This window comes from Faecalibacterium sp. OM04-11BH, assembly GCF_003482185.1.
Classification (GTDB): Bacteria; Bacillota; Clostridia; order Oscillospirales; family Ruminococcaceae; genus Faecalibacterium; species Faecalibacterium tardum.
On record NZ_QULS01000002.1, the window covers coordinates 4,721 to 62,391 of the forward strand.

Genomic DNA, 57,671 nt, shown 5'->3' on the forward strand with positions numbered 1-57,671 from the left:
AAATACTGGACAGAAGCACAGAAATGTGTTATACTGATTCAGTCAAATCGGTCGGTGTCGATGACGGTAAGGTTCCACCTGTTCCCATTCCGAACACAGAAGTTAAGCTTACTTGTGCCGAAGATAGTTAGCTGGAAACGGCTTGTGAAAATAGGTAGTCGCCGACTTAACAGAAAGCTCTGAGATGAAAGTCTCAGGGCTTTTTTGCTGCATGAACATAAAAATACATGGCCGCAAATTTGCAGGAAAAAGCGCTTTTGCCTCGTGTTAAGAGGTGAAAGCGCTTTAAATATGCAAAAAGGATGCGATCAATCATGAAACGATTCCACCGCCGCTGTCGGCGGCTATGTATTTTGGCGGCATTGCTTGTGCTGCTGGTACTGTTTCTGCGGCAGAACGTTCTGCTGGATACAGCCAGCCGACACGCGATCTTGCTGGACGCCCAAAGCGGGCGGGTATTGGCACAGAAACGTGCTGACGAGCGCACTGCACCGGCATCTCTGACAAAAATGATGACCATACTGCTGGCCATTGAGGCAGAGCCGGATCTGGATAAGCAGGTAACACTGCCGGAGGGTATTTTCCCAGCCTTGCAGATCGAAAGAGCATCTATGGCAGGCTTTGCGCCCGGGGAGACAGTTACGGTGCGGGACTTACTCTATGGTGCGATGCTGCCTTCCGGTGCAGAATGCTGTGAGACGCTGGCGCGGCTGGTGAGCGGCAGTGAAGAAAACTTTGCCGCACTGATGAACCAAAAGGCTGCAGAGCTTGGTATGAAGAATACCCATTTTACCAATCCCACCGGCCTGACGGATACCGAGCACTATTCTAGTGCGGCAGATATGGCAAAGCTCTTGCAGGCAGCATTACACAATGCGACCTTTCGCACCATTTTTACTGCAGAGCACTACACCACCACAGCGACTGCGCAGCACCCGGAGGGCGTTTCGCTGACCAGCACACTGCTGGGCAAGCTGGACGGAACAGAGCTTCCCGAGGGGGCACAGATCGAGGGCGGCAAAACAGGGTATACCGCCGCCGCAGGGCTGTGTCTGGCCAGCCTTGCCACCGTGAACGGAAAGGAGTATATCCTTGTTACGCTTGCCGCGCCCGGAGACCATGGAACGGAGCAGTACAATATCCGCGATGCAGTGCAGGTGTACCGGAAACTGGCGGATAAAAAATAACCGTGCTACACAGGGATCGCCTTGCAAACTAGGTGCTTCGGCGGTACAATAGGGACATTCTATCATGGAAAAGGATGTTTGACTATGCGAGACGAAGCCATTGACCTGTGCGGACAGGTGGATTTTACTCGTACCGATGCCATGCCGCTGCTGGAGCGGGATACGCAGTTCCGCTTTGCCTGTGCGGGCTGCGGCAACTGCTGCCGCGGGCGGGAGGATATCGTGCTGTCCGGCTATGATTTGTGGCGTATTGCTGCTCGGCTGCGTCTGCCGCCGCAGATTGTAGCTCGGGGTTATTGCCGCAGCAGCATTGGCAGGGTGAGCCATTTACCGGTGCTGCGGCTTGCCCCGGTCAAGGAAAACCGTAACAACTGCCCTTTCCTGACTGAAAATCACTGTGCCATCCATGATGCAGAACCGCTGGTTTGCGCGCTGTATCCGCTGGCGCAGGAGATCAGCCGGGCAGGGGAGGTTCACTACTTTTTGCAGCCCACCGGCTGCGGCGGGCAGGTGATCGAAGCAAGGGTGCAGGATTATCTTGCCCGCTACGATGTGCCTGCCCGGGAAGCCATTGACGTGCGCTGGGCGCAGACCTGCATGGCGCTGGAGGATACGGTGGAGCATCTGGAGGCGGTGCTCAGCCCGGTGCTGGTGCGCCGGATGCAGGCAAAACTCTGGCAGGCGCTGTATTTTGGTTACGATTATGCGCAGGACTATCTGCCGCAGCTGGAAGCAAACCTGCAAACGCTGGACACGGAGCTGCGCAAACTGACGGAGTATCAGAAAAAACGAAATGATTGTTCAAAATAATTGATGGATGACTTTACTTGAATCGATAATAAAGGCCGTTTTCGGGTAAAAGTGGATTGTTTTGCCAGCGATTCTGTGTTATACTTCACGAGTGTAAAGCGAACCTTGTTTGATCCGCTTACAATATCGGCCCGGAGTGCGGCGTCCTGTTGGCTGCAAGGGCTGGAGATAGAGGAGATCATCAATATGCGTAAAATCACTCGTCGTTCCTTCCTGACTGCTGCCGCTGCCTGCGGTGCAGCAGCTGCTCTTTCTGCCTGCGGCGGTTCTTCCTCCGCATCTTCTGCGGCAGCATCCTCCACGGTTGCTTCTGCATCGGTCGCTGCGGCTTCCAACGGTGAAAAATTCACCGTTGGCATCTGCCAGCTGGTGCAGCACGCTGCACTGGATGCCGCTACGCAGGGCTTTGAGGATGCTCTGACCGCTTCCTTTGGCGAGAACGTCACCTTCGACTTCCAGAATGCACAGGGCGATTCCGCTACCTGCGCCACCATTGCCAACGGCTTTGTTTCCTCCGGTGTGGCACTGATCATGGCCAACGCTACCCCTGCGCTGCAGGCTGCACAGGCTGCTACCAACACCATCCCCATTCTGGGCACCTCCGTTACCGAGTACGGTGTGGCACTGGGTTTGGACAACTTCTCCGGCACCGTGGGCGGCAACGTCTCCGGCACCTCCGATCTGGCACCGCTGGATCAGCAGGCAGATATGATCGTGGAGTGGATGCCTGAGGTCAAGAAGGTCGGCTTGCTGTACTGCTCTGCCGAGGCCAACAGCCAGTATCAGGTAGACGAAGTGCAGAAGTATCTGGAGGCCAAGGGCGTAACTGCTACCCAGTACGCTTTCTCGGATTCCAACGATCTGTCCTCCGTCTGCCAGAAAGCTGCGGACGAGAACGACGCACTGTATGTGCCCACCGATAACACCGTTGCCGCCAACACCGGCATCGTGGACGGCGTCTGCCGCCCGGCTAAGAAGCCTGTGTTCGCCGGTGAGGAGGGCATCTGCTCCGGCTGCGGCGTGGCCACCCTGTCTATCAGCTACTACGATCTGGGCTACACCACCGGTGAGATGGCAGTCAAGATCCTGAACGGCGAGAGCGACATCTCCACCATGCCCATCGAGTACACCGATGTGACCAAAAAGTACAATAAGGCTATCTGCGATGACCTTGGTCTGACCGTGCCGGAAGGCTATGTAGAGATCGAAGCCTGATAACAGCAAAACCGGAACAATATAAAATAGCGGAGAAGAGTGGATTCTTGCTCTTCTCCGCTTTCCCGTATCAAAGCGGGAGATAAAAAAGTGTAACGTTTAGGAGGAAATTGTTTTGGAGATCATTGCAAGACTTGCAAACCTGCCGGGTGCTTTACCGGGTGCCTGTGCGCAGGGGCTTATCTGGGGTATCATGGCCATTGGCGTGTACCTGACCTACCGTATTCTGGATGTTGCCGACCTGACCGTGGACGGCAGCTTTGGCACCGGTGGCGCGGTGTGCGTCATGTGCCTGCTTTCCGGCATGAACGTCTGGGCAGCATTGCTGGTGGCTGTGCTGGCCGGCCTTGCTACCGGCCTTGTCACCGGCCTGCTGCACACCTTTATGGGCATTCCCGCCATTCTGGCCGGTATCCTGACCCAGCTGGCGCTGTATTCCATCAACCTGAAGATCATGGGCAAGGCCAACCAGTCCATCAACGTGGACAAATACGGCCTGCTCATCTCCCTGCGCTGGGTCAAGGAATTTGCCCTGCATAACCCCATTATCATGGTTATCCTTGCTACGGCGGTGGTCATCGGGGTGCTGTACTGGTTCTTCGGTACGGAGCTGGGCTGCGGCATCCGCGCTACCGGCTCTAACCCTGCCATGTCCCGCGCACAGGGCATCAACACCAACTTCAACATCGTGCTGGGTCTGGCCGTCTCCAATGCGCTGGTGGCTTTGTCCGGTGCGCTGCTCAGCCAGTATCAGGGCTTTGCAGACGTCGGCATGGGACGCGGTGCTATCGTCATCGGTCTGGCTGCCGTCATCATTGGCGAGGCCGTGTTTAGCCGCATCTTCCACAACTTTGCCCTCAAGCTGGCCTCTGTTTCCATCGGTGCCATCATCTACTATATCGTCATTCAGCTGGTACTGACGCTGGGCTTTGATGCAAACCTGCTCAAGCTGCTCAGTGCCTCTGTGGTGGCAGTGTTCCTTGCCGTGCCGTACTGGAAGGGCAAATACTTCTCGAAGCCGGTCAAAAAGGCAAAGGAGGACGCAAAAAATGCTTGAGATTCAAAATGTTTCCAAAACCTTCAATGCAGGTACAGTAAACCAGAAGACCGCCCTGAACGGTCTGAACCTGAAGCTGAACGAGGGCGATTTCGTCACCGTCATCGGCGGCAACGGTGCAGGTAAATCCACCATGCTGAATGCAGTGGCCGGTGTGTGGCCGGTGGACGAGGGCAAAATTTTGATCGACGGTGTGGACGTCACCCGTCTGAGCGAGCATCAGCGCGCCGCCTACATTGGCCGCGTGTTCCAGGACCCCATGACCGGCACTGCCGCCACCATGCAGATCGAGGAAAATCTGGCGCTGGCAGCCCGGCGCGGCAAGCGCCGCACCCTGCGCATTGGCATCACCAAGGCAGAGCGGGAGCAGTACCGCGAACTGCTCAAGACCCTTGATCTGGGCCTTGAGGATCGCCTGACCGCCCGCGTGGGGCTTCTTTCCGGCGGTCAGCGGCAGGCGCTGACTTTGCTGATGGCTACCATGAACAAACCCAAGCTCCTGCTGCTGGACGAGCACACCGCCGCACTGGACCCCAAAACGGCGCTGAAGGTGCTTACCCTTTCGGCACGCATCGTGGAAGAGAACCATCTGACCACCATGATGATCACCCACAACATGAAGGATGCCATCAAGTACGGCAACCGCCTGATCATGATGCACGAGGGTCACATCATCTACGATGTGGCAGGAGAGGAGAAGCAAAAGCTGCACGTCTCCGACTTGCTGGCAAAGTTCCAGATCGCCAGCGGCGGCGAGTTTGCCAACGACCGCATGATCTTGTCCTGAAGAGGGATTGCGATGAGAAAACTTTGGAAACGGGCAGCGGCGCTGGTCGTCAGCGCTGCATTAGCCGGTGCGATGCTTCCCAGTGCATTCTCGGAAGAAGCAACGGATGCGGTGGAGGCAAAACTTACAACGATGACTTTGCGGGAAAAGGTTGGACAGCTGTTCTGGGTGCGCCCTGAAACGCTGGACTTTTCACTGAATCCTGAAAAAAAGACGCTGACGCAGACCATGCGGCAGAATCTGGAACAGTATCCGGTGGGCGGCATCGCAGTTTTTAAGAAGAATATTCAGGACGAGAACCAGCTTTCCTCCTTGATCGCGGATTTCCAAAGCGCCTCCAAAATACCGATGATCGTGGCCGTTGATGAAGAGGGCGGCGCGGTAGCCCGGCTGGCAAATCATGAGGTCTTCTCTCTGCCTAAATATACGAGCGCCCGGGATATTGGCAAAACAGGTGACCCGGAGCAGGCCCGCCAGATGGGACGGACGATCGGCGGCTACCTGCGATTTTACGGGTTCAATCTGGATTTTGCGCCGATTGCGGATGTGGATTCCAACCCGGCTAATCCGGTCATTGGCAGGCGGGCTTATTCCACCGATGCGCAGCAGACGGCGCAGATGGTGGCCGCTGCAGTGGAGGGCTTCCACGAGGCCGGGATGCTCTGCACGGTAAAGCATTTTCCGGGCCATGGGGATACCGGACAGGACAGCCACTACGGAACAGCGACATCCTACAAGACCTGGGAAGAAATGAAAGCGATGGAGATGCTTCCCTTTGAGGCTGGGATCGCCGCCGGGGCCGATGTGGTCATGACGGCGCACATCACGACCCCGAATGCGACCACGGACGGCCTGCCGGCATCGCTGTCCTACACGATGATAACCGAGCGGCTGCGCGGAGAATTGGGCTTTCAGGGCGTGATCGTAACCGATGCACTGGAAATGAATTCCATCAAAAACCACTTTACGCCGGCGGAATCGGCTGTGGCAGCACTTCGAGCCGGTGTGGATGTGCTGCTGATGCCCAGTGATCTGCGCGCGGCCTTTGATGGTGTAGTTCAGGCAGTGGAGGACGGCACGCTTTCAGAAGAGCGCCTGAACGAAAGTGTCCGGCGGATCCTGACCCTCAAACAAAAGGCTGGTCTGGATCTCAGCGGGTCGTCTGCAGCAAAGCAGCCTATAGCAGAGAAAACCTCCGATACGAAGTGCAGCTTTTCGGGCTGGCTGAAAAAGCTGTGGTATGGGGCTGATACCGCAGCGTGAATCCCACAATATGTGCAAAACAGGCTCCCCGCCAATGGCAGGGAGCCTGTTGCTGTATGCGGCTTACCGCTTGATATCGTAGTTCATGTTCATCAGGTTGCGGATGGTGCTCACATCATCGGTGATGTTGGCATCGCCGTGGATGGTGTGCTTGATGGCGCTGCTGGCCACTGCAAAGTTGATCATATCCATAGCCTTGTAGTTGTGCAGCATGGCGTAGATCAGACCGCTGGCAAAGGCATCGCCGCCGCCCACGCGGTCCAGAATGTTAAAGGTGTACAGCTTGCTCTCGAAGGTGTGACCCTCGTACCACATAAAGGCCTTCAGGCTGTTCTCGCTGCCGCTGTGAGCGTAGCGCACATGGCGGGCGATGCACTTCAGGTTGGGGTAGCGCTCGATGAACCGCTGGAAGATCTCGTCCTGCTGCTCGTAGCTGGGCTGCAGGGGCACGCCGTCCTTCCAGTCGCCCTTGCTGTGGTCGTTTTCGTCCTTCCACAGGTGGTAGGGCTCAATGCCTAGCAGCACGTCCACATAGGGCAGGCACTCGGTACAGAAGTCCCGTGCCTCCTCCCAGGTCCACAGGGTAGAGCGGAAGTTGCCGTCAAAGCTCACGGTCAGGCCCTTCTTCTTGGCAACCTTCAGCATATCAAGGATCAGGCTGCGGCAGTTGGGCGCCAGCGCCGGGGTAATGCCGCTGAGGTGCAGCCAGTCGTAGCCGTCCAGCAGGGCGTCCAGATCCACCTGAGAAAAATCGTACTCGGTAATGGCGCTGTGTTTGCGGTCGTAGATGACCTTGGAAGCGCGGATGCCGTAGCCGGTCTCCAGATAATAAGTACCCAGACGGTTAGAGGGGGTCTCGTCCGGCTCGGTCAGGATCATGGGGGTGCAGTGCACATCGTTGGAGCGCAGCCAGCGCACAGCGCTCTTGCCCAGACTGTTGTTGGGCACTACGCTGAAGAAGGTACTGTCCACGCCAAGGTTTGCCAGCGCCAGCGCAATGTTGGCCTCGCTGCCGCCGTAGCTGGCCTCAAAAGCGGATGCCATGCGGATCTTTTCGTAGTTCGGCGGGGTCAGGCGCAGCATGATCTCACCACAGGTGATGAACTTCTGGCCATTGGGTTCGCTGCCAAGGATCGGATTGAAATGTTCCATAACGCTCCTCCTGATAACATTGCGGACACTCGCAACTATTAACACATCGTTGTATCCATTATAGTGCGTTCCCGGACAGAATGCAAGGGTTTGCACGCGCAAGCAAGAGAAAATAAAACCGAAAATTTGGTAAAGTTGCCGAAAAAGCTGCTCTTCCGCAGAATTATACCCCGGTCAGGTCAAAGCTGGGGGTGTATTCCTCCTTGGCGCTGCTCTTTTGCTGCATATAGCCATGCACAAGCCCCTTGTCTATGGCGTAGTTCACCACCCGACGGTATTCGTAGGTGGTGATGCGCCGCCCGATGCCGTGCTCTGCAGCCTTGTAAAAGGGGGTGTACTGGCTCATGACGCTGGGCAGAAAGCACCCGGGGTCGGCATCGTTCCATGCAGCCATCTGGTCCAGCACGGCAAAGCTGTCCTCCACATGACCCGGCAGCGCCAGATGCCGCAGAATGACCCCCTTTTGCAGGATGCCGTCTGCATCGAACACCGGATGCCCCGCCTGCGCCATCATGGCTTCGATGGCGGGCTTTGCCTGCGCAAAATAGTCCGGCGCGGCAGAAAGCTCTGCGGAAAGGGCAGAGGATACATATTTTAAATCGGCCAGCCAGATATCAATATACCCGCGCCACGCCTCCACGCTTTCCACCGTCTCGTAGCCGCCGGTGTTGCACACGATGGGCAGCCGCAGCCCCTTGGCGCGGGCAATGTCCAGCGCGGCAATGATCCACGGCTGCCACTGCCCCGGGGTGACCAGATTGATGTTGTGCGCACCCTGTGCCTGCAAATTTAAAAAGATCTCAGCCAAGTGCTCCACGGTGATCTCTTTGCCCAGCCCCTCGGCGCTGATGGGGTAGTTCTGACAGAAGCAGCACTTGAGGGTGCAGCCGGAAAAGAACACCGTGCCGCTGCCCCTTGTGCCGCTGATGCAGGGCTCCTCCCAGTGGTGCAGGGCAGCACGGGCAGCTTTTAGCGTAGCGCCTGCCCCGCAGAAGCCGGTGTGCCCGGCGGCACGGTCAGCACCGCAGCGGCGGGGGCAGAGGGTACAGCGAGTGGGAACGGAAATGGTTTTCGGCATAATATCCAAAGTCCTTTGCTTAAAATTTTCGTATTCAGTATACCACTTTTGGTGCCATTCGTGCTATACTGAAATATAGAGAAACGATAATACAAAAAACGCAACATCTTTGCAGGGCAAGGAATGCGTTACGATGGAGGAAGCCATGCGCACCGAAACCGATGAGATCCGCGACAACCTGAAGTACCTGACCCTGCTGGCCAGAGATTACCCCTCGCAGGCGGCAGCTGCCAGCGAGATCATCAGCACACAGGCGCTGCTCAAGCTGCCCAAAGGCACGGAGCATTTCATGAGCGACCTGCACGGCGAAAACGAGGCCTTTGTGCACATCCTGAACTCCGCCTCCGGTGTCATCCGGGAAAAGGTGGATGCCGTGCTGGGCAACACCATGCCGGAGGCAGCCCGTGCAGAGCTTGCCACCCTGATCTACTATCCCACTGAAAAGCTGCCTCAGCTTAAAGCACGCTGCACCACTGAGGATGCACTGGAGCAGTGGTATACCCAGACCCTTCTCCAGCTGATCGATATCTGTCGTCTGGTGTCCTCCAAGCACACCCGCGACCATGTGCGCGGCTGTCTGCCGTCCAGCTGCGGCTATATTCTGGACGAGCTGCTCCACGCCCACTTTGAGGATCACGATAAAGACCTGTACTACGGCCAGATCGTGGGCAGCATCATCGAGAACGGCCGCGCCGACCGTTTTATCGTGCGGCTGTGCGAGCTGATCAAGCATCTGGCGGTGGATAAGCTGCATATCGTGGGCGACCTGTTTGACCGTGGCCCCCGCCCGGACATTATTCTGGATTTGTTGATGCGCCACCATAACGTGGATATCCAGTGGGGCAACCATGACGTGGTGTGGATGGGTGCTGCCGCCGGCAGTCCCATCTGCATCTGTACAGTACTTAAAACTACGCTTGCCTACCACAACCACGGGATGCTGGAGGATTGCTACGGCATCAATCTGCGGCACTTGCAGCGCATGGCGGAGCAGTTCTATGGCGAGGATGACCTTTCCATCTGGATGCCCCACACGGACGCCGCCCGTGGCCCCTATACGGGAGGAATGCTCCACCGCTGCGCCGTGATGCACAAGGCCATCTCCATCCTCATGTTCAAGCTGGAGTGTCAGGTCATCGACCGCAACCCGGATTTCCAGATGCAGGGGCGGGATTATCTGCGCCGCATCGATTGGGACACCCACACCGTGCAGGTAGGGGAGAAGCGCTACCCCCTGCGGGACACCTCTTTCCCCACGGTAGACCCGGCAGACCCGGCAAAGCTGAACCCGGACGAGGAACTGGTACTGCACAAGCTGGTGCAGTCCTTCCGGCAGAGCGAAAGATTACAGCAGCACATTGAATTTTTGTATGCCAAGGGCAGTGTATACCATATTGAGAACGGCAACCTGCTCTACCACGGTGCAGTGCCAATGAACACGAAAGGCGGCTTTGCGGTGGAGCACTTCGAGGGACGCCGCTATTCCGGTCGTGCCCTGATGGATTACTGCGACGCCCGTGCCCGCCGTGGCTACTATGGGGCGGAGGGCAGCGCCGCCCGCCAGAGCGGACAGGATTTTCTGTGGTATCTGTGGTGCGGCAAACTTTCGCCGCTGTTTGGCCGCAGCGCCATGACCACCTTCGAGCGGCTATATATCGCAGACCCCGCCACCCATACGGAGGTCAAGGACCCTTATTATAGCTGGTACAACGACGAAGCCGCCTGCCGCCGCATTCTGGCAGAGTTCGGTCTGCCGGGTACGAGCCATATCGTCAACGGCCATGTGCCGGTGCAGGAGAAAAACGGCGAAAGTCCCATCAAGGGCGGGGGACGGCTGGTGGTCATCGATGGTGGGTTCTGCCGCGCCTACCACGAAAAGACCGGCATTGCGGGCTACACGCTGGTGTATTCCAGCCGCACCATGTCCCTGCGCACCCATCAGCCCTTTGAAAGCGCAGAAAAGGCGGTGCGGGAGAACTTGGACATCCTGTCCCAGAAGAACATTCTGGAGACCGAAAATCATCGCATCCTCGTGGAAGATACGGACGAGGGCGAGGTACTGCGGGAGCGCGTGCACGACCTCAAGCAGCTGGTAACGGCCTATCAGCTGGGCTGGATCCCGGAGGCGCGGTGCGAGGATCACGTTTGGTGATATCGCCAAAGGATAAAATTTGGGTCGGTTTTGGTCAAAATTGATGAAAAACCCAATAAATTTTTGGAATATCCGCGTGTAATCTGGGCAAAACAGAAAATAATGAAACAGATACAAATCGGGCTTTGCTTTTTTGTGGAAGTAGTGTATAATAGGATAGTTATAAAACCGCCCCGGTGTTGGTAAATCTGTACACCCCGGCAGTACAAGTAACGAAATGGAATGCTTTCAGTAGCCTTAACAGGCCTGTGGCACAGGCCTTTGACAAGGAGATCATAAAAGTGGAGAAATTTGTTATTACCGGCGGTAAGCCCCTGCACGGAGAAGTGACTATTTCCGGCGCAAAAAATGCGGCTGTGGGTATTCTGCCTGCTACTATTCTGGCAGCGGATGTCTGCGTGATCGAAAATCTGCCTGATATCAGCGATGTGTCGGTCAGCCTCAAGATCCTGAGCACCTTGGGTGCACAGGTGAAGATGCTCAACCGCAACACCTACGAGATCGATACGCGGCATCTGGTCACTACCAATGTGCCAGACGATCTGTCCCGCCAGATGCGCGCCAGCTACTACTTCCTTGGCGCACTGCTTTCCCGCTTCGGCAAGGCACAGGTGGCTATGCCCGGCGGCTGCAATCTGGGCCCCCGCCCCATCGACCAGCACCTGAAGGTGTTCAGCGCACTGGGCGCAGAGGACAGCGTGGACTACGGCATGATCACCGTGCGCTCCAAGCAGGAGCTGACCGGTGCCCATATCTTCTTTGATAAGGTCAGCGTGGGTGCTACCATGAACGGTATGCTCTCTGCGGTCATGGCCAAGGGGCAGACCATTCTGGAAAACTGCGCCAAGGAGCCCCATGTGGTGGACTTGGCAAACTTTTTGAATATGTGCGGCGCAGATGTGCGCGGTGCCGGTACGGATGTCATCAAGGTGCGCGGCGTGGAAAAGATGCACGGCTGCACTTACAGTATCATTCCGGATCAGATCGAAGCCGGCAGCTACATGGTGGCTGCTGCTGCTACCGGCGGCAATGTGCTCATCAAGAACGTTACCCCCAAGCACTTGGAACCCATCACGGCCAAGCTGCGCCGTGCAGGGGTCACTGTGGAAGAATTTGACGATGCAGTGCGGGTATCCCGTACCGGCGATATTCTGCCGCTGAAGATCAACACCATGCCGCACCCCGGCTTCCCCACCGATATGCAGCCCCTGATGGGTGTGCTGCTGAGCGTGGCTAAGGGCACCAGCACCATCACCGAGAGCGTGTGGGACAACCGCTTCCGCTATGTGGACGAGCTGCGCAAGATGGGTGCCAGCGTACAGGTGGACGGTCAGGTAGCCGTGTTTGAGGGCGTAGAAAAGCTCAGCCCCGCCCCGCTGCGCGCTTCTGACCTGCGTGCCGGTGCCGCTATGGTGGTGGCTGCTCTGATGGCCGATGGCACCAGCGAGATCGAGGAGATCGGTCATATCGAGCGCGGCTACGAGAATATCGTGGAAAAGCTGCGCGGTCTGGGCGCTGATATCAGCAAGGTGGAGCGGACGCCCGCCGCACTGGAACAGGCCCTGTAACACAAACAACAAAACAAACAGCCTGCCGTAAGTTCTGTGCGGCGGGCTGTTTTCAGGTGGTAACATAAGAGGTTTTCATGGCAGAGTTCATTTCATTGTATTCCGGTTCTTCCGGCAACAGTAGCGTGGTGCGCTGCGGTGCGCAGTACCTTATCGTGGATATGGGCAAGGGGGTACGCACTACCACAGCAGCGCTCAAATCGCTGGGGCTAGCCGTCAGCGATTGCGCGGGCATCCTTGTCACCCACGAGCACAGCGACCACGTCAAGGGGCTTTCCACCTTCCTCAAAAAGAACCCGCTGCCGGTGTACGGCGCAGCGGCTACGCTGGATTTTCTGGATGCCAACGATATCGTGCCCGCCAACTGCGAACTGAACGCGCTGGAGGGCAGGGAAGAGGACATCGGCTGCTTTGGGGTGCAATCCTTCCCCACCAGCCACGATGTGCCCTGCGTGGGCTACCGCATCCATACCCCGGACGATAAGACCATGACCATCGCCACCGACCTTGGCACCCTGACCCCGCCGGTGCACGAGGCACTTTCTGGCTGCGACCTTGTGGCGCTGGAAAGCAACTACGACCTGCACATGCTGCGCAGCGGGCCCTACCCCTATTATCTGCGCGCCCGCATCGAGAGCGTGCGGGGGCACCTTTCCAACGATGAATGCTCCGCAAAGCTTTTGGAGCTGATCCAGAGCGGCTGCAAAAAGTTTGCCCTGTGCCATCTCTCGCAGGAGAATAACACGCCCAGCCTTGCCTTGCAGACCGTGTTCACCACCTTGGGTGCAGCCGGTGTCGTGCCGGAAAAAGACTGCATCGTGCAGGCACAGCGCCGCAACGAGGTAAGCCCGGCATTAGAGTTCTGATTTGTCACAAAATAAAGCCATCTGCAACAGCTGATTCCAAGGGTTTCGCCCCCGGTCATGCTGCGGCAGATGGCTTTTCGTTTGCACGACAATTCGCACTTATTTTAAAATTGCTTCTCTCAAAAGATGTACAGCTCCGACAGAAACAAAACAACTTACTCTGCGGCCTTCTGCACCCGGATATCACTGCCTAAAAACTGGATCTGCACAAAGGCCGCAAGGCGGCTGGAGATCTTCTCTGTATACAGCTTTTCCAGCAGCGCACCGTCCGTGATATTGGTGGTGACGATGGTGGGTAGCTTTGCGCCCAAGCGGTTATTCAGCAGACTGTACAGATTCGTCAGGAAGAAGCTGGAGTTGAACTCGGTGCCCAGATCATCAAGGATCAGCAGATCGGCGTTGCAGGCAGTCTGGAACAAAGTCTCCTCCTCGCCGCCGGGGTCTGTGCCGAAATGCAGTGCTTCCAGCTTGCCGAAAAAGTCCGGGCAGGAGACATAGATCACATCATAGTTCTGCTGCAGCACCTCCCCGGCAATGGCAAGGGCGGCATGAGTCTTGCCAAGCCCTGCGTTGCCCACCAGCAGCAGGCTTTCGCGGGTGGCAGGGGAAAAGTCCGCGGCGTAATCCCGCAGGTCGGCCAGAACCTCGGCCATGTAGCTGCGCACGCTCTCGCCCAGCGTCTTGTCCACCGTGTTAGGATAGTAGTCCAACTGCATGGTATCAAAGCTGGAGATGGACAGACTGGACAGCTCCTCGATCTCCTTGCGGCGCAGCTGCTGCATCACCCGGCGCACACAGTCGCAGGTATGGCCGTCCACTGCGCCGGTGTCCTCGCACCGCTTGCAGGTGAACTTTGGCTCCAGCGCATCCGCAGGACGTCCGCTCTCAGCCAGCAGCGCGGTCAGTTTCTGCTTTGCCGCCGCAAGCGCAGCGGCAGCTTCGGTGCGGTCTTTCCCGGAGGCTCCGGCAATGGCACAGCGGATGCCCCGCACCCGCACCTCTTCCTCGGCGTGACGCAGCCCGGGAATCGCGGCTTCGGCTTCAGCCTGTGCATCCTGCGCCAGTGCGCGGGCGGTCTGCCGCCGCATGGCTACGGTGCGCAATGCCTGCTGATATAATTCGTTTTTGGTACGCATAAAGGCTCCTTACTCCGGTTTCTTGATCAGGGGACGGCGGCGAGTGGCGTTTTTCAGGATATCGTTTCCGCTGGGCGTGTCGCGGTCCACCCGGATATTCCGGCTGGCACCGGCTGCGGCTACCGGCCCGCGCACATCATGGATGCTGCGCAGACCCTTGGCGTTCCATGTTTTCAGGATGCTGTTCCAGTACCACAGATCCCGCTTGGGGCCGGCCTGTACGGCGGCTTCCTGCACCATGGCGTCATCATAGCCGTACACCTCGTACCAGCGTGCAATGGCCTTGCGCCCGCCCAGCGTCAGCTCCTCGGGGGTGATCTGCAACAGGCTGCTGACGTATTCCTCGCGGCTCTGGCGCAGCGCCAGCAGCTTTAAGTGGGCATCGGCCTGCTCGCCGGTCTCCACGCCCTCAGCGCGCCAGACCTTCAGCTCGTGGGTCACGGCGGCCATGGTGCGCTTGCCCCGGCTGGCCACATAGGCTACGCACAGCATCACAGTCTCGGGTGCAAAGCCTTCCTGCACATACAGGTTCACCAGCTTTTCCATCTCGGTGTGGGTCAGCGGACGGGCAAAGCTGGTCTGTGCGCAGTCGATCAGGCTGGAGATCATAGGGTCGGTGCGGCTGGCGGCGGCGATCTCCGCCCAGCGCATGGGGGCAGGGGCGCTGGGCTCTGCGCCCGGGGCGGCGTTCTCCTCGTAGCGCTCCAAAAGCCCCGCACCCGCCCAGAACGCCAGTGCGCTCTCGGCGCTGATGCGGCTGCGCAGCTTGAGGTCGGCGCAGAGCTTGTCCGGGTCGGTCACACCGGTGGCCAGCACATACAGCGCCACCCGCACATTGTATTCTTCGGCAATGCCCAGCTTGGAGAACACCAGCTGCGGCACGGCGATGGTATCGCCCTTCAGTTCTTTCAAACGGTAGATCATGGTTTCCTCGTTCGGTTTATTCGTTGGCAGTATCCGGCTCGGCGGGCGGCTCCCAAGGCTCGCAGTCCATCATATCCGGGCAGTTGTTCCAGCGCTCTGGCTCGGCCTCGTAAGCGTCTTTCAGATACTGCGCGGCGGCGGCACGTCCCTCGTCGGTCAGCGGAAACACCTCCCGGCGGCGCAGGGCGGGGTCGGTCTTGTCGATCGTCCAAGGCGCGGGCCAGTAGTCCACTGTGAGGATCTTTTCCTCTTTGGTGGCATCCGCGCCGCCGTCCGGGTCCGGTACGGTGCGCTTGCCCGGGGTAAGCCGGTAGCGCAGCCCGGCCTCGTTGCCGCTGTAATCATTCTTGCACAAAAAGTAGTGCAGCAGGGGAACAAAGATCATGGTGCAGCTCGTCCTTTCCGGCAAAAGGCACGGCCTTTTGCGCAATCAATTCTATTATAAAGCCGCCGGGCTAAAATGCAACAACTTTTTGTGAAACGCTCTGCAAAAGCTGCCCCCGCTTACAGGAAATCCGGCCTTGACAGGGTCGCAGAAATATGGTAGAATATTGCCTGTTGCAGCAGATGTGCAATGTGCTACTGTGGCTCAGCTGGTAGAGCAGCTCACTCGTAATGAGCAGGTCGCCTGTTCGAATCAGGTCAGTAGCTCCAAAAAGAAACCCCCGAAAGTTGGCTTGTGAAGCCAGTTTTCGGGGGTTTCTTTTTGTGCGGCAGGGGATGGGAAAGTGGGCGATTGTGCCTTAATTACCCCTGTTTATCTGGAAATTGCTTTAATTAGTGGCGCAAAAGACGGCGCAATAAAAGCACGGTGCAAACTGCATCGTGCTAAAAGCGGTATACTGTTACAAAAAACTTACTTAGAGATCTTCTGTCTGATCCAGATGCAGATGCAGGCACCGATCACCGAGATGGCAAAAGAAGAAAAGCTGCCGGAAGCGTGGATGCCCAGCAGACCGAACAGAAACTCGCCCACAAAAAGGGAGGCCAGCACGCCCACCAGCGTCAGCAGGCCGGTCAGGCAGCCCACCAGTACGCACAGCAGGGCAACAATGAGCAAAATCGCTAAAGTGATCATAGGTTATACCTCCTTAAAAATTATGGCTCTGCCTGCTGCCCGGCGGCTTCGCGGGCGGTGGCAGCATAAAAGTTTTTATACTTTGGCTTGCCATGCCATGCTCGTCCTTGCCGATACAGATGCGATAGCGATAGCGGCCATCCATGCCCTTTTTATTGGTACGCATGAGATCACACTCCTTTCGGTTGCGCGTGCAACTATAAAGTGTTTACAAGGGGCAGAAGAGCCGGAACAAAGCCGCCAGCATGCGCAAGAAGCAGCGGAAGGTGCTGGCGAATTTTGATAAGCGCGGTTTTTTCCTGACAGGTACATACGAGGACTGCTACCTGCCGGATGACGAGGATGCCTGCTGGAAGGACGTGGAGAACTACGCGCGGCGGGTGAAGTACGCCACCTGCAAGCGGTTTGGGGTGGAGAAGGAGAAAATCCGGCTGATGCTGTGGGCGGTGCTGCTGACGGCAGCGACAAACGCGGCGGCGCTGGTGCCGGACACGGACCGGGACAGCGGCCAGAGCGTGCCGACTGTACTGATGGAGCCGCAGAGCGAGGACGAAAGGCCGGAGGTGGTACTGGATGGCAGCGGGACGGCATAAGAGAAGCATCGTGTGGAAGCCGCAGCCGAAACAGGCTGCCTTTATGCGGCGGTGCGAGGACGAGGCACTGTACGGCGGGGCGGCAGGCGGCGGCAAGAGCGACGCACTGGTGATCGAGGCGCTGCGGCAGGTGGACGTGCCGTACTACCGCGGACTGATTGTGCGAAAGACCTACCCGCAGCTTTCCGAGCTGATCGACAAGACGATGCAGTATTACAGACCGGCCTTCCCGAAGGCGCGGTACAACGCTTCCAGCCATGTGTGGACCTTTCCCAGCGGGGCGAAGATCTATTTTGGGTCCATGTTCCGCACGCAGGACAAGTACAACTATCAGGGCAAGGCCTTTGATTTTATCGGGGTGGACGAGCTGACACACTTCACATGGGAGGAGTACAGCTACCTGATGAGCCGCAACCGACCCACAGGGCCGGGCACGGTGGTGTACATGCAGGCAAGGCGCATCCGGGAGGCAGAGCAGAACGACCCGATGCTGAAGGGCAGGGTGATCCAGGGAGTGGCAGACCCGGCCATCTTCAACGAGAGCCAGGGCGAGAGCATTGCCCAGATGCAGGAGAAGTACCCGTACTTTGTGACGTGGCGGCCGGGCGACCACACCCGCATTGCGGGCAAGATGCAGCTGCACTACCGGCTGGCATTTGACGCGGAGGGGCGGCCGATGTTTCAGGTGTTTGACACCTGCCGGCATTTTATCCGCACCATCCCGAACCTTGTGTACGACGAGAGCAACGTAGAGGACATTGACACCACGCAGGAGGACCACATCTACGACGAGTGCCGGTATGTGCTGATGGAAAACCCCATCAGTCCCCGGCAGGTACGCAAAGAGATGGTGCTGCGGGACGACCCGCTGGATATGGACGCACGCCGCAGCCCCATCCGGGTGATGCGGGTATAAGCAGAAGGAGAAGCGATGACAGGAAGATACGAGGGACAGCAGCCGGACGCCGAACAGGACGGGGAGAAGCTGCTGCGGATCATGGCGATGGCGGCAAAGGTGGCCGGGGTGCAGCAGGCACCGGCGGACACAAGACCCGCCCAAGCGAACCCTGGCGGCATGAGTGAAGGAGACCGGATGGTGAGCACCGCGAGACCCGGCACCGGGCGGGATGATGCCATGCAGAGCCTTTTGCAGGGCGATGCAGGCGGGAGCGTACCGGCGGGAGTGGCTGCGGAGACGGTGATCGGGCCGGAGGAAGTGGCCAAGGCGGGAGAAATTTTGCAGCGGTACAAGACCGGCAAGGCGGCGCTGGACAAGCGGATCATTGAAAACGAACTGTGGTTCCGGATGGGGCACTGGAAGAACTACCAGAACAAGATGATGGAAGGAAAGCCGCAGCCTTCCAGCGGGTGGCTGTTCAACAGCATTGCCAACAAGCACGCGGATGCCATGGACAACTACCCGGAGCCGAACGTGCTGCCGCGAGCGGCGGACGACGAGGAGACGGCGAGGACCCTTTCCAAGGTGATCCCGGCGGTGCTGGAGCAATGCAACTACGAGCAGGTGTACAGCGACACATGGTGGCGCAAGCTCAAGACCGGTACCGGCGTGAAGGGCATCTTCTGGGACCCGGTGCTGCGGGGCGGGCTGGGAGACATCAGCATCCAGAGCGTGAACCTGCTGATGCTGTACTGGGCGCCGGGGGTGGAGGACATTCAGCAGTCGCCGCACCTGTTCAGCCTGAGCCTTGAGGACAACGAGCAGCTGATCGGGCGCTTCCCGCAGATGGAGGGGCACACCGGCAAGGGGCTGGACGTGGGGCAGTACATCCACGATGACAGCATTGACACCACCGACAAGAGCGTGGTGGTGGACTGGTACTACAAGAAGGCACAGCCCGGCGGACAGACGGCGCTGCACTACTGCAAGTACTGCAACGGCGTGGTGCTGTATGCCAGCGAGAACGACCCGCAGCTGGCGCAGCGGGGATTTTACGACCATGGAAAGTACCCCTTTGTGTTTGACCCGCTGTTCATGGAAGAGGATTCTCCGGCGGGGTTTGGGTACATCGACGTGATGAAGGACACCCAGACCGCCATTGACGAGATGAACCACGCCATGGACGAGAACGTGAAGCTGGCGGCAAAGCAGCGCTTTGTGCTGAGCGACACGGCGGGGGTGAACGAGAAAGAGCTGGCAGACTTTAGCAAGGACATCGTGCACGTTGTAGGGCGGCTGAACAGCGACAGCTTTATGCCGCTGCAGACGAACGTGTTGAGCGGCAACTGCATGAACTACCGGGATGCCCGGGTGAGCGAGCTGAAGGAAGTGAGCGGCAACCGGGACGTGAGCCAGGGCGGTACCACCAGCGGCCTGACCGCTGCCAGTGCCATTGCGGCGTTATAGGAGGCGGGCAGCAAGCTGAGCCGGGACATGCTGAAGAGCGCGTACCGGGCGTTTGCGAAGGAGTGCTACCTGATCATTGAGCTGATGCGGCAGTTCTACGACGAGCAGCGGGTATACCGCATTACCGGCGAGAGCGGCGGGGTGGAGTATGCCACCTTCAGCGCGCAGCAGCTGCGCGGGGTGCCCGGCGGCGTTGTGGGCGGGGTGCAGCTGGGCGACCACGAGCCGGTGTTCGACATTACGGTGAGCGCGGCGAAGAAGAGCACCTTCAGCCGCCTTTCCCAGAACGAGACGGCGAAGGAGTGCTACCAGCTGGGATTTTTTGCACCGGCGAACGCGGACGCGGCGCTGGCTGCGATGGAGATGATGGACTTTGAAGGCATTGAGAAGGTGCGGGAGCGGGTGAGCCAGAACGGCACGCTGTACCAGCAGCTGCAGCAGATGGCAGCACAGTTGCAGAACACCACCGGCTCCAGCGGTATGACCGCGGAGATGAAAACCTTTTATGAGAAGCGCCTGATCGATCAGGCGTTGCCTGCGCTGGTGCATGACCAGTTTGGCGACAGCTACCCCATTCCGGCGAACAATGGCAAGACCATTGAGTTTCGCAAGTATGAGGCGCTGCCCAAGGCACTGACCCCGCTGACCGAGGGAGTGACCCCGGAAGGCCAGGCACTGACCGTGAGCACGGTGACCGCTGAGGTGTACCAGTACGGCGGCTGGGTGCCCCTGACCGACATGGTGCAGCTGACCACCATCGACAACAACGTGGTGCAGGCCACCAGCGTGCTGGCAAGCCAGTCCGGCAGAACCATGGACACCATTGTGCGGGATATCCTGTGCGGCGGCACCAACGTGATCTATGCACCCAAGATCGGCGCGGGCGGCGCGGAGACGGCGGTGACCAGCCGTGCGGATCTGGACAAGACCGCGCAGCTGACCGTGGACCTGATCGATCAGGCGGTGGCGCAGCTGAAGGTGCAGAACGCCGACCCTGTGGGCAACGCAGGCGGCAGCTATGTGTGCATCATCCATCCGTATGTCGTCTACGACATCAAGCGCGACCCCAACTGGGTGGAAGCCCACAAGTACGCAAGCCCCGAGGAGATCTTTGAGGGCGAGATCGGCAAGATCAACAATGTGCGGTTTGTGGAGACCAGCGAAGCGAAGATCTGGAAGGGCACCGGCTGCCCGGAGGGCCTTGCGGTGTTCGGCACGCTGGTGCTGGGCGCACACGCCTACGCCACCACTGAGCTGGAGGGCGGCGGCCTGCAGCACATTGTGAAGCAGCTGGGCTACGGCGACGACCCGTTGAACCAGCGCGCGTCCGTGGGCTGGAAGGCCGTGAAGACCGCAGAGCGCCTGAGCGAGCAGTACATGGTGCGCATTGAGAGCTGCTCTGAGCGGTACAGCGAAAAGGCACAGGCGAACTGAGAAAGGAGAATGAAGATGGCAGAGAAAAAGGCAGCGGTGCAGGCGGAAAAGCCTGTGGAGGACGTGGGCACCGAGGTGGTGCAGGCGGAAAAGCCCAAGACGGAGATCATCCATCTGTTCAAGGACAACGGCCGGTATTCCGGCGCACGCTTTGTGAGCGTGAACGGCGAGGCGTATCTGATCCAGCGCGGTGTGGACGTGGAGGTGCCTGCGGCGGTGGCCGAGGTGCTGCGCCACAGCGAGGAGATGGACAACGCAGCAAATGAGAAGATCGCGGCGGCAGTTGCAAAAGCGCAGGACGTACCTGCATTGCAGCGGCTGTAAGACCGCCCGGCGGCATTGTGCCGCAGCTTGCTGGCAAGTTACCGGCAAGTTAAAACGGATAGACACCCGGTACGGCAGGCACATGCTGTGCCGGGTGTTTTTGGTAGGGAGACCCCTTCAGCTGCGCAATCCACCTGACGGTGGAGTTGCTCGCAGCTCCCCCAAGGGGGAGCCTTGTTTAAAGGAAGAACTCCCTCAGCTTCACCGTCCGCTGAAGCGGCGCGGTGAAACAGCTCCCTCTGGGAGGGAGCCTTTTTTAGAGGAAAGGAGAAATGATATGACGGCGGGAATGGCGGTAGAGATGGCCGACGGGATGCGGCCGAACAACGACTTTCCAGAGCGGCGCACTGCGGGAAACCTACGGACTGCGGCAGCAGAGCCTGACCGAAAAGCAGCGCAGCGTACAGCGGGAGCTGAGCCGGTGGAAGGTGAGCCGGAGCGCGAGCGAGACCATCAGCCGGATGGTGCCGGACAGCATTACAGACCTTGACCGGTATACCTCGGCGGCGAGCTGTATGTACCGGCTTGGACAGATGGAGGGGGTAAAGACCTTTGACAAGGCGCTGGAACTGGCGGGCAGCACCAGCGGACTGGCGGGTTTTACAAACTATGTGCTGCAGCAGCCCGGCGGCAAAGAGGCTTTGCAGGCAGCGTGGACGCAGGGGCAGGGCGAGACCGAAGCGGCAGGCGGGCTGGGCGGTGCGCTTGGCAGCCAGAGCACCAGCGGCGAGGGCCGGGTGATCTGGAAAGGCAGCCTGCGGGCGGCGGACGAGCTGGCGACCCAGCTGATCCAGCTGAACGCAGCGGGCACCGGCACGGATGCCATTTTGCAGAGCGTGCTGCGGGGACCGGACGGCGCACCCAGCAAGCTGGCGAAAGCGTGCGTCGACACCGAAACGGCACAGATCTATTTTGGAGACCGGAGCGAGGATGTGTTCGGCACGATCCTGCACGAGGACTTTCACTGGTACAACGCTTTGGACGCGGAGGGCGCAAAGGCACTGATGGACATGGCGCTGGAGTACATGGCAGAGAGCGCGGGCTATGAGAAGGTGGACAGCATGATCCGGGACAAGATGCAGGATTATGCAGCCCAGAACCTGACCTATGAACAGGCTGCGGAGGAGCTGGTGGCGGAAAGCTGGAGCGGCATTTTTGAGACCGTGGAGGATGTGACCCGGTGGGCACAGTTCCAGCGGGCGCAGGCGGACAAGAACGCGGACAAGGCAGGCACCATTACCAAGGCCGTGAACGCGGTGAAGGAGCTTTTGAACAGCATCATCAGCAAGGCAAAGGAGATTTTGAACAAAGACCCAGAGAACCTGGCGGCACTGCACGCAAAGAACCTTGCCCAAGCGCAGAAGAAGGCTTTGCAGGATGCCTATTTTGCGCACGCAGAAAAGGCGATGGACAACCTGCGGGCGGCAAAAGAAAACGCCGCTGCCATTGAAAGCAACGGCGCGGCGAAGGGGGTGCGGTTCCGGCTGCACGAGGGAAAAGATTCCCTAGCGGAGCAGATGAACAATCATCTGAGCGAACTGGAAGAAATGGATGCAGTAGCGGATATCCGGGGAACAGAGGTGCTGTTTGGAAAAAGCCGTGCAGAAAACATTACCAATATCGTAGACTACTTTAATAAGCTGGGAAACAAAGTTGAACGAGAAGGCTTTGGTGTTGTTGAACTGACAAAAAACGGGGCGCGTGCGACCGTTGAGCACGGAAACAGCAGGGCAAAACAGATCGCCGTTGCAAGTGTACCGGAAGTGATACAAAAAGGCATCAAAATAGGTTTTGAAAAGAACTGGCAGAACCGCGGATATGACACACACGTTTTTGCGGCACCGGTGAAGATCAATGGGGCGAAACTTTATGAGGGTGTGATCGTAAGAGAGTACATCCGGCAGAACGGAATAAAAAACTTTTATGTCCATGAGGTGTGCTGGACGGACGGAAGCTATGTGATGCTTGACAGCAATGGAAATGTAACAAAAAAAGAAGATACTCCCACACTGCTCCCGAAGGCAGTGCGGGGCAACCTTGCGGATGCCCAGGAAGTATCTTCTGAAACAAGTATAGCACAGGATGCTGGCGAAAGCAAGGAAAACAATGCAGCTGTGCAGAAAACAGTGCGGTTTGCGCTTAGCGCACCGGTGGAGGTGGACGGCCAGAAGGAACTGGTGGCGGTGCACAACCTGACCGAGCAGAACCTGCGCGAGGCGCTGCAGCTGGGCGGGATGCCGTCGCCGTCCATTGCGGTGGTGAAAGCCCGGGAGGGGCACACAAAGTACGGGCCGGTATCGCTGGTATTTGGCAGCGACACCATTGACCCCATGGTGGACAAGGCGAACCGGGTGTACGGCGCGGATGCGTGGACCCCGACAAGGCCGGGCGTAGAGTACGAGGTGAACTACGATGCCATGCGGGACTTTGAAAACCGGGTGTATGAGGCAAGCTGGGAGGCGTTTGACGGAAAGTTTGTGAACAGCGCTGCGGTGCAGCGTGCGGGAGTGGACGAGGCAAGCAGCCTGAGCCGGGAAGAACTGGCGCAGAAGATGCAGCGGGACACCGGGGTGCAGCTGGCATACCTGAAGGACAAGGAAATAACGGTGGAGCCGGTGTATCGGATGGAACAGGAGCAGTTTGACAGCATTGGAAACGATGTGCTGGAGGCTGTGATCCGGCACACGGGCGAGGCACAACTCAAGGAGGCGTTTGAAGGCGGGAATATTGACCGGCTGGACAAGCTGGCAGACGCGGCTGCGGATGCCTTGGAGGAAAAGTACACCCACGGAGCGCTGGAAGGACAAAACAAACGGTGGATGCTGCGGATCAACAAGCTGCGGAATGAAAACAGAGGGCGGCTGTACCAGATGCTGGAGCACGCATACAAAATGGTGACCGATACAAGCGCCGGAAAGCAGACGCTGGATGTGGAGGCGACCCGAAACGCGATACGGGAAAAAGCGCCGGAGCAAAAGGTGGAGCAGTGGGTATACGACAAGCTGGAGGGTGTGCTGGGAGAAAAGGGAATCCGAAACGAAAAAGAACCGTTTACCCCGAGCGGTAAGAAGCGGAGCTTTGCGCAGCTGCACAACCCCTACACGCTGGAGAACCTGGTGAAGGCCATGAACAGCCAGAATGCGCGCGGGCAGGACGTGTGGGGTGTATCGGCAAGCACTCTGATGAGCACGACCACGGCGGAGTACAAGAACTTGGACGAGGTGCGGGCGGACAGGGGACGGCTGCAGCAGATGCCGGAAGCAGAGTACAAGAAGCTGCTGGAGGATGCGGACAGCCAGATCGAGCAAGTGATCCGGATGCTGCGGAAGGAAACGACGCCGCACAGCGACAACAGCTTTGAGGAGCAGGAGATCTTTGGCGAGATCTTGCTGCGGGCAGCACAGGGAAAGCACACGGCGGCGGCCACCGGCAAGGCGTTTGCCAAAGAGGACTATATCATCAGCAAGGACGCAGCACAGAGGATCCTGAAACTGTACAAGGACGTAGCGAAGATACCGACCGGGTACTTTGAGGCAAAGCCGCAGCGTGCGGTGGGCTTTGATGAGGTACGGGCGGCGATACTGCCGGACAACGCAAGCGAAGCACTGGTGCAGCAGCTGAAGGATGCAGGGGTGCCGGTGCAGCTGTACAAGGCCGGGGACGATGAGGCGCGGACGGCGCTGCTTAACAAGGTGCCGAATGTGCGCTTTGCGCTGGCGCAGCAGGCAGACCGGGAGGCAAAGGGCAGCGACCAGCGGCAGGCCAGCAGAGCCATTGCGGACAAGGCAGCGGCACTGGACACGCTGGGGCAGTTCTTTGGCTTGACCCGGGGTGTGAAGGTAAGCCGGGACAGTCTGGAGGGGCTGGCGGTGCGGTGGACCCGCACCAACGGAAGCCGGGCTGATCGGACGAAGCTGACAAACGAGGCGCAGGTGCTGGTGGAGTACCTGAAGGCCGAGGGTGCGGACATGAGCAAGGCGCAGGCGCTGGCGGAAACGCTGGCGGGCGAAGTGCTGGACGGGGCGACCTACCGCAACAGCGAGCTGTGGGACGAATACCCGGAGCTGCACAAGCTGGAATACACGGTGAACAAGACCGGCGCGGCGAAGGCAGAGCTGGTGCGCCGGTACGGCAGCTGGAGCGAGGCAGTGGCCGAGGCACGGCGGCACGGCGTGACATTGCGGCAGGCCGAGGGCGTGCGGGACGGCAACCCGGCGGAGCAGTACGAGAGCATTGTGAACGATATGAGCGCAGCAGGTTTTGTGCGGGACGGCGCGCGGGCGCTGTGGAAAAGCGCTGCGGAGCAGGCCGGTGTGGACGGTGCGCTGAGCATGGAGAGCACCGAGTGGCTGGACGTGCTGATGAACCTGCATGATGCCATTAAGCCGAAGATGATGAGCCGGTTTGCGGACGTGGCAGAGTACGAGGATGCCCGGGTGGAGTTGGCTGGCCGGATGCTGGGCGACGTGATGAACGTGCCGGAGATGACCGACGCGGAGGCCATTTTTGAGGGCATCATGCAGCACAATATGCAGGTGGCCAGAGCCGCAGCGGGCACCGAGGAGCGGGCTGCCGAGGTGAGCCGGGAGCTGAAGGGTATCCAGAAGGGGCAGAAGGCACTGTTCCGGGAAAAGCTGGCGCAGAACCAGAGGGATGCAGGGCAGCACGCGGAGGTGCAGAAGGCAAAGGCGAACGCGAAGGCAGAAAAGCAGCTGAACGACATTTTGGAAATGCAGGGCGTGGACATTACGAACCTTGGCGACCTGAATGAGAAGATGACGGTGCTGCGGGAAAGCTATGAACGGCAGTGGAAGGAGGAAGCCAAACGGCTGAAGGCGGAGCGGCAGGAGATGCTGGACGAGGCGAAGCTGGAAGTGAAGAAGCTGCGCAGCGAAAAGAACGAGCTGGCGTGGCAGCTGCGGCAGGAGACCCGGCGCGCGGACACGGCGGAGTATTCGCTGATCGTGCAGGAGAACGAGATCGCCGAGTGGGAGGCAGAGAGCGAGCGCAAGCGGGAGGCTTTTGCCGAAAAGCAGGCGCAGCGGAATGCCCTTGCCATTGAGGCGGCGCGGCAGCAGCGGGACGAGGACATTGCGGTGGCGAAGGCGCTGGCGGAAAAGCGGGTGAAGAAGGCGCGGGAAGGCCGTGAGATGGACAAGGTGCGCAAGAGCGTACAGCGCAACGCAGCGGCGCTGAACCAGCTGGTGCTGCGGCCGAGCCCGGGCAAGTATGTGCAGCAGAGCCTGATCGTGCAGGCAGCCGAGGTGGCGAAGCTGGCAAATCAGGCGGTGCTGAAGGACCGGGCGGTGAACCGGCTGACGGCGCTGCAGGATAGCATCAACCGCTCGATGGGCACGGACAGTGCACCCACGGCCATGACCGAGGACTGGAAGAAGAGCGGGGTGCCGGTGCTGATCCAGACGTTGCGGGAGGATATGACCGCCGCGAAAGAGGTACGACTTGCAAAGCTGCGCGAGCAACTGGCGGAGGCTGAGGCGCTGCCGGAGGGCGAGAAGGCAGAGATGCTGCGCGACCGGCTGAAAGCGCGGATCCGGGACACCGAGAACCGCACCTACCTGCCCCTGACACTGGAGCAGATGCGGATGCTGAATGCCATTACCAGCAGCACGCTGCATGTGATCCGCACCGCGAACAAGACGCTGAGCCTTGCAAAGGCGGAAGAGGTGGACAAGATCGCCGTGACGGCGGCGGGAGAGGTGCGCGCCAGCAAGGGCAACCACCCCGGCGGGGCACTGGACGGGCTGCACAACCTGCTGACGAAGTACAACCTTGATATGCTGGGCGCGGAGCGGGTGTTCCGCATGATCGGCGGGTATGCCAAGGACGGACAGATGGAGAAATTGGCGCGGATGCTGAACGACGGACAGCGGCGGCAGACCGAGATCACCATTGAGGGCGAGAAAAAGTTCAGCAACGTGACCGGCAAGGAGCACCTGAAGGAGATGGCAGCGTTTGCGGGCCCGGGAGCGAAGCTTGTGGACATTGGCCTTGTGGACAGCAAGGGCGAGGCGGTGCCGCTGACCCATGCGCAGCTGTGCAGCCTGTACATGCACTTACAGAACAAGGACAGTGTGGAGCATCTGATGACCGGCGGCATGGTGCTGCCGGACGCAAAGCTGTACAGCGCGGGCGACATTGAGCAGGCGTACCAGAAGGGGCAGACCGTACGGCTGGGTATGCTGAAGGACGCACAGGGCAACCCCATGCCGGATAGCGTGCTGAACACGGTGGAGGCGGCACTGACCGACTACGACCGGGCGTGGATCGCGGACATGAAGGAGCTTTTTGACAGTTATACCACGAACCTGATCAACGAGACCAGCATGCAGCTGCTGGGGTACAACCGGGCGCAGGTGAAAAACTACTACCCCATTGCGGTGGACAAGGGCGTGCTGGCGACCCAGATCGAGGGGCTGAACCTTGACGCGACCATTGAGGGACGGGGCTTTTTGAAGAACCGTATAAAGAGCAGCAAGCCCATCTTGCTGGAGGAGTGCAGCAGCGTGGTACAGCGCAGCCTGCGGGACACAGCAGCGTATGCGGGCTTGGCGCTGCCGATCCGGGACGTACAGAAGGTGCTGAACAGCAACGTGGAGACCGCAGACGGGCTGGGAAACCTGAAGAACAAGATCATCAAGGAACAGTGGGGCAAGGGCACGGTGGACTACATCAACGACCTGCTGACAGACCTGCAGACAACTCAGCGCAGGCGGGACAACGGCGTGAGCCGGATGGCGGCGCGGCTGCGGGACAACTACGCGGGCGCGGTGCTGACCTTGAACCCGGGCGTTGTCATTGCGCAGGCGGCGAGCCTGCCCACAGCGGGCGGCGCTGGAGGCAGAGATTACCCAGCACGGGGACGCGCTGCTGGAATGGCGCAAGCGGGGCAGCCAGCGTGGAGAGCTGGCGAGCATTGGCAAGGACGGAAGCCTTGCGGAAAAGGCCATGGACAGGCTGCCAAAGGCGCTGACCGGGTGGATCAACGGGATGGACGAGATCACGGTGGCGGCGCTGTGGGAGGGCAGCAAGGCCTATGTAAAGAACCACCCGGCGGAGTTCAGCGCAGAAGCAGCCAAGGCGGGGAGCGGGGAATACTGGAAGGCGGTGAACGAGACCTACCAGAAGGTGATCGAGCGCACGCAGCCCAACTACAGGTGATGCAGCGGGCGGGTATCCAGCGCAACCAAGATGGTATGGCAAAGGCGTTGACGATGTTTACGACCCAGCGCTTCCAGAACTACGGCATTTTAGCCGATGCGGTGATGGACTACAAGACCCAGAGCGCGCGGTACAAGGCGCAGCAGAGCGCAGAGAACCGGAGCGAGATGCAGCGGGCAGGAAAGCAGCTGAACAAAGCCATTACAAGCCAGATGGCACAGACGGTGGTGTTTGCAGCGATGAAAATGGGAATGAGTTTTTGCTGAACAGATGGAAGAGCTTGCAGGACGAAAACGGTGATATGACATGGAGCAGCTTGCTAAAACGGCTCGGAGAGCTTGGAATGGAGAGTTTCGCAGGAGCCTTTTTGTATGGCAGTGAGCTGTACAGTTTTGCAAGTAATGCGGTGACTGGAAATGGCTACGATGTAATGAGCGCAGCAAATATGGGACTTGTAAATGAGTTTGTATCGGCTGCCGGACGATTTGCTTACGAATTTAGGAAAGACACAAGCGATATGGATGAAAAAGAGGAGGAAAAACATACAAAAAAACTCTGCAAGCTGGCTCTGGCTGTGGTAGAAGCGGGAATGCAGGCGGCGGGTGTGCCGTTTGGAAATGGAAAAAAGCTTTTGGAAGCAGCGGGCGGATGGATACAAACGGTGAAAAATTGGGGAGAAAGCGGAAAACGCTGGAACTTTGACAGCCTGCCGAAGAGCGCCACAGGACAGTACGACCGGTTATACAATGCGTATGCCAGCGGCGACCCAGTGGAGGCGCAGGCGGCGGTGGAGAAGCTGATCGCTATGGGAAAGGAGGACAAGATCTACAGCGAACTGAAGAAACGGCTGAAACAGTACGACCCGGATGTGCTGGAGGCGGCAAAGGCACAGAACAGCGGCAACACGGAGCGGCGGGAGGAGCTGACGCAGAAGATCGTGCAGAACGTGTACAAGGTGATGGGTATAGACCCGAAGGCAAAGGCGGACGCAGCGAAGCGCGAGGCGGTGATCGATATGGTGACCGGAGACGGGAGCAAGAAGGGCGCGATTAATGCGCTGGCAGATGAACTGCTGGCGACCGAAAGCGGGCACGACAAGGACGCGGGGATCTACGCAGACCTGACCATGGCGGCAGAGAAGGGCAGCGCGAAGGAATTGCAGGAGGAGCTGGACAGGCTGCTGCGGGCGGGCAAGAGCCTTGGCAGCGTGAAGAGCAAGATCACCACAGTATGCAAGCCGGAGTATGTGGCGGGCAGCGAATACGACCGGACACAGCTGAACGAGATGCTGCTGGCGCTGCGGGATGCGGATAATAACCCGCTGTACACCCAGAAAACGCTGGACGGCTGGGTGAGCGATGCCGAAAAGAAGAGCAAAGCGCAGACCAGCGACCCGTGGGCAGACCTGCGGTAAAGACAAACAATAACAAACAAAGACGAACACCCCGGCGGCTGAGAAGGGACAGCTGCCGGGGTGTGTTTTGTGTAAGAATGTCCGCAGGTGTTTTGCAAAGCGGGATGCGGTAGACTGGACACAGGAAAGGAGGCCGGGAGATGCTGGTAAGAATTGTGAAAAGAACCTTTAGCGGGGCAGAGTACTGCCCGGAGCAGAAGGTTTTGAAGCTGGGCGGCGAGGGCAGCACCGGGGTGGAGACACTGGAATTTGAGCTGCCGGAGGAATGGGCCGGTATGGCGGTGACGGTGCATGTGCAGCAGCTGGACGGCACGCTGCCGCAGCCGGTGCTGCTGGGAGAGGACAGGTGTCTGGAGGTGGACAGGATGTTCACCTCCAGCGAAAAGGGGCTGTGGATGCTGCGGGCAATGGACGGCAACGGATACTGTGCCATGACAAGGCCTGCGCGATACGAGTGCTACGAGACTTTTACCGCGGACGGGGACACCGAGATCACCCCGAGCCAGTACGAGGCCTTTGTGGCGCAGGTACTGGGGGCGGCGAACACGGCAAGCCAGAAGGCAAAGGACGCGCAGAGCGCGGCGGACAGGGCAGAAGGTGCAGCGGGAGAGGCACAGAAAGCCAAGGCCGCCGCTGCGGACAGCGTGCAGCAGGCAAAGGGCGAGGCAGAAAGTGCACAGACGGCGGCGCTGAGCCAGAGCAACTGCGTGGTGGACGGAGGAAACAAAAAGTATAAGTACTTTGAGATCATCGTCAACAACGTTGAAGATCTGGAAGTTCGGAACGTGATCTTTTGGAAGGGCGCGAACATGGTGCTGGAGGGGTGCAAAAACATCTGGTTCGTCAACTGCACATGGGAAGGCATCAACCCGAACGGTGTAAACAAAATATGGACCTGCGGCATCCGGCTGCGGGGACGCATGGAGAACGGCGAGAGCATTTGGTGCGAAAACATTTGGATCGAAGGATGCATATTCCAGAATGTCTGGTATAACCCGTATGTGAATAACGGCAGACCGCAGGATGTTTCGGACGCTGCGATTTTACCATAGCTTTTTAAATTTCTATCCACGCCCTCCGCGAGGAGGGCGACTATCCACGTCTGTCTTGTAGTCCCTGCACTGTTATTTCTATCCACGCCCTCCGCGAGGAGGGCGACCCTGAGGGTTGTTTGTGGTATACTCGGTGTGCAAAATTTCTATCCACGCCCTCCGCGAGGAGGGCGACTCGCCCAGGTTTGCCAGCATCGGGTCATAGTACGAATTTCTATCCACGCCCTCCGCGAGGAGGGCGACTCGTACAGGCTCACTGCTGCGTTACCGGTCATTGATTTCTATCCACGCCCTCCGCGAGGAGGGCGACTACCGGGTGGCGGGCTTTTTCTTCTGCCATTCAGACAATTTCTATCCACGCCCTCCGCGAGGAGGGCGACAACGAGGGCGATCTGGTGCCGATCTACTGTGATATTTCTATCCACGCCCTCCGCGAGGAGGGCGACCGATTTATGACTACAAAAAGACTGGGCCGTTGAAACGATTTCTATCCACGCCCTCCGCGAGGAGGGCGACTGAGGACTACACGAGTCCCAAGTTCAGGCTATATGATTTCTATCCACGCCCTCCGCGAGGAGGGCGACCCCACAAAACATCCACGAATATCACAGAATGATTGCAACATTTCTATCCACGCCCTCCGCGAGGAGGGCGACCAGGCAGCTGAAAGAGGTTTCACAGTACGTTATCAAATTTCTATCCACGCCCTCCTCGCGGAGGGCGACGAGTGCCGCGCGCCGCACTTAAACGCATTCCAAATATTTCTATCCACGCCCTCCTCGCGGAGGGCGACCGGCATCCAGGGCGTTGCTTCTACTTCTCCCATATTTCTATCCACGCCCTCCTCGCGGAGGGCGACGAGTGCCGCGCGCCGCACTTAAACGCATTCCAAATATTTCTATCCACGCCCTCCTCGCGGAGGGCGACCACAGCATATTCTGCGCATCGCAATAGCTTGCTTATTTCTATCCACGCCCTCCTCGCGGAGGGCGACCTTTTTCGTCTTTTGTCCAGACGTATTGTTTTCGATTTCTATCCACGCCCTCCTCGCGGAGGGCGACGCTCATCTCAATTAAAGACGTCAAACAGGCAATCCATTTCTATCCACGCCCTCCTCGCGGAGGGCGACGGTACACATAAACAGCGGATACCGGACACCGACAAGATTTCTATCCACGCCCTCCTCGCGGAGGGCGACCTATGCGCGGCGGAATCAGACTGTAAAAAAGGAATTTCTATCCACGCCCTCCTCGCGGAGGGCGACTCTGGGACAATTTTAAGTATTTCATGGGAGAAATAATTTCTATCCACGCCCTCCTCGCGGAGGGCGACGCAAGGTCTAGTGTGTTAGACCAATCTGCGCCAGTTATTTCTATCCACGCCCTCCTCGCGGAGGGCGACACAGCCAGCCGACCAGCAGGAGCACCAACAGGCCAATTTCTATCCACGCCCTCCTCGCGGAGGGCGACCCGGCCATCTACTGGCGGCATAGGCGATTTTTTATTTCTATCCACGCCCTCCTCGCGGAGGGCGACGGAGCGCCGCAGGCGCTCCCTCTGGGAGCCAGACCATTTCTATCCACGCCCTCCTCGCGGAGGGCGACTAAGCACAGTCACTGCAACAACAATCAACGATCTGCATTTCTATCCACGCCCTCCTCGCGGAGGGCGACAGATACTAGGTAGTCGTCAATAAAAACTACCTGTATTTCTATCCACGCCCTCCTCGCGGAGGGCGACAGATACTAGGTAGTCGTCAATAAAAACTACCTGTATTTCTATCCACGCCCTCCTCGCGGAGGGCGACAATGATCGCAACAGCACAGGCGAACGTCCTAAAGCTATTTCTATCCACGCCCTCCTCGCGGAGGGCGACAACAGGCTATCCACATCATGATGCAGATTCTCGAATTTCTATCCACGCCCTCCTCGCGGAGGGCGACCTTTGCCGTCTCTTGGCGTCTTCTGAGCTTTTTGTTATTTCTATCCACGCCCTCCTCGCGGAGGGCGACAATGATCGCAACAGCACAGGCGAACGTCCTAAAGCTATTTCTATCCACGCCCTCCTCGCGGAGGGCGACAACAGGCTATCCACATCATGATGCAGATTCTCGAATTTCTATCCACGCCCTCCTCGCGGAGGGCGACCTTTGCCGTCTCTTGGCGTCTTCTGAGCTTTTTGTTATTTCTATCCACGCCCTCCTCGCGGAGGGCGACCTTGACGAAATCTATCACGCCTTGCATGACGAGATATTTCTATCCACGCCCTCCTCGCGGAGGGCGACTTATAGTTGCCGCGTTGTCCACGTTTTCGTCTCTATTTCTATCCACGCCCTCCTCGCGGAGGGCGACAGATACTAGATAGTCGTCAATAAAAACCACTTGTATTTCTATCCACGCCCTCCTCGCGGAGGGCGACCAAACCGTGTAAGTGGCAAAATGCGAAGCAACGCAATTTCTATCCACGCCCTCCGCGAGGAGGGCGACTCTGATCGGCAAGTATCAGTGCCGGCTGGAAGATATTTCTATCCACGCCCTCCGCGAGGAGGGCGACCGTTATAGTGCGGCACCGGGTTGTATGGGCTGATATTTCTATCCACGCCCTCCGCGAGGAGGGCGACGTTCAGCAGTAAGGTATCCGTAAACGTTCGGGGCATATTTCTATCCACGCCCTCCGCGAGGAGGGCGACCTGTAAGACCGTTGAAGCGGTCGAGGCAAAGGTATTGATTTCTATCCACGCCCTCCGCGAGGAGGGCGACTCATTGTCCGGGTTCGGGATGATATTCCTGCTCGATTTCTATCCACGCCCTCCGCGAGGAGGGCGACAGAGGGATTTTTTCTTTTTGAGGGGATTTGCGGGGATTTCTATCCACGCCCTCCGCGAGGAGGGCGACGCCGCGCCGGAGCACCTACGCCGCAACCGGCGAGGGATTTCTATCCACGCCCTCCGCGAGGAGGGCGACCTCCTGCATCTGTTCATACAGCCCAGCAGGCCATTATTTCTATCCACGCCCTCCGCGAGGAGGGCGACACGGTAACGCAAACACAGGAAAACCGTACACAGTATTTCTATCCACGCCCTCCGCGAGGAGGGCGACGGCGTATACAATCACATCGAAAACAGTGTAGCGATATTTCTATCCACGCCCTCCGCGAGGAGGGCGACGGCGTATACAATCACATCGAAAACAGTGTAGCGATATTTCTATCCACGCCCTCCGCGAGGAGGGCGACAAAAACAGTGTAGCGATGAACTACAACAGCGCAATTTCTATCCACGCCCTCCGCGAGGAGGGCGACGTTACAAAATTATCACAAAGTAACAAAAACATTATTTCTATCCACGCCCTCCGCGAGGAGGGCGACCTCGGAAAGCGGAAGTCAATCCGGCACAAACATTATTTCTATCCACGCCCTCCGCGAGGAGGGCGACTTCACATACTACGACCCGAGACTTGCAGCCTTGGGCATTTCTATCCACGCCCTCCGCGAGGAGGGCGACTATTGTTTTCGTGTTTTTTCACCTGGATTCGAAAAATTTCTATCCACGCCCTCCGCGAGGAGGGCGACGGCGGCATCCGACTGTAAGGCAACACGAGCCAAAATTTCTATCCACGCCCTCCGCGAGGAGGGCGACCAGCGCAAAGCAATTTAAAACTGCAAAAAGCTGGATTTCTATCCACGCCCTCCGCGAGGAGGGCGACACAAGCGCACCAACAGGAGCATCTGCAAGCATTGATTTCTATCCACGCCCTCCGCGAGGAGGGCGACCCATAGGTGCAGAGCAAACAACAAAATACTGGATGATTTCTATCCACGCCCTCCGCGAGGAGGGCGACACCGGCCCCGTCACTTACAGCCACAACGGCAAGATATTTCTATCCACGCCCTCCGCGAGGAGGGCGACGGATTTTCTTTACCAGCATCAACGATGCAGGCCAAATTTCTATCCACGCCCTCCGCGAGGAGGGCGACCAGGGCCGAAGTGCTGGCCTTTACTGCACAATTTATTTCTATCCACGCCCTCCGCGAGGAGGGCGACACTATGAGCTGCAAGGCCTTATCGACCAGTACCAATTTCTATCCACGCCCTCCGCGAGGAGGGCGACCCAGTCGGGATGCCAAATCGGGAGCAGACATCGGCATTTCTATCCACGCCCTCCGCGAGGAGGGCGACATCCTCAACCGTGCAAAAGGCCGCTGGGATAATGATTTCTATCCACGCCCTCCGCGAGGAGGGCGACGCACAAACCAGATGGCGCAGGAGCTGGGCTATAACATTTCTATCCACGCCCTCCGCGAGGAGGGCGACTCCAATCACAAAACCGTGCTCTTCAAAGCTTTTTGTATTTCTATCCACGCCCTCCGCGAGGAGGGCGACGGGACAACGTAGCAAAATGCTACGCATGGGTAGGCATTTCTATCCACGCCCTCCGCGAGGAGGGCGACCATGGTGTTTCGTCCATTTCTCCCATGAACTGCTTATTTCTATCCACGCCCTCCGCGAGGAGGGCGACGTGTACGCCATAACCACAGTTACCAGCAAGGCCTTATTTCTATCCACGCCCTCCGCGAGGAGGGCGACCCACATAAGAGGGATGGCAGCAGACATCCGAGTTATTTCTATCCACGCCCTCCGCGAGGAGGGCGACCAAACCGTGTAAGTGGCAAAATGCGAAGCAATGCAATTTCTATCCACGCCCTCCGCGAGGAGGGCGACATAAAGCAATCGATAAAGCAACAGCAAAACAGCCATTTCTATCCACGCCCTCCGCGAGGAGGGCGACCGGAAGAGCCAAAAACAGAGCCTAAAACAAAGGAGATTTCTATCCACGCCCTCCGCGAGGAGGGCGACCCACTATACAGCGTACCGGGTCTATACAAACTGTGAATTTCTATCCACGCCCTCCGCGAGGAGGGCGACGGCGGCGGAAAAGCCGGCGATGGGGTAGGCAGAAAATTTCTATCCACGCCCTCCGCGAGGAGGGCGACAGCAAAAACAGAGAGAAAACACCCTGCTTTTGTCTCATTATACACCTCTCTGCACAAATTGCAAAGAGATGTCTGCAAACCAAACCGCAAAATCACACCGTTACTCGCGCAAACGGCTGGTTTTCCGGTGCGAAGCGTCCCGGAAAACCATGTGTGCTGCCGATTCGCACTGGCCGGACATCAAAAGATCAGCACGCTGTCTTGGGCAAATTCTGGGTGCAGTCCAACGTGCTCGACCTTGGTCTGGTAGTTGTTGCCCAGCTGGTAGAACCGCAGACTGTCCAAGGCAGGGTCGATCAGGGCGGTCAGCTCTGCTTTGAGAACTGCGTACTGCGAAGCGTTCAGCAGGCATTCGAACACGGAATTTTGCACCCGCTGCCCATGATCTACGCACTTCTTGGCAACCTTGCGCAGCCGCTTGCGTCCGGCGGAGGTCTCGGTGTTTACATCGTAGGTGATCAGTACCAGCATGATTGCACCTCATTTCCAGAAAAACGGAGGGTAAACCTCTAAATCGCCCCGCAGAGTGCGCGCCAGTAGCAACGCCTGCACATAAGGCACAAGCCCCCAGCAGAGCTTTTCCTTCAAAAACGGGTGGGTGATGACTTCGCGCTTTTTCTGCTGCCATGCGTTCAGGAATGCACGGCGTCCCTCCTCGGTCAGCAGAACGGCACCGTTTTCCTGCTTTTCAAAGTGCTTTGCATTCAGCACTTTCTGGTTGATACAGGACAACACGAAACGGTCAGCTAGAACGGTGCGCAGCTCTTCCATCAGATCCAGTGCAAGGCTGCGCCGCCCGGGACGGGCGCGGTGCAGAAAGCCCACATAAGGGTCCAGCCCGGCACCCTCTAGCGCGGCGGCGCAATCGCTGGCCAGCAGGGAATAGGCAAAGGACAGCAGCGCATTCACGTTATCCAGCGGCGGTCTGCGGCTGCGGCAGGTGAACACAAAAGCATCGTTCTGCTGTAAGATCAGCGCGTTGAACCGGTCGAAGTATCGCTGTGCAGCTTCGCCCTCCAGCCCGCGCAGCTGCTCCAGATCCTCGCAGCCTTCCACCAGCGGTAGGGCAGCCGCCAGTTGTGCGCTGGTCTGTTTCAATTCGTCCACGGGCACCCGCTGCGGGTGGTCCCGGGTGGCGCGCTCCAGCACCCAGCGGGCATTGTAAACCTTGCCCAGAATAAAGCTGCGGGCATAACTGCAACTGAGCGCCTCGCTGGCGGCAACGGCGTACTGGGTCTGCCGCAGCAATACGTTGCCGCGTTCCTCGCCCACAGTGCGCGCTAAAAAGCGTCCGCGCGGGGTATAAAAGCTCAGGTCGACGCCCATGCGCCCGCATTTGCCCATCAGCGCAGGGCTGGCACCGGCGTAACTGAAGCAGAGGATGCTTTCCAGCGTGTGCAGCGGCACCCGCCCGACCTCAGCTTTTCCACGGCTGACCACAACGTTTTCGCCGTCCAGCGTGAGGTAAGCGTCCTCGCTGAGGACGAACAGGGAGTTCAGGAATTGCCGCATGGTGTCACCTCCGTGGCCGTCTCGTCCAGATAGCGCCGCAGATAAGCCTTGGCGTCTGCCTTCTGGCAGAGCATCGGCAGACAGAGCTCTTTCAGGGAACAGGCGTTGCAGTGCTTGCCGGGCTTTACCTTTGGGGTGTAGCCGCGGGCAAAATACTGGTTCATTTCGTCCGCTATCTGCCGGGTGGTGCTGCGCAATTCGTCGGTAAAAGGTACGACCTCCCGCCGCTTCGTCTCGCAGTAATACAGCGCCCCTTCCGGGATATGGCACACCAGCATTTCCTCCAGCGCCATGGCCTGTGCGCATAATTGCAGCCGGTCGGCATCGGTTTCCTTTGCGTGGCCGTGCTTGTACTCCACCGGGTAGGGCTGCCAGCGCCCGGGGGTGCTTTGCAGTGGGATGCCATCCGCACAAGCCCGGAACTCCACCACGTCACAGTTGCCAGACATCCGCAGCCGGTGGCTGGTCACCCGCATTCCCCGAGTGATCAGCAAATCGCCCCGGCGCTCGGTGCGGGTGTCATCGTGGCAGCGGGCATGGTTCAGCTGTCCTTCGGTGGTACGCAGATTTTCTGCCCATTGCTGCTCCAGATGGATCAGTGCCCACTGGCGGCGGCAGAAGGCAAAATGCTGGATGCCGGACATTTGCAGGTAGTCATCCGGCGCGTCCATCAGTGAAACCTCTCGCAGTGTACACCCTCCGGCAGGGTGTCGGCCACCGTAACGGTGTAGTCCTGATAGCTGCGGGGCGCGACCACCTCGGCCTTGTGCGCCACGGTAACGGCATCGAACAGCTTATAGGCGGGCGCATTGCCCAGCTCGGAATCGTGCTTGAACACGATCAGCTCCCGCACGGCCATCTTGCCGCGTGCAGCACTGTGGTCGTTCTCGAACATATTCAGGATAGCCTGCCACAGCAGCTGCAAGTCCTCTTCCGAGAAGCCGGTGGTCTTGCGGGCAAGATTGGCAGAAACGTAACCCTCGGCACGGTACAGGCCGTAGGGCACGATATGCTTGTTGCCCATTTCACTGTTCTTCTTTTCAGCGTCTGCCTCGGTGGTGATGGCTACGCGGGTAATGGTCACCTCCTGCGGCACGATAGGGTCAACAGAGCGGGCAAAGCTCAGCTGCACCGGCCCGCGCACCTGGCCGCAGTTCAGCGCACCCTTGACAAAGGTGGTCATCACGGCACCGAAGGTGCGGATATCGTAGAAATGTTCGCACATATAATCCCGCAGCTTGCGGTCGATATCCGGGTCGCTTTTCTTGGCCTTTTTCAGGTCGTCCTTGGGGGTCAGACCGTTGTGCTCCAGCGCCTCGGCATCGCTGCGGTTCAGGGGTACGCCCTCCTTGACATAGATGCGGTAATTGTCGGCATCGGGGGCGTCCTCCTTCAGCGTCTCCACATAGTTGCGGATCTTGCGCTTCAGGCAGACATCGGTCACCAGACCGTAGCCGGTCTCGGGGTCGATGCGGGGCATATTACCGGCATCGGGGTCGCCGTTGGGGTTGCCGTTCTCTACATCGAACAGAATGACGAAATCGTAGCGGTTCTTGATAGGTGCAGACATTTTTTATTCCTCCTCGTTCTTTTTGACGTAACGTTTCTGGGTCTGGTGGTAGTAGCCGATGGTGAATTTACCCTGATCCGGCAGACTGAGCCGGACAGGAAAACCGCTCTCCGGCAGCTGTGCCATCAGTTCGGTGATCTGCTTATCGTAGTGGGTGGCAAGGCCGTCATTCAGCTTGCGCAGATGCTTCTGGCTCAGCCGCAGCAGGGTGGGGAAGGCCATACCCGGCGTGGCGCAGGCGGCGTTGAAATACCGGTCCCTGATGGTAGTGTTGATGCCGGGGTTGGCAGCTTTTTGCACAGCCTCCAGCACAGAGAACAGCCGTCCCAGAAGATAGGGGACATTGGTGGTTTCGTTCAGGCTCACAGTATAGACCTCCTTGTTCAGTTCGGTAGAGTAATTACGCAGGTAATACGCTTTGATCACAGCAGCCCGGCCGCGGGTCACATTCTGCTCGGCACGGATACGCAGGGTCACACCGTTCAATAGGGTAGCGGGGTAACGCCCGCCGGTCAGCACGGCGCGCAGCAGGTCGCCTGCCAGCTGCGGCGACGGCTTTGCGGGCTGTCCTGGCACGGTGCGGGTGGTCTCGTTTACCACAGCCCAGATGGGCAGGGTGTGGAACTTTTCTTTTTCCGAGCAGTCGATTGCCATTTCCTCGGCGTGCTTTTGCAGATTTTGCGCAAAGCTGCCGAAGGTGTCGCGCAGGAAAAACCGCACGGACAAACGGGCGATGTTGGGTGCCAGACCCAGCAGATAAAAGTGCTGGTCGGGCGAAAGCTCTTTTTCCAGAAAAGGCACTGTCTGCCCGGCAGACAGCCGCTTTAGCGCAGCCTGTACATCGCTTTCCTGAATGCCTGCGGCTTCGTCTGCGCCAAACAGGAACATACTCATGGCATCCTGATAGACCGGCTCTGCGTTTTCTGCCCAGCACAAAATGGCGGTATCGCCAACGTGCTTGCAGTGGTCGCGGTCAGCAAGCAGGCGGTTCAGCGCAGTGGTATAGGCAAAGGCTGCATACTCACTCATGGGGGCGTTCTCGCCCTGCTCGTGGCCGTAGGAGCAAAAGGCGGGTGCGTTGAAGGACACCAGTGCCGCGCCAGAACTCTGAGCATCCCGCACACCCATGATAGAAGGGTGCACCAGCGCCGCAGGCGCTTCCTTGCCGGTGACGAGGCATTGCACCATAGCGGCACCTGTGGTGCGGTCGTTGTAATACATCTGCCATGCGTTCTGAATGGCGGGGTCATCATTGGCAAAACTGTGGCTGTGGTCGGCAGCTTCGTAGCCAAAAATCAGGTTGGCGTTGCCGGTGATCTCCTTCCACTGCTCAGCCAATAGGGGATGCGCGGCAGCCTGCGCCGGATCCCAGCTGTCAAAATAAGCAAGGAGCGCCCGGGCTGCGGGGCTGTCTACGCCGTCCAGAATGGTGTGATGCAATTTGGCACAGGCCTTGAAGCAATCCGCAGAGCGCTCCGGCTTGCCTTTTTCGTCTGCGCCCAGCAAATAGGTGGAGTTGTCGCACAAAAAGTTGGCGGCAATGCCGGAGGAACGCTTTTCATGTGCCGGTACGCGCATGGCACGCGGGGCAAGGACTGTCTTTTTGCCCACGGTCTTTTCGGTGAGAAGGGGAACGACCCTAAGCAGCTGCCCGGCGTCATTCAACCGCAGCTCATAGCTCACCTTAAAGCTGTCATCCCAGCCGGGGGCAGAAAGCTTGCCCTGCCGGACAAGCTGCTCGTAATAGGCAGTAAGTGCCTGTAAGATCATGTAAACACCTCCACATCCCGGCAGTCCAGCACGCCGTTTTCCAGCTTTGCCCGGAAGAACTGGGAGCGGATATTTTCCGGGTCGGAGTAGTCCAGATCATACAGCATAAAGCCCAGATCCTGCGTGAGCGGCAGTGCGGGGATCTCTTCAGCCTTGCCGTGCCATTCCCGGAAGTTTGCCGGAAACTCCCTGCAGCCAAAGCAGGGCTGGTGATAGCACTGCCCCTTCTTCAGCCGCCGCCGCAGGATGTCCTGAAATTTGCCCGGATTATCGCCGGGTGCGGCTTTTTCGGTCATGGTAAAATGGCATTCGATCACGTAGTGCACATCTTGCAGCACCAGCGCGGCACGCTGCTGGTGCTCTGCCGTGCACAGCATGGGCACCTCGCCGCCCTTGGCTGCACTGAGCGCCGACGAGGACAGCAGGGTAGCCTTGACCTCATTGCGCCGGATGCTGGCAAACTGCACCGGCTTGAGCAGATAGATGCGGTCGATATGGTACTTCATGCCCGGGTGCCAGTAGATGGCCTCCACCAGCCCGCGTGCCGCCGAGGGCGTCATGATGTCATAGGATACACGCTCGGTTTTCATCTCGGGTCTTGAAAAACAGGCGTAGTCGCCCCAGACCTCGATCAGCATAGACATGAACACCACCTCCTTTCATTGTTTATTTGAATCTTCAGACAAAGAGAAAACTTGCCCACATAAACCACCTCTTTCTATAATTCAATTACTATATAATGGATGTATAAGCGTTTCTGAGCCTAGAATAACACAATTTAATCAATAATACAATGGGAAACTTGCAATTTAATGCTTTTTTTCGTATACTGTTGCTGTCATCCGGTGTGCGCACTGGGATGTGGATAGAAATAATTAGTAGATCATGGATGTATGACGGGGAAACGGCAGAGCGACAGATGCTTTGCCGTTTCTTCATTTACTTGGTATTATATTACAATAAATAAAATACAATAAAAAGGACTTTTGTGTTTTTTCTTTGCCTTATTTTTAGTTTTTTGTCAGAAAAACAGACCTTTTCCGGTCTCCACGTCCATGGAAAGCCCGGTCTTAGGGTCGTACAGGGTGCTGTCAGTCAGGATAGCGCTGCCATTGGGCAGTGGTTCCAACGCTCCGGCAGATTCCAGTGCCTGAAACTGCTGGGCATAACAGGCTACGCTGTAAGCACCCAGCTTGCGGTAAAGTGCGCGGCTCACAGTTCCGTTGCGCAGCTGCTCGCAAAGGGCTTTTCCTTCGCCAATGGGCAGGTAAACGGTGCGGGTGGGGGCTTCGATCAGATGGAACTGTTCAGCCACCTGTGCAAACGGGAAAATGCAGCCCGAGATCCCTTTGCGCAGGGCGTCCAGAATGTTGCTTGTGTCCAGTGCGGCCTCACCCCGCGCAAAATACAGCTCCTTAAAATAAGCCCTGACCGCCTCCGGGCTGTCCAGCGCTGAGGTGCAGCCTGCTGCGTACTGCATGGCGTGTACGTTCTGGCACAGCATCTGTGGTACGCCGCAGCCTTCCAGCTTAAAACGGTATACTAGGCTCTCTTCTGCGCTGCGGTGTCCCTCGCGGTTGCAGCGCCCGGCGGTCTGCAAAAGGGAGTCCAGCCCGCACTGCTCCCGGTATGCGGCGGGGAAATCCACGTCCACACCGGCTTCGATCAGCGAGGTGGACACTACCCGGCAGGGCAGGCTTTCCCGTAACCGCTGCCGGATCTCTGCCAGCTGGCGGCGGCGGTCTGCGGCGCATAATAGCGTGGTCAGGCAGTAACTGCCCTCGGCAGGCAAGGCGGCGTACACTTCCTGCGCCGTTTTGCGCCGGTTCACTACGCACAGCACCTGCGGCAGTGCGCAGAGCTGCGAAGTCAGCGCTTCCAGCGTCAACTCTCCGGCATCGCAAAGGGTGGTGCGGCGCAGGGTGGTGTATAAAGTGGCAGTGTCCGGCACAATCTCCTGCAAGGGCAGCTCCGGCGCAAACTGCCGGAAATAGGGCTCTAATGCGGGCTGGGTGGCGGTGCATAACACGGCGGTGGCGTGGTAATGCCGCACAAGCTGCACAATAGCACTGACGCAGGGCAGCAGATAACTGGTGGGCAGGGTCTGCGCTTCGTCAAAGATGATCACGCTGTTCGCAATGTTGTGCAGCTTGCGGCAGCGGCTGCTGCGGTTGGCGTACAGCGATTCAAAAAACTGCACCGCAGTGGTCACCACAACAGGTGCATCCCAGTTTTCGCTGGCCAGCAGCTGGCGGTACTGTGCCGGGGTCAGGTTTTCCCGCTCAAGGCTTTTGTAGTCTGCGCAGGAGTAATCGGCCAGTACGTTTTCTGCGCCCAGAAGGTCTGCAAAAACAGCGGCAGTCTGGTCGATGATGGACATATACGGAATCACATAGATCACCCGCTTCATGCCCTGCGCAGCGGCCTGTTCCAGCGCAAAGGCAAGGGAGGCAAAGGTCTTGCCGCCGCCGGTGGGCACGGTGAGGGTATACAGCCCCGGTGCGCCGTGGGCACCTTTCTCCATGCAAGCCCGCAGCACGGCATTGCGCTGGCTGCTTACCGGCAAGGTGCTCTGTGCCGCAAGATAGCCAGCCGCCTTGGTACGCACCTTTTCCAGAAGAGAAGAAAGCGTGGTGCTGTTGCCCCGGGGCGCGGCCTGCCCGTTCATAAAAGTTTCGGTGTCGATAAAATCCGCATCCACAAGACAGGAGTAGAGCATCCGGGTGAAGAATGCAAAATCCAGCGGGTCGCGGTTTGCCCAGTCCGGCGGGGCGCTCTGGGGCAGGGTGATCTCGCGCCAGCCATCGTAAGGCTCCACCGGTTTTTTTAGCCGCCCGAACAGGGTAGCGTCAGCGGCATCGGCTGTCCTTCGATTGCCGCCATCCGGCAGACCGGTGTGGTGCCCGGCTACGGCAAAGGCGGCCTGAACGTGGGGCGCACAGCCCTTCATCGCTTCCTGTGCACCGGCGGTCGAGTGGTCGGTTGCAGCACCGCCCGCCAGCCGCTGCTGAAAGGCGGCGCTGTATTTGCCGATATCATGCAGCCACGCGGCGTATTCAGCCTCCTGTGCGGCACCAAAGGGTGCGGCAAAAGCTCCGGCAAGGCGCGCTGTGCCGGAAAGATGTTCGTAGACGGTCTGGGTGCGGGTTTCGTCCTCGGAAATATGTGCAAGTGCTTTTTCCATGTTGAAGCCTCCGTTTCTGGGTCAACGATACAACGGCAGGGAATGCCTGTCAAGAATTGGCAGAAAGTTCGGCGGCCTGCACAGCCCGGGCAGCGTTTATCCGGCAGAACGCCCATAAAAAAGCCGCCGCACCCTGCCCGGAAACTCCGGCGGCAGAACGCGGCGGCGTATTGTTACAAAAAACTTACTTGGAGATCTTCTGCCCGATCCAGATGCAGATGCAGGCACCGATCACCGAGATGGCAAAAGAAGAAAAGCTGCCGGAAGCGTGGATGCCCAGCAGGCCGAACAAAAACTCGCCCACAAAGCTGCCCAGCACACCCATCAGGATATTACGGCCAAGGGAAGTTTCCGTGCCCATAAAGCGCCCGGCCAGATATCCGGCCAATGCGCCCACCAGCACGCCCACAAAAAGGGAGGCCAGCACGCCCACCAGCGTCAGCAGGCCGGTCAGGCAGCCCACCAGCACGAACAGCAGGGCAACGATGAGCAAAATCGTTAAAGTGATCATAGTTTATACCTCCTTAAAAATTATGGCTCTGCCTGCTGCCCGGCGGTTTCGCGGGCGGTGCGGCAGATGTCCTTCAAACAGCATTTTTCGCATTCCGGCTTGCGGGCGTTGCACACCGCACGGCCGTGCATTACAAAGCGGTGGCAAAGGTCGCTGCCTTCCTCCGGCGGGATGATCTTCCACAGGGCCATCTCCACCTTTTGCGGCTCCTTGATGCCGTCCACAAGGCCGATCTTATTGCACAGCCGGATGCAGTGGGTGTCGGTAACGATGGCGGGCTTGCCGAACACATCCCCCATGATGAGGTTTGCGCTCTTGCGCCCTACGCCGGGCAAAGCGAGCAATTCCTCAAAGGTATTGGGCACACGGCAGTTGTATTGATCCCGCAGCATCCGCATACAGGCCGAGATATCCCGCGCCTTGGAGTGTCCCAGTCCGCAGGGCTTGACAATGGCTTCGATGTCCTCCGGCTCGGCGGCAGCCAGTGCCGCTACGCTTGGGTATTTTGCAAACAACTCCTCCACCACAATGTTCACCCGGGCATCCGTGCACTGGGCGGCCAGCCGCACGCTGACCAGCAGCTGCCATGCGTGGTCGTAGTCCAAGGTGCAACCAGCATCCGGGTATTCGGCCTTGAGACGCCGGATGACCTCCAGCGCCAGCGCTTTTTTTTCGGTAAGATCCTCCGGGGCTTTTTTCCGTACCGGCATGGGACAAACCTCCTTTAAAAGGGAATACCTGAATCATACCATGTTTGACAGGATTTGTAAATGTTTGCAGGGCATTATCTGAGAATGATTTTCAGAAAAGCCCTTGTCCTCCTTTTCTAAATGCGCTATACTATATAAAAAGTGCCTTGCGGGCAGGAAAGGAGAAACCACCATGAATGAACCACTTGCGCAGCGCCTGCGTCCCAAAACGCTGGCAGATGTGTGCGGGCAGCAGCATCTGCTGGCTCCGGAGCGGGTGTTCCGCCGCACCATCGAGAGCGGGCGCATTCCCAACATGATCTTTTACGGCCCCTCCGGCACCGGAAAGACCACGGTGGCACGCATTATTGCCGAGAACAGCGGCATGACCCTGCACAAGCTCAACGGCACCTCCTGTGGCACCGGGGATATCAAGGCAGTGCTCAAGGATATCGGCACGCTGGCAGCGGCGGGCGGCATTCTGCTATATCTGGACGAGATCCAGTACCTGAACAAAAAACAGCAGCAGAGCCTTTTGGAATGTATCGAGGACGGCAGCGTCACCCTGATCGCCTCCACCACCGAGAACCCCTATTTCTACATCTATAACGCGCTGCTTTCCCGCTGCACGGTGTTTGAGTTCAAGCCCCTTGCTGCAGCGGACGTGGAGCGCGGGGTGCGCAACGCCGTGCAGCGCCTTTCCGAAGGGGAACAGGTGCCGGTATGCATGGACGAGGACGCCTGTGCCTATCTGGCCGAAAGCGCCGGGGGCGATCTGCGCAAGGCGCTGGGCTGTCTGGACTTTGCGGTCACGGCAGCGCCGGTGGAAAACGGAGAAAAGCGCATTACCTTGGATATGATCCGGCAGGTCACCCGCCGCACCGCCATGCGCTACGACCGGGAGGGCGACGACCACTATGACATCGTGTCCGCCTATCAGAAGTCCATGCGCGGGTCAGACCCGGACGCGGCGCTGCACTATCTGGCACGGCTGCTGGAAGCGGGAGACCTGCCCTCTGCCTGCCGCCGCCTGATGGTGTGCGCCTGCGAGGATGTGGGGCTTGCCTACCCGCAGATCATTCCCATCGTCAAGGCGGCGGTGGATGCTGCCAACATGGTGGGTCTGCCGGAGGCGCGTCTGCCGCTTGCGGACGCGGTCATTCTGGTGGCTACCAGCCCAAAATCCAACAGCGCCCACGACGCCATCAACGCAGCCATTGCGGATGTGCAGGCCGGGCGCACCGGCCCCATCCCACGCCAGCTGCAAAACAAGCACTTTGACGGCGAGGATGCACTGGTGAAGGGGCAGAACTACAAATATGCTCACAGCTACGCAAACCACTGGGTACAGCAGCAGTACCTGCCGGATGTGCTGAAGGATACCAAGTACTACACCTTTGGCGACAACAAGACCGAACAGGCCGCCCGGGCGTACTGGGCAAAGATCAAAGGGGAAGAAAACGTCTGAACCGTGTGAAAAAGGAGGATGGATATGCGTTATTCAAAACAGCGGGAGCTTGTCATGCAGACGGTGCAGCAGCTGTGCGACCACCCGACTGCGGAAGAAATCTACGATAAAGCCGCGCAGGAGTGCCCGAATCTGAGCCTTGGCACCGTATACCGCAACCTGAACAGTCTGGTGGAAGCCGGGCGGGTGCGCCGGGTGTCCATTCCCGGCAAAGCAGACCGCTTTGACCACACCCTGCCGTGGCACAGCCACCTGTACTGCACCGTCTGCGGCGGCGTCACCGATGCAGAGGTGGACGGAAAACAGGTGATGGAGCTGGTCAAAAACCAGAAGGGCAGGGTGCAGGACTGTGCCGTGGTGCTGCTGGGCGTGTGCGAAGAGTGCTGCCGCAGGCAGGCTGCGGAACAAGCAACGGCAGAACAGGCATAAAATTTGCGTGTTTCCTCTTGCCCGCAGCGGCCAAACAGGGTATACTAAAGAGTGTCTTTTATAGAATGGCAGAAAATAGAGTTTCGCCGCACGGGGCTACCCTGCCCGGCGGAGAAGGATGGTTTGCTTGGAATACATTAACTTTGAACATAATACCGTTGCCGCCGAGCTGGTGCGGCAGACCTACGACACCCCGCCGCTGGCCTTTGTGCACAGCTACGGCTGTCAGCAGAATGTCAACGACGGCGAGCGCATTAAAGGCGTGCTGGTAGATATCGGTTACGGCCTGTGCGATAAGCCCGAGGATGCCGACCTGATTTTGTTCAACACCTGCGCTGTGCGTGAGCACGCCGAGCAGCGGGTGTTCGGCAACGTGGGCGCGCTGAAGGGCCTTAAGGAAAAAAAGCCCGGCCTGATCATCGGCCTGTGCGGTTGCATGGCCAACCAGAAGCATGTTGTGGAAAAGCTGCGCAAGAGCTACCCCTATGTGGATCTGGTGTTCGGCGTGGACGGCATCGACACCCTGCCGCAGCTGATCGCCCAGAAGCTGCAAAAGCATAAGCGGGTGTTGCTGGACCCCGCACAGCGTCCGGTCATCGTGGAGAACATCCCCATCCGGCGCGAGAGCGAGTTCCGCGCATGGCTGCCCATTATGTACGGCTGCGATAACTTCTGCACCTACTGCATCGTGCCCTACGTCCGCGGCCGCGAGAAGAGCCGCAAGCCCGGCGATATCCTTGCCGAGTTCCGCAGCCTTGTGGAGGCGGGCTATAAGGAGATCACCCTGCTGGGTCAGAACGTGAACAGCTACGGCAAGGGGCTGGAGGAGCAGATCGATTTCTCCGACCTGCTCAACCTGCTGTGCACCGTGCCCGGCGATTATCACATCCGCTTTATGACCAGCCACCCCAAGGACGCCAGCCATAAGCTCATTGATACCATTGCCGCCCAGCCGAAGCTGTGCAAGCACCTGCATCTGCCGGTGCAGTGCGGCTCCGACCGGCTTTTGCAGCAGATGAACCGCCATTACACGGTGGAACAGTATCTGGAGCTCATCGATTACGCCCGCAAGACCGTGCCCGGCATCACCTTCTCCAGTGATATCATCGTGGGATTCCCCGGCGAGACCGAGGAGGACTTTGTAAAAACGCTGGAACTGGTGCGCAAGGTGGGGTATATGCAGCTGTTCACCTTTATCTACTCCAAGCGCACCGGCACCAAGGCTGCCGAAATGCCGGACCCCACCCCCCGCAAGGAAAAGACCGACCGCATGACCCGCCTGCTGGCAACGCAGGACGAGATCGCCATGGCGCTGGTCAAGGCGCAGGTGGGGCAGACCGTCCGGGTGCTGGTGGAGGGCTTTGGGCGCAATGAAGGTACCCTTTCCGGCCGGCTGGACAATAACCTGACCGTGGAGTTTGCCGCCGACCCGGCACTGCTGGGCAGCTACGCGACTGTACATCTTACCGGCGCCCGCGCCACCGTGCTGCTGGGTGAGCTGGAAGCATAAAAACGTGATTCCGGGGCAAACTGCCCCAGAAAGAATAAAAAATAACAAGGAGAACCCAATCATGGATTGCATTGATCTTTTCAAGCGTGCCGCTATGGCACTGCAGACCGACCCCCGCTACGTCATTCTGGATCAGGCCCGCAAGGCAAACGATAAGGATGAGGAGCTGCAGAACCTGATCGGCGAGTTCAATCTGGCCCGCATGGATCTGAACAACGAGATCGGCAAGAACGAGCGCGACGATGCCCGCATCGCTGAGCTGAACGAGAAGGTGAACAGCCTTTACGGTCAGATCATGGGCAACGAGGGTATGGTGGCATATAACGAGGCCAAGCGCGAGTGCGAGAACCTGGTCAACTATATCGACGCCATCATCAACACCGCCATGAACGGCGGCGACCCCATGACCGTGCAGGAGCCTTCTGCCTCCTGCACCGGCAGCTGCTCCACCTGCGGCGGCTGCCACTAAGCAGAGTTTTCATCGGAACGCGGCTGTGCAACACAGACCGCGTTTTGTTTGCACCGGCGGTTACAGCCCGCAAACCGGCTGACGGAACCATACAAGGGAAAGAGGAAAAACCATGGCAGAGCTTTCGCCCATGATGCAGCAGTATCTTGAGATCAAAAACCAACACAAGGACGAAATTCTTTTTTACCGCATCGGCGATTTTTACGAGATGTTCTTCGACGATGCCGTCACGGCGTCCCGGGAGCTGGATCTTACCCTTACCGGCAAGCAGTGCGGCCTTGCCGAGCGTGCCCCCATGTGCGGCGTGCCCTTCCACAGCTACGAGGGCTATGTGGCGCGCCTGATCGCTAAGGGCTATAAGGTGGCCATCTGCGAGCAGGTGGAGGACCCCGCCAAGGCAAAAGGCCTTGTCAAGCGGGACATCATCCGTGTGGTTACCCCCGGTACGGTCATCGAGAGCAGCATGCTGCAGGACGACCGCAACAACTACATTGCCAGCCTGTACCTCAAGGGCAAAAAGGCGGGCCTGTGCTTTGCGGATGTTTCCACCGGTACAGCGCATATCACTGAACTGACAGCGGATAAGATCGCCCCGGCGGTCATTACCGAGCTGTGCCGCTACCACCCCAGTGAGGTGCTGCTGAACCCCGGTCTGCTGGACTGCCGCGAGGTGACCGCCTACATCAAAAAGAACATGAGCTGCTCGGTGGAATTGGTTGAGGACGAGCGCTATGCGCCGGGGCTGGTGGCCTCTGCGCTGGAAGAACAGTTTGGCCGGGACTGGCCGCAGACCACCGGCATAGCTGCCGAGGGCCTTGTGCGCTTTGCCATGGCTGCGCTGCTGGAATATCTGCACGATACCCAGATCAAGGGCGTGGAGCGGTTAAAGACGGTCATTACTTATAACGAAGCCCAGTTCATGCGGCTTTCACCGGTCACCCGCGCAAACCTTGAACTGACCGAGACCCTGCGCGGCCGCGAAAAGCGCGGCACCCTGCTGTGGGTGCTGGATAAGACCAGCACTGCCATGGGCAAGCGGATGCTGCGCAGCTGGATCGAGCAGCCGCTTATTTCCAGCCCGCTCATCAACCACCGCCTGAACGCTGTGGAGGCGCTGGTGCGCCAGACCATGGTGCGCGGCGACCTGACCGAAGAACTGCACTACATCGCGGATATGGAGCGCCTGATGACCCGCACGGTGTACGGCTCTGCAACCCCCAAGGAGATCTACACCCTTGCCCAGACCTGTGACCGTCTGCCCGGCCTGCGCAAGCAGGCTGAGGGCTGCAGCTGCCCGGAACTCTCCGAGCTTGCCGCCGGCATCGATCCGCTGGAGGATATCAAGGCGCGCATTTACGCCGCAATAGACCCGGATGCCCCCTCCACCCTCAAGGATGGCGGCGTTATTGCCAAGGGCTACCACGCCGAGGTGGACGAGCTGCGCTCCATCCGCGATAACACCAAGGGCGTTCTGGCACAGCTGGAAGCCCGTCTGCGGCAGGAGACCGGCATTCCAAAGCTGAAAATCGGCTATAACCATGTGTTTGGCTACTTCATTGAGGTGAGCAACTCCTACAAAAACCTTGTGCCGGAGACCTACATCCGCAAGCAGACCCTCACCTCCGGCGAGCGTTACATCACACAGGAGCTGAAGGAGCTGGAAAGCAAGATCCTTGGCGCACACGAGCGGCTCATCTCGCTGGAGCGCCGCCTGTTTGACGAACTGCTGGAAAGCATCGGTGCCCAGCTGGACCGCATCCAGCGCACCGCTAACGCCATTGCTCAGCTGGATGTGCTGGCTGCGCTGGCGCAGGTCGCTGCGGAAAACAACTACTGCCGCCCCGTGGTGGACGACAGCGATGTGCTGACCATCACCGAGGGACGTCACCCCGTTGTGGAGCAGGTGCTCAAGGGCAGTATGTTCGTGCCCAACGATACCACCCTCAACTGCACCACCGACCGCTGCCTGATCATCACCGGCCCCAACATGGCGGGTAAATCCACCTATATGCGTCAGAATGCTCTGATTGCCCTGATGGCACAGATCGGCTCCTTTGTGCCGGCTGCCAGCTGCCATGTGGGCGTGGTGGACGCCATCTTCACCCGCATCGGCGCCTCGGACGACCTTGCCGCAGGTCAGTCCACCTTTATGGTGGAGATGACCGAGGTAGCCGAAATTCTGAAAAACGCCACCGCCAAAAGCCTTGTGGTGCTGGACGAGATCGGTCGTGGTACCTCCACTTTTGACGGCATGAGCATCGCCCGCGCCGTGGTGGAGCATATCGCAGACCCCGCCAAGGGGCTGGGCTGCAAGACCTTGTTCGCCACCCATTACCACGAGCTGACCGAGCTGGAAGGCACCGTGGAGGGCGTAAAAAATTACAACATCGCGGTCAAAAAGCGCGGCGAGGACATCACCTTCCTGCGGCGCATCGTGCGCGGCCCCGCCGATGACAGCTACGGCATCGAGGTGGCAAAGTTGGCCGGTCTGCCCGGCAGCGTGACCCGCCGTGCCCACGAGGTACTGCGCACGCTGGAAGCCTCTGCTCCCAAAAACAAGGTGGAGCAGATGGATTTTGACGCCTTGCAGGAGTACAATTCCCCGGCAGTGCCCAGCGAAATGATGGAAAAGCTGGAAGCTGTGGATGTGGAAACGCTTACTCCCATTGAAGCACTGAACTTTTTGTACGAGCTGAAAAAGACCCTCAAGGGCAGCCTGAACGGCTGACCGCAAAAATTAACCACAGGGGAGGGAAAAGACCATGGCAGTCATCCATGTTCTGGATAAGCATACCGCGGAGCTGATCGCCGCCGGTGAGGTGGTGGAGCGCCCCGCATCGGTGGTCAAGGAGCTTTTGGAAAACTCCATCGACGCCGGTGCAACGCAGGTCACCGTAAGCATCGAGTCCGGCGGCGTAAAGCTGATCGAGATCAGCGATAACGGCACCGGCATTGATGCCGAGTATATCCCGACAGCCTTCATCCGCCACGCCACCAGCAAAATTGAAAAGCCGGATGACCTGAACAGCATCCATACACTGGGCTTCCGCGGCGAGGCACTGGCCTCTATTGCCAGCGTGGCGCGGGTAGAGCTGCTCACCCGCACCGAGGTGGACGAGTTTGCCACCTGCTACCGCATCGCCGGCGGCGAGGAGCAGGGCAGGGAGCCTGCAGCCCGTGCTGTGGGCACCACCATCCGGGTACAGGATTTGTTCTACAACACCCCCGCCCGCATGAAGTTCCTCAAAAAGGACTCCAGCGAGGGCACCTTTGTGGCAGATAACGTGGGTCATGTGGCGCTCAGCCACCCGGAGGTCAGTGTTAAGTTCATCCGGGAGGGCAAGCTGCAGTACGTTACCCCCGGCGATGGTCAGCTGCGCAGCGCCGCCTACGCGGTGCTGGGGCGGGAGTTCAGCCGCGACCTCATCGAGGTGCACTCCGAGGAAGGGCTGTACCGGGTCACCGGTCTGATCACCCCGCCCAAGAGTTGCCGCGCCAGCCGCAGTATGCAGCATTTCTACATCAATGGCCGCTATGTGCGCAACCGTACCATCATGGCGGGCATGGAAATGGCCTTTAAGGGTACGACCATGCAGGGCAAGTTCCCGGGCGGCATCCTGCTGCTGGAAATGCCCACCGACCTTGTGGACGTCAATGTCCACCCTGCAAAGATCGAAGCCCGCTTTGCCCGGGAAAACGATGTGTTCGATGTTGTTTACCACGCGGTCAAGCTGGCGCTGGCACAGCCCGGCACCGGGGAACGACGCTTCACCTTTGAAGCAGACGAAAAAGAGAAAACTGAAAAAGAAAACGATACTCAGAGCGAAAATGCTGTAAAGAATAATCACTTTACAGGGCTTTCCGCTGTCATTCCGGGTCAGGCAGCCCCCGGCACACTGCCTGCGCAGCATTGGCAGGCATCCGCGCCGCAGCGCTCCGCCGATGCACCGGTGAAAACCTCTGCTTTTACGGCAGATAACCCGCCGGTACAGCCCGCACAGCCTGCCCGCGCGGCGGCTGCCGTGCCCTCGTGGCGGCAGTCTGGCCCCGCAGAGGATATTCTGGACCCGGTGGTCACCCTCCACAGCCCGGAAAAATTGGATGCAACCGAAGTCCAGCCCGAACCGCAGCCCTTCCGGGCAGCCGCTGCTGAGACACAGCTGGATGTGCACCCGGAGATGGACACCGCAGCCGACCCGCCGCTGGATCACATGGTGGCATGGAACACCATGCCCGCCGCCCCGGAGATCGAAGCCGCAACGGCGCCCTATCAGCCGGAGGAGTCCGCGCAGCCGGAACAGCTGGGCTTTGATGTGCCGCAGGGGGAAGAACCGCTGCGCTATGTGGGCGAAGTATTCCGTACCTATATTCTTGCCGAGCGGGGAGACGAGCTGTGTCTGATCGATAAGCACGCTGCCCACGAGCGTCAGCTGTACGAAAAGCTTGCCGCCAACTACGGCAATGTGCCCAGCCAGCTGCTGCTGCAGCCCGCCGCCATCGACCTTTCCGCAGAGGAAAAGCAGGCGCTGCTGGAAAACCAGCCCCTGCTGGAAAACGCCGGGCTGGACGTGGCCGACTTTGGCGGCAGCACCGTGTTGCTGCGCGCCGTGCCTGCGGACGTAGAGCCGCAAAACGCCGAGGATCTGCTGGTAGAGATCGCCGACCGCTTGCTCAAGGGCAGCCGGGACGCGCTGAACGAGCACACCGAATGGGTACTGCACTCCATCTCCTGTCGCGCCGCCATCAAGGCAGGGGACAAGTCCTCTCCGCAGGAGCTGATGGCACTGGCCGAGAAGATCCTCTCCGGCGAGGTGCCGCCCTTCTGCCCCCATGGCCGTCCCTGCGTGCTCAAGCTTACCCGAAAGGAGTTGGAAAAGCAGTTTGGACGCATCGTGTAATGCAAAAGCTGCCGTGGTGGCTGTGGTAGGCCCCACCGCCACCGGCAAGACCGCGCTGGGTGTTGCGCTGGCGCAGCATTTTTCCGGCGAGGTCATCAGCGCCGACTCCATGCAGATCTACAAAGGTCTGGATGTGGGCACCGCCAAGGTCACCCCGCAGGAGACCTGCGGCATTCCGCACCACGGCGTGGATATCCTCACCCCGGAAAAGACCTTCAGCGTGGCGGATTTTACCGCGCTGGCAGGGGAGTATATTCAGGATATCACCGGCCGGGGGCATCTGCCGCTGCTGGTAGGCGGCACCGGGCTGTATGTGCAGAGCCTTTTGTACGGCGTGCGCTTTACCGCCGAAAAAGCCCCGGACGGCCTGCGCGAGCAGCTGACCGCAGAGCTGGAAGCCATCGGCCCGGAGGCCATGTACGCAAAACTGCAAGCCGTGGACCCCGAGGCTGCCGCTGCCATCCACCCCAATAATAAGGTACGGGTGCTGCGGGCGCTGGAGCACTACCGCGCCACCGGCAAGCGTCTCAGCGAACAAAAGGCCGATTCGCTGCCGCCGGAGCGCCCCTACCGCAGCCTTGTGCTGGGACTGGACTTCCCGGAGCGTGCAGCGCTGTACCGCCGCATCGACCTGCGAGTGGATAAAATGCTGGAGGCCGGGCTTTTAGCTGAAGCGGAATACGTCTGGCGCAACCGCGAAGCCTTTCGCACCGCCGCACAGGCCATCGGCTATAAAGAATTTTTCCCGTATTTTGAACAGACCGCTGCGCTGGATGCCTGTACTGAAAAACTCAAACAGGCCTCCCGCAACTACGCCAAGCGCCAGCTGACATGGTTCCGCCACATGGACGGGGTCACATGGCTGGACGCCGGAGCGGCAGACGTGCGGCAGACTGCCCTGCGTCTGACCCAAGACTTTTTATCGAAAGGATGATCCTTATGCCGGAAACTCCTCAGGAACCGCGCCACAAGCTCTCTGCGCTTACCACGCTGGCGGTCGTGCTGGCCACCTTTTTGCTGGCGGCGGCAGCGTATGTCTGCTGGCAGGCGGCGCACATCCTTTTCCCCCAGAACGTCTACGAAACGGCGCTGCCTATCACCATCTCCGATACCATTGAAGCGGACGGCGTGCTGCTGTTTGACGAAACCTGCATTTCCGGCAGCGGCAATCTGGGCTACCTTGTCTCGGACGGCGAGCGGGTGTCGGCAGGCACTGCCGTTGCAGAGCTGTACACCGATGCCAATCAGGCAGTGTTGCGCCAGCAGCTGACCCAGCTCACCAGCCAGATCGACCTGTTGCAGCGCTCCCAGAACACCGCAGCCACCCAGCTGGACGGCTTACTCAAGGAGCGCTCCGGCGCACTGTACGATCTGCTGGATGCGCTGGACACCGACCGCTACAGCGATGTGGACAGCAGCGCCGATGCTTACCTGTTGGCGCAGAACAAGCTGTGGATCACCACCGGCGATACCGCCGGCTTTGCGGATCAGATCGCGCTGCTTGCCCAGCAGGCACAGACCGTGCAGGCCCAGCTGGGCAACCCCACTCAGATCACCGCCCCCACCACCGGCTACTTTGTCCGGGCTGCCAGCAGCGGACGGCTGAATGCCGGTGCTGCGGACATTCTGGCACAGAGCCCGGAGCAGCTCAAAGCCTATCTGGACTCCGACCCCGAGATGCCGCTGGACGGCTGCGTGGGCAAGCTGGTAGCCGGGTTCAGCTGGCAGTACGCCGGGGTGTGCTCCGCAAAGCAGGCCGAAAAACTGCTGGGCTCGGACGGTAAGCCCCTGCGCACGGCAGTGGAGATCAGCTTTCCCGGCCAGAGCGATGCCGCTCTGCGCGCCACCGTCACCGAGGTGACCATTGACGCAGAAAAGGATATTGCCCGCTTTGTGCTGCGCTGCAACTCCATCAACGGCGATGTGCTGTGCCTCAACCACGCCCGCGCCCGTATCAGCACCAGCGAGAGCACCGGTCTGCGGGTGCCTGCCGCAGCAGTGCACTACCTGAAAGAGGACGGCACCGAGGCCGAAACGCAGGGTGAAAACTACATCCCCGGCGTGTATGTCAAATACGGCAACATCGCCCGCTTCTGCAAGATCGACCCCGTGGATGCCGACCATCCGCTGGTCACGGAAGGGGATTACATCCTTGTTTTGCCCAAGGGAACGGACGGTTCCGTCAGTCAGGTAAGGCTTTATGACGAAATAATCGTCTCGGGACAAAATTTATATGACGGAAAACTTTTGTAGTTATTGACATCTGCTGAAAAAAATCAGATAATAGTAAAAGCTATTTGCATTCTTTTTGCAAAGAACGCCAGGCAGCCGGGCGCTGCCCGAATGAAAGGAGCAGATAATTATGTCTTTGCTGGATAGCATTAAAAAGGGCCTGATGGGCGAAGGGGACGAGTACGAGGATCAGTACATCGATGACGGCCCCCAGATGGTGAACAACAACAACAGCGGCGTTGGCATCGGGATGGATGAAGAGACCGAAGAGCCTGCCGAGGGCACCAGCAAAAAGAACAAGGTGGTCAACATCCATGCTACCACCCAGCTCAAGGTGGTTCTGGTCAAGCCCGAGCGGTTCGAGGATGCCAGTACCATTGCCGACCATCTGAACAACAAGCGTACCGTGGTGCTGAATCTGGAGTCCACCAACAAGGAGGTCTCCCGCCGTCTGGTAGACTTTTTGTCCGGCGTGGCCTATGCCAACAATGGCCAGATCAAGCGCGTAGCCAACAGCACCTTTATCATTACCCCGTACAACGTGGATATCATGGGCGATCTGCTGGACGAGCTGGAGAACAATGGCGCATTCTATTGATCCGGCAGCCGGTGCGGTGCGCGGCTTTGTGCCCGCCCGCAATGATGAGGAACGCTACCTCATGCGGCATATCGAGGATCTTGCCGACGCGGCTTTTTCCCGCGGCATAGCCCGGTACTCTGCATTCCTCAGCGACCGCGAGCAGGATCTTGCCCGGGCGGCACTGGGACGTGCCGGTGTGAGGGATGGCTGGCGTTTTGACGGCGGCTGGCCCGAGGCTGAGCGCCGGGTGCTCTGTCTGGAGCCAGAGTACAGCTACGGCGAGTGTCCGGTGCGCTGCGTACAGCTGCAATGCCGGGCACTGCCCGGTGCGGCGCTTCCGGCGCACAAGGACTATCTGGGCAGCCTGATGGGGCTTGCCCTCAAGCGCGAGGCGCTGGGGGATATCCTGTTGCCTGCCGATGTGCCGGGCACGGCCTATGTGTTCGCGCTGGAACCGGCGGCAAAACTCATCTGCCGGGAGCTGTGTCAGGCGGGACGCACCGAGGTGTCCACCCGTCTATTGGAGCTGGAAGAGATCCCGGCTTTCCCGGCACCGGAGCGGCAGCTGCTCACCGCTACTGTGTCCTCCCTGCGGCTGGACGCGGTGCTTTCTGCTATGCTGCACGTCAGCCGCGGCACCGCTGCGGAGCTGATCGAGGCGGGCAGGGTAGAGATCAACCATCTGCCGGTAGAAAAGCCCCATGCCCCCGTATACGAGCAGGATGTGCTCACTGTGCGCGGCAAGGGCCGCTTCCGGCTGACTGCATTGCCCGGGAAAAGTAAAAAAGATCGTTCGATCATTGAGTTCTTTCAATATTAAAAGCTATGGGAGGAAATGACTATGCTGACTCCGCAGGATGTCCGCTCTGTACAATTTGAAAAAAACCTCCGCGGCTACCGTACAGAGGACGTGGATCGTTTTCTGGACAAGGTCGAGGAGCAGCTGCAGCAGAACGATGCGCAGGCAGAGCAGCTGCGCAAGCAGATCGCTGATCTGACCGCAGAGAACCAGAAGCTCAAGGGCGAGCTGCAAAGCTTTGAGGCTGACGGCGATATGCTCAAGAGCGCGCTGATCAACGCCCAGCGCATGGGCGAAAACGTGATCCGCGAAGCAAACCAGAAGGCCGAGGAGATCATCCACCGCGCAAACCTGCGGGGCGATGATATCATCCGCGACGCCAACGAGCTGCTGCAAAAGGCAAGCGACCGCGCAGACGAGATCG

The 57,671-nt window shown here is 58.9% G+C and carries 44 protein-coding genes, 1 tRNA gene, 1 rRNA gene and 1 CRISPR repeat array (1 of these 47 cut by a window edge); of the genes, 30 read left to right on the forward strand and 16 right to left on the reverse strand.

Translation table 11 applies throughout. From position 1 onward, the window contains the following. The first annotated feature begins 50 nt into the window (after positions 1 to 50). The 7 genes from rrf to nagZ all read left to right on the forward strand — a co-directional run bounded on the left by rrf (position 51) and on the right by nagZ (position 6,319). A 5S ribosomal RNA gene (gene rrf / locus DXB44_RS01830) occupies positions 51 to 167 on the forward strand. Between the two features lie 147 nt (positions 168 to 314). Further along, the gene (locus tag DXB44_RS01835) at positions 315 to 1,187 is read left to right on the forward strand and encodes a serine hydrolase (RefSeq protein WP_118657533.1); all 873 of its coding nucleotides are present in this window, start codon (positions 315 to 317) and stop codon (positions 1,185 to 1,187) included. An 84-nt stretch (positions 1,188 to 1,271) separates the two neighbouring features. Then, positions 1,272 to 1,997 (forward strand): YkgJ family cysteine cluster protein, encoded by a 726-nt coding sequence (locus DXB44_RS01840; RefSeq protein ID WP_118657534.1) that lies wholly within the window; start codon positions 1,272 to 1,274, stop codon positions 1,995 to 1,997. Between the two features lie 186 nt (positions 1,998 to 2,183). Then, positions 2,184 to 3,212 (forward strand): ABC transporter substrate-binding protein, encoded by a 1,029-nt coding sequence (locus tag DXB44_RS01845; RefSeq protein ID WP_118657535.1) that lies wholly within the window; start codon positions 2,184 to 2,186, stop codon positions 3,210 to 3,212. Between the two features lie 115 nt (positions 3,213 to 3,327). Next, complete coding sequence (locus DXB44_RS01850) at positions 3,328 to 4,269, forward strand: ABC transporter permease (protein WP_097780424.1); 942 nt, start codon at positions 3,328 to 3,330, stop codon at positions 4,267 to 4,269. After that, positions 4,262 to 5,056 carry an ABC transporter ATP-binding protein gene (locus DXB44_RS01855; RefSeq protein ID WP_055184201.1) on the forward strand — a complete coding sequence of 265 codons (795 nt, stop codon included), beginning with the start codon at positions 4,262 to 4,264 and terminating at the stop codon, positions 5,054 to 5,056. Before DXB44_RS01850 ends, DXB44_RS01855 begins: the two co-directional genes overlap by 8 nt. 12 nt (positions 5,057 to 5,068) lie before the next feature. Continuing rightward, positions 5,069 to 6,319, forward strand: coding sequence for a beta-N-acetylhexosaminidase (nagZ, locus tag DXB44_RS01860; RefSeq protein ID WP_118657536.1), 1,251 nt, complete (start codon positions 5,069 to 5,071; stop codon positions 6,317 to 6,319). Between the two features lie 63 nt (positions 6,320 to 6,382). On the opposite strand, the gene DXB44_RS01865 is transcribed toward nagZ, so the two are convergent. Then, positions 6,383 to 7,471 (reverse strand): sugar kinase, encoded by a 1,089-nt coding sequence (locus tag DXB44_RS01865; protein WP_097780422.1) that lies wholly within the window; start codon positions 7,469 to 7,471, stop codon positions 6,383 to 6,385. A 163-nt stretch (positions 7,472 to 7,634) separates the two neighbouring features. Continuing rightward, positions 7,635 to 8,549, reverse strand: a complete 915-nt coding sequence (locus DXB44_RS01870) for a radical SAM protein (protein WP_118657537.1) — start codon at positions 8,547 to 8,549, stop codon at positions 7,635 to 7,637. Positions 8,550 to 8,682: 133 nt separating this feature from the next. Here DXB44_RS01870 and DXB44_RS01875 point away from each other — a divergent pair, with 133 nt between their 5' ends. The 3 genes from DXB44_RS01875 to DXB44_RS01885 all read left to right on the forward strand — a co-directional run bounded on the left by DXB44_RS01875 (position 8,683) and on the right by DXB44_RS01885 (position 13,135). After that, complete coding sequence (locus tag DXB44_RS01875; RefSeq protein WP_118657538.1) at positions 8,683 to 10,701, forward strand: fructose-1,6-bisphosphatase; 2,019 nt, start codon at positions 8,683 to 8,685, stop codon at positions 10,699 to 10,701. A gap of 281 nt (positions 10,702 to 10,982) precedes the next feature. After that, positions 10,983 to 12,269 carry a UDP-N-acetylglucosamine 1-carboxyvinyltransferase gene (locus tag DXB44_RS01880; protein WP_118657539.1) on the forward strand — a complete coding sequence of 429 codons (1,287 nt, stop codon included), beginning with the start codon at positions 10,983 to 10,985 and terminating at the stop codon, positions 12,267 to 12,269. A 77-nt stretch (positions 12,270 to 12,346) separates the two neighbouring features. Further along, positions 12,347 to 13,135, forward strand: coding sequence for an MBL fold metallo-hydrolase (locus DXB44_RS01885; protein ID WP_097780418.1), 789 nt, complete (start codon positions 12,347 to 12,349; stop codon positions 13,133 to 13,135). Between the two features lie 155 nt (positions 13,136 to 13,290). On the opposite strand, the gene DXB44_RS01890 is transcribed toward DXB44_RS01885, so the two are convergent. Genes DXB44_RS01890 through DXB44_RS01900 form a run of 3 tightly spaced genes read right to left on the reverse strand, consistent with a single transcriptional unit; the run spans position 13,291 to position 15,580 of the window. Continuing rightward, positions 13,291 to 14,271: an ATP-binding protein gene (locus DXB44_RS01890; protein ID WP_118657540.1), complete on the reverse strand. Its 981-nt coding sequence runs from the start codon at positions 14,269 to 14,271 to the stop codon at positions 13,291 to 13,293. 9 nt (positions 14,272 to 14,280) lie between these two features. Further along, on the reverse strand, positions 14,281 to 15,195 hold the full coding sequence (locus DXB44_RS01895; RefSeq protein ID WP_055184214.1) for a DnaD domain protein: 915 nt from the start codon (positions 15,193 to 15,195) through the stop codon (positions 14,281 to 14,283). 16 nt (positions 15,196 to 15,211) lie between these two features. Further along, positions 15,212 to 15,580, reverse strand: coding sequence for a hypothetical protein (locus tag DXB44_RS01900; protein WP_118657541.1), 369 nt, complete (start codon positions 15,578 to 15,580; stop codon positions 15,212 to 15,214). 193 nt (positions 15,581 to 15,773) lie between these two features. Here DXB44_RS01900 and DXB44_RS01905 point away from each other — a divergent pair. Further along, positions 15,774 to 15,849: transfer RNA gene (locus DXB44_RS01905), tRNA-Thr, on the forward strand. Between the two features lie 202 nt (positions 15,850 to 16,051). On the opposite strand, the gene DXB44_RS01910 is transcribed toward DXB44_RS01905, so the two are convergent. Together DXB44_RS01910 and DXB44_RS14490 are read right to left on the reverse strand one after the other, a co-directional pair. Continuing rightward, positions 16,052 to 16,273 (reverse strand): GlsB/YeaQ/YmgE family stress response membrane protein, encoded by a 222-nt coding sequence (locus tag DXB44_RS01910; protein ID WP_118657542.1) that lies wholly within the window; start codon positions 16,271 to 16,273, stop codon positions 16,052 to 16,054. Between the two features lie 13 nt (positions 16,274 to 16,286). Then, positions 16,287 to 16,439 carry a hypothetical protein gene (locus DXB44_RS14490; RefSeq protein ID WP_158581867.1) on the reverse strand — a complete coding sequence of 51 codons (153 nt, stop codon included), beginning with the start codon at positions 16,437 to 16,439 and terminating at the stop codon, positions 16,287 to 16,289. Positions 16,440 to 16,518: 79 nt separating this feature from the next. Here DXB44_RS14490 and DXB44_RS01915 point away from each other — a divergent pair, with 79 nt between their 5' ends. From DXB44_RS01915 to DXB44_RS01950, 8 genes are all read left to right on the forward strand, one after another. Then, the gene (locus DXB44_RS01915) at positions 16,519 to 16,866 is read left to right on the forward strand and encodes a hypothetical protein (protein WP_118657543.1); all 348 of its coding nucleotides are present in this window, start codon (positions 16,519 to 16,521) and stop codon (positions 16,864 to 16,866) included. Continuing rightward, on the forward strand, positions 16,847 to 17,782 hold the full coding sequence (locus DXB44_RS01920; protein WP_118657544.1) for a terminase family protein: 936 nt from the start codon (positions 16,847 to 16,849) through the stop codon (positions 17,780 to 17,782). Before DXB44_RS01915 ends, DXB44_RS01920 begins: the two co-directional genes overlap by 20 nt. 15 nt (positions 17,783 to 17,797) lie before the next feature. Next, positions 17,798 to 19,231: a hypothetical protein gene (locus tag DXB44_RS01925; RefSeq protein WP_243111004.1), complete on the forward strand. Its 1,434-nt coding sequence runs from the start codon at positions 17,798 to 17,800 to the stop codon at positions 19,229 to 19,231. 441 nt (positions 19,232 to 19,672) lie between these two features. Next, on the forward strand, positions 19,673 to 20,665 hold the full coding sequence (locus tag DXB44_RS14600; RefSeq protein ID WP_199680557.1) for a N4-gp56 family major capsid protein: 993 nt from the start codon (positions 19,673 to 19,675) through the stop codon (positions 20,663 to 20,665). 15 nt (positions 20,666 to 20,680) lie between these two features. Then, positions 20,681 to 20,989, forward strand: a complete 309-nt coding sequence (locus DXB44_RS01930) for a hypothetical protein (protein WP_243111005.1) — start codon at positions 20,681 to 20,683, stop codon at positions 20,987 to 20,989. A gap of 428 nt (positions 20,990 to 21,417) precedes the next feature. Beyond that, complete coding sequence (locus DXB44_RS01940) at positions 21,418 to 28,434, forward strand: hypothetical protein (protein WP_147366372.1); 7,017 nt, start codon at positions 21,418 to 21,420, stop codon at positions 28,432 to 28,434. A 251-nt stretch (positions 28,435 to 28,685) separates the two neighbouring features. Then, positions 28,686 to 29,582 (forward strand): hypothetical protein, encoded by an 897-nt coding sequence (locus DXB44_RS01945; RefSeq protein WP_118657547.1) that lies wholly within the window; start codon positions 28,686 to 28,688, stop codon positions 29,580 to 29,582. Between the two features lie 140 nt (positions 29,583 to 29,722). Then, positions 29,723 to 30,634 (forward strand): hypothetical protein, encoded by a 912-nt coding sequence (locus DXB44_RS01950; RefSeq protein WP_118657548.1) that lies wholly within the window; start codon positions 29,723 to 29,725, stop codon positions 30,632 to 30,634. 8 nt (positions 30,635 to 30,642) lie between these two features. Next, positions 30,643 to 35,626: direct repeats of the CRISPR family, unit length 33 nt; unit sequence ATTTCTATCCACGCCCTCCGCGAGGAGGGCGAC. Between the two features lie 180 nt (positions 35,627 to 35,806). Here the strand turns inward: DXB44_RS01950 and cas2 are convergent. The 9 genes from cas2 to nth form a co-directional block, all read right to left on the reverse strand. Then, on the reverse strand, positions 35,807 to 36,097 hold the full coding sequence (cas2, locus tag DXB44_RS01955; RefSeq protein ID WP_055184225.1) for a CRISPR-associated endonuclease Cas2: 291 nt from the start codon (positions 36,095 to 36,097) through the stop codon (positions 35,807 to 35,809). A gap of 9 nt (positions 36,098 to 36,106) precedes the next feature. After that, entirely contained in the window at positions 36,107 to 37,138 is a 1,032-nt protein-coding gene (gene cas1c, locus DXB44_RS01960) for a type I-C CRISPR-associated endonuclease Cas1c (protein WP_118657549.1), read from the reverse strand. Next, on the reverse strand, positions 37,123 to 37,809 hold the full coding sequence (gene cas4 / locus DXB44_RS01965; protein ID WP_118657550.1) for a CRISPR-associated protein Cas4: 687 nt from the start codon (positions 37,807 to 37,809) through the stop codon (positions 37,123 to 37,125). Before cas4 ends, cas1c begins: the two co-directional genes overlap by 16 nt. Beyond that, the gene (cas7c, locus tag DXB44_RS01970) at positions 37,809 to 38,708 is read right to left on the reverse strand and encodes a type I-C CRISPR-associated protein Cas7/Csd2 (protein WP_118657551.1); all 900 of its coding nucleotides are present in this window, start codon (positions 38,706 to 38,708) and stop codon (positions 37,809 to 37,811) included. The genes cas4 and cas7c overlap by 1 nt, the downstream gene beginning before the upstream one ends. Before the next feature lie 3 nt (positions 38,709 to 38,711). Next, complete coding sequence (gene cas8c, locus DXB44_RS01975; protein ID WP_118657552.1) at positions 38,712 to 40,478, reverse strand: type I-C CRISPR-associated protein Cas8c/Csd1; 1,767 nt, start codon at positions 40,476 to 40,478, stop codon at positions 38,712 to 38,714. Beyond that, positions 40,475 to 41,122 (reverse strand): type I-C CRISPR-associated protein Cas5c, encoded by a 648-nt coding sequence (gene cas5c / locus DXB44_RS01980; RefSeq protein WP_118657553.1) that lies wholly within the window; start codon positions 41,120 to 41,122, stop codon positions 40,475 to 40,477. Before cas5c ends, cas8c begins: the two co-directional genes overlap by 4 nt. Positions 41,123 to 41,499: 377 nt before the next feature. Beyond that, complete coding sequence (gene cas3 / locus DXB44_RS01985) at positions 41,500 to 43,662, reverse strand: CRISPR-associated helicase Cas3' (RefSeq protein WP_118657554.1); 2,163 nt, start codon at positions 43,660 to 43,662, stop codon at positions 41,500 to 41,502. 184 nt (positions 43,663 to 43,846) lie between these two features. Then, positions 43,847 to 44,173: a GlsB/YeaQ/YmgE family stress response membrane protein gene (locus tag DXB44_RS01990; protein ID WP_118657555.1), complete on the reverse strand. Its 327-nt coding sequence runs from the start codon at positions 44,171 to 44,173 to the stop codon at positions 43,847 to 43,849. A gap of 20 nt (positions 44,174 to 44,193) precedes the next feature. After that, a complete protein-coding gene (gene nth / locus DXB44_RS01995; protein WP_118657556.1) occupies positions 44,194 to 44,883 on the reverse strand; it encodes an endonuclease III in 690 nt (229 codons plus the stop codon). A 172-nt stretch (positions 44,884 to 45,055) separates the two neighbouring features. On the opposite strand from nth, the gene DXB44_RS02000 reads away from it, so the two are divergent. From DXB44_RS02000 to DXB44_RS02050, 11 genes are all read left to right on the forward strand, one after another. Continuing rightward, positions 45,056 to 46,330 (forward strand): replication-associated recombination protein A, encoded by a 1,275-nt coding sequence (locus DXB44_RS02000; protein WP_118657557.1) that lies wholly within the window; start codon positions 45,056 to 45,058, stop codon positions 46,328 to 46,330. 24 nt (positions 46,331 to 46,354) lie between these two features. Beyond that, positions 46,355 to 46,759 (forward strand): transcriptional repressor, encoded by a 405-nt coding sequence (locus tag DXB44_RS02005; protein ID WP_118657558.1) that lies wholly within the window; start codon positions 46,355 to 46,357, stop codon positions 46,757 to 46,759. 118 nt (positions 46,760 to 46,877) lie between these two features. Further along, on the forward strand, positions 46,878 to 48,269 hold the full coding sequence (gene miaB / locus DXB44_RS02010; RefSeq protein ID WP_118657559.1) for a tRNA (N6-isopentenyl adenosine(37)-C2)-methylthiotransferase MiaB: 1,392 nt from the start codon (positions 46,878 to 46,880) through the stop codon (positions 48,267 to 48,269). Positions 48,270 to 48,330: 61 nt separating this feature from the next. After that, complete coding sequence (locus DXB44_RS02015) at positions 48,331 to 48,738, forward strand: YlbF family regulator (RefSeq protein WP_005925591.1); 408 nt, start codon at positions 48,331 to 48,333, stop codon at positions 48,736 to 48,738. Positions 48,739 to 48,850: 112 nt separating this feature from the next. Beyond that, positions 48,851 to 51,466, forward strand: a complete 2,616-nt coding sequence (mutS, locus tag DXB44_RS02020) for a DNA mismatch repair protein MutS (protein WP_118657560.1) — start codon at positions 48,851 to 48,853, stop codon at positions 51,464 to 51,466. 34 nt (positions 51,467 to 51,500) lie between these two features. Continuing rightward, positions 51,501 to 53,636: a DNA mismatch repair endonuclease MutL gene (gene mutL, locus DXB44_RS02025; RefSeq protein WP_118657561.1), complete on the forward strand. Its 2,136-nt coding sequence runs from the start codon at positions 51,501 to 51,503 to the stop codon at positions 53,634 to 53,636. Next, complete coding sequence (gene miaA / locus DXB44_RS02030) at positions 53,620 to 54,570, forward strand: tRNA (adenosine(37)-N6)-dimethylallyltransferase MiaA (protein ID WP_243111006.1); 951 nt, start codon at positions 53,620 to 53,622, stop codon at positions 54,568 to 54,570. The genes mutL and miaA overlap by 17 nt, the downstream gene beginning before the upstream one ends. A gap of 5 nt (positions 54,571 to 54,575) precedes the next feature. Continuing rightward, positions 54,576 to 55,889 (forward strand): HlyD family efflux transporter periplasmic adaptor subunit, encoded by a 1,314-nt coding sequence (locus DXB44_RS02035; protein ID WP_242852878.1) that lies wholly within the window; start codon positions 54,576 to 54,578, stop codon positions 55,887 to 55,889. Between the two features lie 109 nt (positions 55,890 to 55,998). Then, the gene (locus DXB44_RS02040; RefSeq protein WP_055184243.1) at positions 55,999 to 56,466 is read left to right on the forward strand and encodes a cell division protein SepF; all 468 of its coding nucleotides are present in this window, start codon (positions 55,999 to 56,001) and stop codon (positions 56,464 to 56,466) included. After that, entirely contained in the window at positions 56,450 to 57,268 is an 819-nt protein-coding gene (locus DXB44_RS02045) for a YlmH/Sll1252 family protein (protein ID WP_118657562.1), read from the forward strand. Before DXB44_RS02040 ends, DXB44_RS02045 begins: the two co-directional genes overlap by 17 nt. Before the next feature lie 15 nt (positions 57,269 to 57,283). Beyond that, on the forward strand, positions 57,284 to 57,671 hold the 5' portion of the coding sequence (locus DXB44_RS02050) for a DivIVA domain-containing protein (RefSeq protein WP_118657563.1). Its footprint extends 458 nt past the window's final position; the window shows 388 of its 846 coding nt (coding positions 1-388); it begins with the start codon at positions 57,284 to 57,286; its stop codon lies off the right edge, out of view.

Coding starts and splice junctions, on each gene's coding strand:
- DXB44_RS01835 (WP_118657533.1), top strand. CDS start 315: ATGAAACGATTCCACCGCCGCTGTCGGCGGCTATGTATTTTGGCGGCA.
- DXB44_RS01840 (WP_118657534.1), top strand. CDS start 1,272: ATGCGAGACGAAGCCATTGACCTGTGCGGACAGGTGGATTTTACTCGT.
- DXB44_RS01845 (WP_118657535.1), top strand. CDS start 2,184: ATGCGTAAAATCACTCGTCGTTCCTTCCTGACTGCTGCCGCTGCCTGC.
- DXB44_RS01855 (WP_055184201.1), top strand. CDS start 4,262: ATGCTTGAGATTCAAAATGTTTCCAAAACCTTCAATGCAGGTACAGTA.
- nagZ (WP_118657536.1), top strand. CDS start 5,069: ATGAGAAAACTTTGGAAACGGGCAGCGGCGCTGGTCGTCAGCGCTGCA.
- DXB44_RS01865 (WP_097780422.1), bottom strand. CDS start 7,471: ATGGAACATTTCAATCCGATCCTTGGCAGCGAACCCAATGGCCAGAAG.
- DXB44_RS01870 (WP_118657537.1), bottom strand. CDS start 8,549: ATGCCGAAAACCATTTCCGTTCCCACTCGCTGTACCCTCTGCCCCCGC.
- DXB44_RS01875 (WP_118657538.1), top strand. CDS start 8,683: ATGGAGGAAGCCATGCGCACCGAAACCGATGAGATCCGCGACAACCTG.
- DXB44_RS01885 (WP_097780418.1), top strand. CDS start 12,347: ATGGCAGAGTTCATTTCATTGTATTCCGGTTCTTCCGGCAACAGTAGC.
- DXB44_RS01890 (WP_118657540.1), bottom strand. CDS start 14,271: ATGCGTACCAAAAACGAATTATATCAGCAGGCATTGCGCACCGTAGCC.
- DXB44_RS01895 (WP_055184214.1), bottom strand. CDS start 15,195: ATGATCTACCGTTTGAAAGAACTGAAGGGCGATACCATCGCCGTGCCG.
- DXB44_RS01900 (WP_118657541.1), bottom strand. CDS start 15,580: ATGATCTTTGTTCCCCTGCTGCACTACTTTTTGTGCAAGAATGATTAC.
- DXB44_RS01910 (WP_118657542.1), bottom strand. CDS start 16,273: ATGATCACTTTAGCGATTTTGCTCATTGTTGCCCTGCTGTGCGTACTG.
- DXB44_RS14490 (WP_158581867.1), bottom strand. CDS start 16,439: ATGCGTACCAATAAAAAGGGCATGGATGGCCGCTATCGCTATCGCATC.
- DXB44_RS01915 (WP_118657543.1), top strand. CDS start 16,519: ATGCGCAAGAAGCAGCGGAAGGTGCTGGCGAATTTTGATAAGCGCGGT.
- DXB44_RS01920 (WP_118657544.1), top strand. CDS start 16,847: ATGGCAGCGGGACGGCATAAGAGAAGCATCGTGTGGAAGCCGCAGCCG.
- DXB44_RS01925 (WP_243111004.1), top strand. CDS start 17,798: ATGACAGGAAGATACGAGGGACAGCAGCCGGACGCCGAACAGGACGGG.
- DXB44_RS14600 (WP_199680557.1), top strand. CDS start 19,673: ATGGCAGCACAGTTGCAGAACACCACCGGCTCCAGCGGTATGACCGCG.
- DXB44_RS01930 (WP_243111005.1), top strand. CDS start 20,681: ATGGCAGAGAAAAAGGCAGCGGTGCAGGCGGAAAAGCCTGTGGAGGAC.
- DXB44_RS01945 (WP_118657547.1), top strand. CDS start 28,686: ATGGATGAAAAAGAGGAGGAAAAACATACAAAAAAACTCTGCAAGCTG.
- DXB44_RS01950 (WP_118657548.1), top strand. CDS start 29,723: ATGCTGGTAAGAATTGTGAAAAGAACCTTTAGCGGGGCAGAGTACTGC.
- cas2 (WP_055184225.1), bottom strand. CDS start 36,097: ATGCTGGTACTGATCACCTACGATGTAAACACCGAGACCTCCGCCGGA.
- cas1c (WP_118657549.1), bottom strand. CDS start 37,138: ATGCGGCAATTCCTGAACTCCCTGTTCGTCCTCAGCGAGGACGCTTAC.
- cas4 (WP_118657550.1), bottom strand. CDS start 37,809: ATGGACGCGCCGGATGACTACCTGCAAATGTCCGGCATCCAGCATTTT.
- cas7c (WP_118657551.1), bottom strand. CDS start 38,708: ATGTCTGCACCTATCAAGAACCGCTACGATTTCGTCATTCTGTTCGAT.
- cas8c (WP_118657552.1), bottom strand. CDS start 40,478: ATGATCTTACAGGCACTTACTGCCTATTACGAGCAGCTTGTCCGGCAG.
- cas5c (WP_118657553.1), bottom strand. CDS start 41,122: ATGTCTATGCTGATCGAGGTCTGGGGCGACTACGCCTGTTTTTCAAGA.
- cas3 (WP_118657554.1), bottom strand. CDS start 43,662: ATGGAAAAAGCACTTGCACATATTTCCGAGGACGAAACCCGCACCCAG.
- DXB44_RS01990 (WP_118657555.1), bottom strand. CDS start 44,173: ATGATCACTTTAACGATTTTGCTCATCGTTGCCCTGCTGTTCGTGCTG.
- nth (WP_118657556.1), bottom strand. CDS start 44,883: ATGCCGGTACGGAAAAAAGCCCCGGAGGATCTTACCGAAAAAAAAGCG.
- DXB44_RS02000 (WP_118657557.1), top strand. CDS start 45,056: ATGAATGAACCACTTGCGCAGCGCCTGCGTCCCAAAACGCTGGCAGAT.
- DXB44_RS02005 (WP_118657558.1), top strand. CDS start 46,355: ATGCGTTATTCAAAACAGCGGGAGCTTGTCATGCAGACGGTGCAGCAG.
- miaB (WP_118657559.1), top strand. CDS start 46,878: ATGGTTTGCTTGGAATACATTAACTTTGAACATAATACCGTTGCCGCC.
- DXB44_RS02015 (WP_005925591.1), top strand. CDS start 48,331: ATGGATTGCATTGATCTTTTCAAGCGTGCCGCTATGGCACTGCAGACC.
- mutS (WP_118657560.1), top strand. CDS start 48,851: ATGGCAGAGCTTTCGCCCATGATGCAGCAGTATCTTGAGATCAAAAAC.
- mutL (WP_118657561.1), top strand. CDS start 51,501: ATGGCAGTCATCCATGTTCTGGATAAGCATACCGCGGAGCTGATCGCC.
- DXB44_RS02035 (WP_242852878.1), top strand. CDS start 54,576: ATGCCGGAAACTCCTCAGGAACCGCGCCACAAGCTCTCTGCGCTTACC.
- DXB44_RS02040 (WP_055184243.1), top strand. CDS start 55,999: ATGTCTTTGCTGGATAGCATTAAAAAGGGCCTGATGGGCGAAGGGGAC.
- DXB44_RS02045 (WP_118657562.1), top strand. CDS start 56,450: ATGGCGCATTCTATTGATCCGGCAGCCGGTGCGGTGCGCGGCTTTGTG.